The organism is Proteus faecis, from assembly GCF_003144395.1.
Classification (GTDB): Bacteria; Pseudomonadota; Gammaproteobacteria; order Enterobacterales; family Enterobacteriaceae; genus Proteus; species Proteus faecis.
Genome location: NZ_PENZ01000001.1, coordinates 1 through 57671, shown reverse-complemented (window position 1 = coordinate 57671; position 57671 = coordinate 1). Strand labels below are relative to the sequence as shown.

Annotated in this window: 46 protein-coding genes, 1 tRNA gene, 1 pseudogene and 2 riboswitches (1 of these 50 running past the window's edge); of the genes and pseudogenes, 24 read left to right on the top strand and 24 right to left on the bottom strand. The window is 36.6% G+C overall.

Annotated elements, in window-relative coordinates:
• Together DK858_RS00240 and DK858_RS17995 are read left to right on the top strand one after the other, a co-directional pair.
• On the top strand, positions 1–57 hold the end of the coding sequence (locus tag DK858_RS00240; protein WP_109395723.1) for a host specificity factor TipJ family phage tail protein. It extends 2412 nt beyond the left edge of the window; 57 of the gene's 2469 nt are visible here — the last part of the coding sequence; its start codon lies off the left edge, out of view; it ends in the stop codon at positions 55–57.
• Between the two features lie 255 nt (positions 58–312).
• Positions 313–2205 (top strand): tail fiber/spike domain-containing protein, encoded by a 1893-nt coding sequence (locus DK858_RS17995; RefSeq protein WP_162556652.1) that lies wholly within the window; start codon positions 313–315, stop codon positions 2203–2205.
• On the opposite strand, the pseudogene DK858_RS00230 reads toward DK858_RS17995, so the two are convergent.
• Positions 2200–2412: pseudogene (locus DK858_RS00230) on the bottom strand (DNA polymerase III subunit theta); the annotation flags it as partial. The gene DK858_RS17995 and the pseudogene DK858_RS00230 sit on opposite strands and share 6 nt — an antisense overlap.
• A gap of 228 nt (positions 2413–2640) precedes the next feature.
• On the opposite strand from DK858_RS00230, the gene DK858_RS18430 reads away from it, so the two are divergent.
• The 3 genes from DK858_RS18430 (at position 2641) to fliZ (ending at position 5167) form a co-directional block, all read left to right on the top strand.
• Positions 2641–3414 carry a flagellin gene (locus DK858_RS18430; protein ID WP_109395722.1) on the top strand — a complete coding sequence of 258 codons (774 nt, stop codon included), beginning with the start codon at positions 2641–2643 and terminating at the stop codon, positions 3412–3414.
• A 441-nt stretch (positions 3415–3855) separates the two neighbouring features.
• Positions 3856–4578 carry an RNA polymerase sigma factor FliA gene (locus tag DK858_RS00220; protein ID WP_036912728.1) on the top strand — a complete coding sequence of 241 codons (723 nt, stop codon included), beginning with the start codon at positions 3856–3858 and terminating at the stop codon, positions 4576–4578.
• A 58-nt stretch (positions 4579–4636) separates the two neighbouring features.
• On the top strand, positions 4637–5167 hold the full coding sequence (gene fliZ, locus DK858_RS00215; protein ID WP_075673009.1) for a flagella biosynthesis regulatory protein FliZ: 531 nt from the start codon (positions 4637–4639) through the stop codon (positions 5165–5167).
• A 307-nt stretch (positions 5168–5474) separates the two neighbouring features.
• Here the strand turns inward: fliZ and DK858_RS17990 are convergent, their stop codons facing one another.
• Both DK858_RS17990 and putA read right to left on the bottom strand, forming a co-directional pair.
• Positions 5475–5633: a hypothetical protein gene (locus DK858_RS17990; RefSeq protein ID WP_162556648.1), complete on the bottom strand. Its 159-nt coding sequence runs from the start codon at positions 5631–5633 to the stop codon at positions 5475–5477.
• A 46-nt stretch (positions 5634–5679) separates the two neighbouring features.
• A complete protein-coding gene (putA, locus tag DK858_RS00210; protein ID WP_109395721.1) occupies positions 5680–9648 on the bottom strand; it encodes a trifunctional transcriptional regulator/proline dehydrogenase/L-glutamate gamma-semialdehyde dehydrogenase in 3969 nt (1322 codons plus the stop codon).
• Between the two features lie 471 nt (positions 9649–10119).
• Between putA and putP the strand changes: the two genes are divergently transcribed.
• Positions 10120–11604 (top strand): sodium/proline symporter PutP, encoded by a 1485-nt coding sequence (putP, locus tag DK858_RS00205; protein ID WP_109395720.1) that lies wholly within the window; start codon positions 10120–10122, stop codon positions 11602–11604.
• 268 nt (positions 11605–11872) lie between these two features.
• Here putP and DK858_RS00200 read toward each other — a convergent pair whose 3' ends face one another.
• Complete coding sequence (locus DK858_RS00200) at positions 11873–12709, bottom strand: hypothetical protein (RefSeq protein ID WP_162556647.1); 837 nt, start codon at positions 12707–12709, stop codon at positions 11873–11875.
• Positions 12710–12988: 279 nt separating this feature from the next.
• Between DK858_RS00200 and DK858_RS00195 the strand changes: the two genes are divergently transcribed.
• The 6 genes from DK858_RS00195 (at position 12989) to DK858_RS00170 (ending at position 19990) form a co-directional block, all read left to right on the top strand.
• Complete coding sequence (locus DK858_RS00195) at positions 12989–13435, top strand: DUF6386 family protein (protein WP_109395718.1); 447 nt, start codon at positions 12989–12991, stop codon at positions 13433–13435.
• Positions 13436–14059: 624 nt separating this feature from the next.
• Complete coding sequence (locus DK858_RS00190) at positions 14060–14590, top strand: fimbrial protein (RefSeq protein ID WP_109395717.1); 531 nt, start codon at positions 14060–14062, stop codon at positions 14588–14590.
• A 62-nt stretch (positions 14591–14652) separates the two neighbouring features.
• Complete coding sequence (locus DK858_RS00185) at positions 14653–15378, top strand: fimbrial biogenesis chaperone (RefSeq protein ID WP_109395716.1); 726 nt, start codon at positions 14653–14655, stop codon at positions 15376–15378.
• A 15-nt stretch (positions 15379–15393) separates the two neighbouring features.
• Positions 15394–17922: a fimbria/pilus outer membrane usher protein gene (locus DK858_RS00180; protein WP_109395715.1), complete on the top strand. Its 2529-nt coding sequence runs from the start codon at positions 15394–15396 to the stop codon at positions 17920–17922.
• The gene (locus DK858_RS00175) at positions 17919–19298 is read left to right on the top strand and encodes a fimbrial protein (protein WP_109395772.1); all 1380 of its coding nucleotides are present in this window, start codon (positions 17919–17921) and stop codon (positions 19296–19298) included. The genes DK858_RS00180 and DK858_RS00175 overlap by 4 nt, the downstream gene beginning before the upstream one ends.
• Before the next feature lie 2 nt (positions 19299–19300).
• Positions 19301–19990: a fimbrial biogenesis chaperone gene (locus DK858_RS00170; protein WP_109395714.1), complete on the top strand. Its 690-nt coding sequence runs from the start codon at positions 19301–19303 to the stop codon at positions 19988–19990.
• 238 nt (positions 19991–20228) lie between these two features.
• Here DK858_RS00170 and DK858_RS00165 read toward each other — a convergent pair.
• Positions 20229–20304, bottom strand: a tRNA-Lys gene (locus DK858_RS00165).
• 260 nt (positions 20305–20564) lie between these two features.
• Between DK858_RS00165 and cycA the strand changes: the two genes are divergently transcribed.
• The 3 genes from cycA (at position 20565) to DK858_RS00150 (ending at position 23707) form a co-directional block, all read left to right on the top strand.
• Positions 20565–21977 carry a D-serine/D-alanine/glycine transporter gene (cycA, locus tag DK858_RS00160; protein WP_109395713.1) on the top strand — a complete coding sequence of 471 codons (1413 nt, stop codon included), beginning with the start codon at positions 20565–20567 and terminating at the stop codon, positions 21975–21977.
• A 278-nt stretch (positions 21978–22255) separates the two neighbouring features.
• Complete coding sequence (locus DK858_RS00155) at positions 22256–22690, top strand: universal stress protein (protein ID WP_109395712.1); 435 nt, start codon at positions 22256–22258, stop codon at positions 22688–22690.
• A gap of 198 nt (positions 22691–22888) precedes the next feature.
• Positions 22889–23707 (top strand): MBL fold metallo-hydrolase, encoded by an 819-nt coding sequence (locus DK858_RS00150; protein ID WP_109395711.1) that lies wholly within the window; start codon positions 22889–22891, stop codon positions 23705–23707.
• Positions 23708–23781: 74 nt separating this feature from the next.
• Here the strand turns inward: DK858_RS00150 and DK858_RS00145 are convergent, their stop codons facing one another.
• Both DK858_RS00145 and DK858_RS00140 read right to left on the bottom strand, forming a co-directional pair.
• Positions 23782–24366 (bottom strand): GrpB family protein, encoded by a 585-nt coding sequence (locus DK858_RS00145; protein WP_109395710.1) that lies wholly within the window; start codon positions 24364–24366, stop codon positions 23782–23784.
• A 252-nt stretch (positions 24367–24618) separates the two neighbouring features.
• On the bottom strand, positions 24619–25065 hold the full coding sequence (locus DK858_RS00140) for a universal stress protein (protein WP_109395709.1): 447 nt from the start codon (positions 25063–25065) through the stop codon (positions 24619–24621).
• Between the two features lie 234 nt (positions 25066–25299).
• Here DK858_RS00140 and psiE point away from each other — a divergent pair, with 234 nt between their 5' ends.
• Both psiE and rlmA read left to right on the top strand, forming a co-directional pair.
• Entirely contained in the window at positions 25300–25713 is a 414-nt protein-coding gene (gene psiE / locus DK858_RS00135) for a phosphate-starvation-inducible protein PsiE (protein ID WP_109395708.1), read from the top strand.
• Positions 25714–25860: 147 nt separating this feature from the next.
• Positions 25861–26676 (top strand): 23S rRNA (guanine(745)-N(1))-methyltransferase, encoded by an 816-nt coding sequence (gene rlmA, locus DK858_RS00130; protein WP_109395707.1) that lies wholly within the window; start codon positions 25861–25863, stop codon positions 26674–26676.
• 91 nt (positions 26677–26767) lie between these two features.
• Here rlmA and mntP read toward each other — a convergent pair whose 3' ends face one another.
• The 4 genes from mntP to pabB all read right to left on the bottom strand — a co-directional run bounded on the left by mntP (position 26768) and on the right by pabB (position 31527).
• The gene (gene mntP / locus DK858_RS00125; RefSeq protein ID WP_109395706.1) at positions 26768–27355 is read right to left on the bottom strand and encodes a manganese efflux pump MntP; all 588 of its coding nucleotides are present in this window, start codon (positions 27353–27355) and stop codon (positions 26768–26770) included.
• A gap of 84 nt (positions 27356–27439) precedes the next feature.
• Positions 27440–27553, bottom strand: a riboswitch (yybP-ykoY riboswitch).
• Positions 27554–28045: 492 nt separating this feature from the next.
• On the bottom strand, positions 28046–29407 hold the full coding sequence (locus tag DK858_RS00120) for an L-serine ammonia-lyase (RefSeq protein ID WP_109395705.1): 1362 nt from the start codon (positions 29405–29407) through the stop codon (positions 28046–28048).
• 184 nt (positions 29408–29591) lie between these two features.
• The gene (locus DK858_RS00115) at positions 29592–30155 is read right to left on the bottom strand and encodes a CoA pyrophosphatase (RefSeq protein WP_109395704.1); all 564 of its coding nucleotides are present in this window, start codon (positions 30153–30155) and stop codon (positions 29592–29594) included.
• Positions 30142–31527, bottom strand: a complete 1386-nt coding sequence (pabB, locus tag DK858_RS00110) for an aminodeoxychorismate synthase component 1 (protein ID WP_109395703.1) — start codon at positions 31525–31527, stop codon at positions 30142–30144. Before pabB ends, DK858_RS00115 begins: the two co-directional genes overlap by 14 nt.
• 112 nt (positions 31528–31639) lie before the next feature.
• Here pabB and DK858_RS00105 point away from each other — a divergent pair, with 112 nt between their 5' ends.
• Positions 31640–31822, top strand: a complete 183-nt coding sequence (locus DK858_RS00105; RefSeq protein ID WP_069367593.1) for a YoaH family protein — start codon at positions 31640–31642, stop codon at positions 31820–31822.
• Between the two features lie 96 nt (positions 31823–31918).
• The gene (gene yebF / locus DK858_RS00100; RefSeq protein WP_109395702.1) at positions 31919–32308 is read left to right on the top strand and encodes a protein YebF; all 390 of its coding nucleotides are present in this window, start codon (positions 31919–31921) and stop codon (positions 32306–32308) included.
• Positions 32309–32412: 104 nt separating this feature from the next.
• Here the strand turns inward: yebF and DK858_RS00095 are convergent, their stop codons facing one another.
• Positions 32413–32646: a DNA polymerase III subunit theta gene (locus DK858_RS00095; RefSeq protein WP_023581873.1), complete on the bottom strand. Its 234-nt coding sequence runs from the start codon at positions 32644–32646 to the stop codon at positions 32413–32415.
• A gap of 1329 nt (positions 32647–33975) precedes the next feature.
• On the opposite strand from DK858_RS00095, the gene DK858_RS00090 reads away from it, so the two are divergent.
• Positions 33976–35448 (top strand): alanine/glycine:cation symporter family protein, encoded by a 1473-nt coding sequence (locus DK858_RS00090; RefSeq protein ID WP_109395701.1) that lies wholly within the window; start codon positions 33976–33978, stop codon positions 35446–35448.
• 99 nt (positions 35449–35547) lie between these two features.
• Positions 35548–36387, top strand: coding sequence for an N-acetylmuramoyl-L-alanine amidase (locus tag DK858_RS00085; protein ID WP_109395700.1), 840 nt, complete (start codon positions 35548–35550; stop codon positions 36385–36387).
• Positions 36388–36516: 129 nt separating this feature from the next.
• On the opposite strand, the gene brnQ is transcribed toward DK858_RS00085, so the two are convergent.
• The 3 genes from brnQ to DK858_RS00070 all read right to left on the bottom strand — a co-directional run bounded on the left by brnQ (position 36517) and on the right by DK858_RS00070 (position 39486).
• Entirely contained in the window at positions 36517–37863 is a 1347-nt protein-coding gene (gene brnQ, locus DK858_RS00080) for a branched-chain amino acid transport system II carrier protein (protein WP_109395699.1), read from the bottom strand.
• A gap of 302 nt (positions 37864–38165) precedes the next feature.
• The gene (gene yidA / locus DK858_RS00075) at positions 38166–38972 is read right to left on the bottom strand and encodes a sugar-phosphatase (protein WP_109395698.1); all 807 of its coding nucleotides are present in this window, start codon (positions 38970–38972) and stop codon (positions 38166–38168) included.
• 127 nt (positions 38973–39099) lie between these two features.
• Positions 39100–39486, bottom strand: coding sequence for a helix-turn-helix domain-containing protein (locus DK858_RS00070; RefSeq protein WP_006533085.1), 387 nt, complete (start codon positions 39484–39486; stop codon positions 39100–39102).
• Positions 39487–39823: 337 nt separating this feature from the next.
• Between DK858_RS00070 and mgrB the strand changes: the two genes are divergently transcribed.
• Both mgrB and DK858_RS00060 read left to right on the top strand, forming a co-directional pair.
• The gene (mgrB, locus tag DK858_RS18200; protein WP_164996175.1) at positions 39824–40000 is read left to right on the top strand and encodes a PhoP/PhoQ regulator MgrB; all 177 of its coding nucleotides are present in this window, start codon (positions 39824–39826) and stop codon (positions 39998–40000) included.
• A gap of 149 nt (positions 40001–40149) precedes the next feature.
• A complete protein-coding gene (locus DK858_RS00060; protein ID WP_109395697.1) occupies positions 40150–41532 on the top strand; it encodes an amino acid permease in 1383 nt (460 codons plus the stop codon).
• 114 nt (positions 41533–41646) lie between these two features.
• Here the strand turns inward: DK858_RS00060 and pagP are convergent, their stop codons facing one another.
• Entirely contained in the window at positions 41647–42282 is a 636-nt protein-coding gene (gene pagP / locus DK858_RS00055; RefSeq protein WP_109395696.1) for a lipid IV(A) palmitoyltransferase PagP, read from the bottom strand.
• 774 nt (positions 42283–43056) lie between these two features.
• Positions 43057–43145: riboswitch (TPP riboswitch) on the top strand.
• 51 nt (positions 43146–43196) lie between these two features.
• On the opposite strand from pagP, the gene thiD reads away from it, so the two are divergent.
• Entirely contained in the window at positions 43197–43994 is a 798-nt protein-coding gene (thiD, locus tag DK858_RS00050) for a bifunctional hydroxymethylpyrimidine kinase/phosphomethylpyrimidine kinase (RefSeq protein WP_109395695.1), read from the top strand.
• Positions 43995–44044: 50 nt separating this feature from the next.
• On the opposite strand, the gene fbaB is transcribed toward thiD, so the two are convergent.
• The 8 genes from fbaB to DK858_RS00010 all read right to left on the bottom strand — a co-directional run bounded on the left by fbaB (position 44045) and on the right by DK858_RS00010 (position 57384).
• Positions 44045–45094: a class I fructose-bisphosphate aldolase gene (fbaB, locus tag DK858_RS00045; protein ID WP_006533078.1), complete on the bottom strand. Its 1050-nt coding sequence runs from the start codon at positions 45092–45094 to the stop codon at positions 44045–44047.
• Positions 45095–45143: 49 nt separating this feature from the next.
• Positions 45144–46037, bottom strand: coding sequence for a lipid kinase YegS (yegS, locus tag DK858_RS00040; RefSeq protein ID WP_109395694.1), 894 nt, complete (start codon positions 46035–46037; stop codon positions 45144–45146).
• Between the two features lie 296 nt (positions 46038–46333).
• The gene (trhP, locus tag DK858_RS00035) at positions 46334–47713 is read right to left on the bottom strand and encodes a prephenate-dependent tRNA uridine(34) hydroxylase TrhP (protein ID WP_109395693.1); all 1380 of its coding nucleotides are present in this window, start codon (positions 47711–47713) and stop codon (positions 46334–46336) included.
• Between the two features lie 119 nt (positions 47714–47832).
• Positions 47833–48540 (bottom strand): envelope stress response regulator BaeR, encoded by a 708-nt coding sequence (gene baeR / locus DK858_RS00030; RefSeq protein ID WP_109395692.1) that lies wholly within the window; start codon positions 48538–48540, stop codon positions 47833–47835.
• Positions 48541–48564: 24 nt separating this feature from the next.
• A complete protein-coding gene (gene baeS / locus DK858_RS00025; protein WP_109395691.1) occupies positions 48565–49941 on the bottom strand; it encodes an envelope stress sensor histidine kinase BaeS in 1377 nt (458 codons plus the stop codon).
• The gene (gene mdtC / locus DK858_RS00020) at positions 49938–53021 is read right to left on the bottom strand and encodes a multidrug efflux RND transporter permease subunit MdtC (protein WP_109395690.1); all 3084 of its coding nucleotides are present in this window, start codon (positions 53019–53021) and stop codon (positions 49938–49940) included. Before mdtC ends, baeS begins: the two co-directional genes overlap by 4 nt.
• Positions 53018–56149, bottom strand: coding sequence for an MdtB/MuxB family multidrug efflux RND transporter permease subunit (locus DK858_RS00015; protein ID WP_109395689.1), 3132 nt, complete (start codon positions 56147–56149; stop codon positions 53018–53020). Before DK858_RS00015 ends, mdtC begins: the two co-directional genes overlap by 4 nt.
• A complete protein-coding gene (locus DK858_RS00010) occupies positions 56149–57384 on the bottom strand; it encodes an MdtA/MuxA family multidrug efflux RND transporter periplasmic adaptor subunit (RefSeq protein ID WP_109395688.1) in 1236 nt (411 codons plus the stop codon). The genes DK858_RS00015 and DK858_RS00010 overlap by 1 nt, the downstream gene beginning before the upstream one ends.
• Positions 57385–57671: the final 287 nt, after the last annotated feature.

Below are 57671 nucleotides of genomic sequence, written 5' to 3'. Positions count from 1 at the left end.
ACTTTTAGCATTACAGCAAGTGAGTATTTTTCTGCAAAGAAAGATTACAACGTTTAATTAAATTCATTTAAATCATACATAGCCAGCCTAAATGCTGGCTTTTTATTATTCATTAACTATCTTTAATTATTAAATTAATAATACATAAGGTTAAAGATTATGAGTGTATCTAGGAGGGGGTTTTTAATTAAGGTCATACCTTCATCCATAGCAACAACAGTTTTTTCTAGTTGCGTTTATAGTAAACCAAATAAAATTAATTTTATTAATGATACACATAGTGAAGTAAATAAATCCTCACTAGGAGATAATATGTCAACTATTCCAACACAAAATCCAGTTCCAAGTGAAGCTGCTAGCGATCTGAAGTACAATTCAGGTAAAATTGACGAGTTCGTTACGTCAATGAAAAATAAGTATATCGATAGGTTTGGGCAAGAGCATTTTACAATCGAAGGGTTACGCTGGGTTGCTCAACAAGCAATATCTCAATTCGGCTATATAACATTAGACTCATTCCAAAAGGGTGCAGAAATAACATTACCTAATCAAGTTTTGCGTGATGAAGTAACGGGGGAATATTATCGCTGGGATGGGGAGTTGCCTAAATTAGTTCCTGCTGGATCAGTTCCTGACAGTTCAGGTGGAATAGGCGTTGGTAAATGGCTTGGCGTTGGTGATAGTACATTACGTGGAGAGCTCAAATCAGAGAAAGGTGCGTCAATTATTGGTTCCAGAAATGGCAATGTACAAGAACAACTCGACAATATTAAGTCTAGCTATTCTAATATAATAACTCCATATCAATTTAAAACAGAAAGTAATTCTTGGAATGATGCATTTAATGATGCTATTGCGTTTTCAGAAAATAATAAAATGCCTATCCATGTTGGTGGTGTTTGGGATTTAGATGAAACAATAATAGCGGGAAATAAATCTAATTTCATAGGTTATGAATCAGCAGTATTTACAAATAAAAAACTCCTTGTTAGCCAAAACTACGATAGCAGAAAACAAAAGGAGCCAAATTCCTTATTGCCGATAAATAGTAATGTAATAAATACAACTGGTAATAATGCATCACCGAACACGGCTTTCTATGTTAACCAAAATTACAACAATCAAGGTTTGGCTTTTTACAATGGTTATTTTTATATCGGTTATGATTTAGGGGGTGGGAATGGGATGATTGAGCGATATGCTCAGAATGGTGTCATAGATACCTCGTACGGAGGTGTGTCAATTCCAATAAACCATACCGCTGATTTAGCATATAGAGTTAAGGATGGTTTTATTTACTCTGCTAGCGGAGGCGGTGCGGAGCCAACATATATTCGCAAAATAGCAAAGGACGGAAAGTCTGTTGTTGAGAGCATAGATCTAACAAATTATGGTAATAGCGCTCTATGTGCTATTGATAATCATAATGACATGCTTATATTACATAGCACTCTTAGTGGCGGTGATGGTGGTCTGCCAACATTTACATTCTTTGAGTTTGGAAGTTGGTTAAAACCTATTAAACAATTCACATTGACAAAAACACTTGGTGTTCCTCAGGGGATGGATGTTTATGACAACACTATATATTTTTACACAAATGATAAAATATCTCTTGTTTCGTATAGTGGAGAAGTTCTTTCAGAGGTGAGAATTAACGCTAGTGGTGAGTCAGAAGGGATAGCTATAAGTGGGAGTTACGGTAACACATATATAGCAGTTGGTTATAATAACCCACGAAGGGTTTGTTTTTTCACATCACCGCATAGCACTCAAGAATCATTTTTGGGATTTCCTTTTTTTGTTAACTCTGTAACATCACCAGCAACTTCATTAAAGCCACAGATAATACCTATTGGCTTCAGAAAAACATCAACGGGATGGGAGTTATTAGAATATTTTGATAAAACAAACGTTAACTATATGGCCCTATGGGAATCTCCAGTGATAAGGAATGGAGATTTGATCATTAAATTGAAATCAAAATCACCGAGAAGTTTAGTTTCCTCTTCTATTTCATTCAATGCCAGTTCATTTCAATTTACGAATATATGCAATGCAATGTCTGATTTTTCCATAGGTTCTAGAGAGTTAGTAGTTAAATTCATCGGAGCAAATGGATCTGTTGTAAATGCAGATTCTGTTCTTGGAACGGGTATTATCTATGGGTTCACCATAGTTGGAGTTAGTAACCATAACTCTTGATTTTCTACTATATGGAAGCTTCTTACTTCTCTCGCGATAAAACGACAATCGTTCGTTAAAGTACGCTCTCAAATGTGCTGGTTGTTGTCGTTCAACTTCGGACGCAACAACTGGCATATTGAGGCATTCTTTATATGCGACACCACTTGCCATTAAATCGACATTAACTTTGTCTTTTTCTTCTTGAGTTAGGTTTGCGATGTTCATAATAGATCCGGTTAGTTTTTTGGAGAGTATAGCAGGGTGTGGAATTAAAAATGAGGAGGTGTGACATACTGTGTCGAGATTGTGACACAATATATGTGAAATGATGGTAAAAATGATTAAATTCTGCAAAGTCAAAATTTGCTGGCTGGCATGGATAGTGGCTTTGTAGGCTAAATAGCGTTAATCAATACTTTCACATCATCCGATATTAAATCTATTCAGGAAGAAGTGAATCAACGTACCGCAGAAATAAACCGTATTTCAGCGCAGACTCAATTTAATGGCGTAAAAGTATTAAGTGAAGATAGCACATTAAATTTACAGGTTGGTGCGCATGATAAAGAACAAATTAGTGTTGCTCTGAAAAAAACCGATGCGACTACATTGGGTATTGATAAATTGGATTTATCAGCAAAAAGCAAACTCGGTTCTAAAGCAACCAACGTGGAAGTGACTCCAACAGGGGGGACAACACCACCTAAAGAAATGCAAGCGTTGGATACTCAAGCGCTAGATGATCAAGTTACACAAGGTACAATTAAAAGCTATGATATTTATTATGCGAAAGGTGCCGATGGTAAAGACGATAAATCAAAACTTATCATACAAACTGTAGATGCAAAGGGTGTTGAAGGTTACTTTGATGCAAAGGTAACTCCTGGTGCCACAGGTATTAAAGCAAAAGTGGATGTTACTAAAAACGCGGTAGCAGGTTTAGATATGCTGGTTGAAAAACCACTGAAAGCACTGGATGACGCACTGGCTCAAGTCGATAGCTTACGCAGTGCCATGGGTGCTGTACAAAACCGTTTAGATTCAACCATTACTAACTTAGGCAATACAGTGAATAATCTAACCGCATCACGTAGCCGTATAGAAGATGCCGATTATGCAACAGAAGTGTCTAATATGAGTAAAGGTCAAATACTGCAACAAGCGGGGACTTCTGTGCTTGCTCAAGCAAACCAAATTCCTCAAAACGTATTATCACTGCTTCGTTAATTTCAATTTTAAATAATCCTCAAATCGCATCCACTACATTTTTTTGTAGTGGGTGTTTTATCATCAAAACAATCGTTTTTTTAATTAATCATTTATGAGTATTTCAACTTGTGCTCAAGACGCTAAAATCTCACAAAATAAAATACTATGATTTATATGTTATTTTTTTATGAACAGAATGCATATTCAATGCATCAATTTCTTTTAATGAGCTAAATTATCAATTTAATTAACGGTTTTTCTAAGGATTAGTCGCCGATCATTTAAGGTAAAGTAGTTCTCGTAATGCAATGACAAATTAATTATCAATGAAAACCCGATTTTTGCTGAAAATTTGGCATAGGTGAAAAAGAGGCGCTTTTGCTTCACTGTTCAGTCGATTGCTAAATTTATTTCGCCAGATAATGGTTTCCGGTCTTTTATCCAAAGGTGTCTTTTGTTGTGAGTGATTTGTATACCGCCGAAGGCGTGATGGACAAAAATAGCCTCTGGGAGCGATATGTCCCGTTGGTTCGCCATGAAGCATTACGATTACAGGTCAAGTTACCTGCGAGTGTTGAATTGGATGATCTTTTGCAAGCGGGTGGAATTGGGTTATTAAACGCCGTTGAGCGTTATGACTCAATGCAAGGTGCTGCCTTTACCACTTATGCTGTTCAACGTATCCGTGGCTCTATGTTAGATGAGCTACGCAGTCGAGATTGGGCGCCACGTAGTGTGCGTCGTAATGCAAGAGAAGTAACTCATTCTATTCATCAACTAGAACAGGATCTAGGACGACCACCATTAGAACAGGAAGTTGCTGATCATTTGCAGATTGAGTTAGCAGAATACCGGCAGATCCTATTGGATACGAATAACAGCCAATTGTTCTCTTATGACGAATGGCATGAAATTTACGGTGAAAGCTGTGAACCGTCTCAAGACGAAGATCATGATGACAATCCATTACAGATGTTATTAGAAAGTGATATTCGCCAAAGAGTCATAGACGCGATAGAATTGCTTCCCGAAAGGGAAAAAATGGTTCTTACCCTGTATTATCAGGAAGAACTTAATTTGAAAGAAATAGGCGCAGTGCTTAATGTCGGGGAATCCCGCGTGAGCCAGCTACACAGCCAAGCCATAAAAAGGCTGCGAGCACGCTTAAACCCAGAGAAATAGAAGTTTTGCTTATTTTTGTTTTTGTTTATTAAGACTACAACACAGGGCTTTATCTCTTATGTCTGTTTCAACACAAAAGAAACGGCCGCTAAGCCGTTACATTAAAGACTATAAACACAGCCAGACTCATTGTCTACATTGCCACAAGGCGCTGGATCGGATCTCTCTCGTATTCAATCGCCAAGTTATCAATAAAGAAGCCATTTCTGAAATGACGGATTTAATTGATGATGAAACGTGGGAAACGTTACAAGAGAAATTTTCTGCGCTATGTCGTTTCTGTAGTGAGATTTACTGTAATAGTGAAACTGACTACTTTGATATTATGTCTTTTAAGCAGTATTTGTTTGAACAAACGGAGATGAGCCACAGTACTGTTCGTGAGTATGTGGTTCGTTTACGTCGGCTCGATGAATTACTGACTTCAACTAATTTTCCACGTCAAGAGTTTACGACCGAGAAAATTCAGTCAGACTTGAGTAAAAAGCTCACTCCCTCTGCATTTAGTAACTACAATATTGCACTACGTAAGTATGAGCAATATCTCGATTGGTGCCAAGAGCCACCATCGATGAGTAGTAGTCACTAATTGCGCTCAAGAGAGACCTTAAAAGGAGTAGCCTAGCCTACTCCTTTTCTTTGTCACTTATCATCATACTTTATTTACTTTTCTGTTTTTCCCTCTTATCTTAAAATTCTTTATCTATCCTTTAATAAGAATATTTAAACTAATAATATATTGATAGATAAAAAAAGCGCCCACAGTGGGGCGCAAGTTTCAGGTATTCATAAAGATATAATTAAATCAACTTCTAGGTTGACCTGATGGTAAGTATATTTACCCAGCTAACTAATCGCGAATCATAAATATAAAAAGAGTGAGGACAATCACAGCATTAGAAAATAACATGTTGGGCGCTCTCTTTATAACGACATAACGACATAACGACATAACGACATAACGACATAACGACATAACGACATAACGACATAACGACATAACGACATAACGACATAGAGTAACAAAAGAAAAAACCACCTTTCAGAAAATACATTTTAAAGGTGGTCTCCAAGACAAAGAGATAAAAAGAGAAGGGGTAATTAACTGATCGTCATCAAGCTTGCATTACCTCCTGCAGCTGCTGTATTAATACTTAATGCTCTTTCATGTAATAAACGCTCTAATAATAGACCAGTCTCACCGCGAGAAAACCCTTGTACAGAAATTATTGCCCCTTTGCGTTGAGCAATTTTCTGGCAAGTTTCACGTAATTGATCACCATCACCATGGTAAATCACGGCATTTATTTTCAGTGACTCATTATCCCATTTTTCAGTTAATGTAATGGCTTTTCTGACAATATCAGGTAATTCACGATATGTTTTTTGTGAGAATAGGCTATTAACGACAATAGCATGACAACCGCAAGCGAGAACCGCTGCAATTTGAGTGAATGCATCTTGTTCGTTATCTGAAATACACAGCACATGACCACAAGGCACTAGTTGATAAGTATTACGTTCACCTGTCGGTCCTGGTAATACGCGTAATGTTCCAGCTTGAGATGCAAGAGCATATTTATCTAAAGCTTCATAGTGTGATTGATCTGTTCTGTTTGATAACCATTCCATATACTTATGATAAGCTTGTAATAACGTATTACGCATGGAAGTATCGAGAGGGAGTGTTTCATCTTGGCGAGCCAATGTTTGTGTGGCCGCATTTTCAGGGCGTTTAGATAATAAGCGATACAGATAAACAGGGCCACCTGCTTTTGGTCCTGTACCAGATAATCCTTCCCCACCAAAAGGTTGAACTCCCACAACCGCACCAACCATATTACGATTTACGTATAAATTTCCCACTTTGGCATTTGAGGCAACATAAGCAATAGTTTCATCAATACGCGTATGAACGCCCATGGTTAACCCATATCCTGTTGCATTAATTTCTTCTAGCAAAGCAGGCAAATCTTGGCTTGCATAACGTACAACATGTAACACTGGACCAAAGATTTCTTTCTTCAATGAACTGACTTTATCTAACTCAATTAAAGTCGGTTGAATAAAAGTACTGTTATGTTCAATGTGTTTTGACAAATTATTGTGTGATGCTTGATAAATATCAAAGCCTGTTGTGCGCATAGATTGAATATGCTTCTCTATGGCCGATTTTGCTTCTTTATCGATAACAGGGCCAATATCTGTGGATAGCAAACTTGGATCACCTATTGTGGCTTGTGCCATCGCACCTTTAAGCATTTCAATAGTATGATCCGCCACTTCTTCTTGAATACATAAAAGGCGTAAAGCAGAACAACGTTGGCCTGCGCTATCATAAGCGGAAGCCATAACATCACTCACTACTTGTTCTGTCAAGGCAGATGAATCTACAATCATGGCATTTAAACCACCGGTTTCTGCCACTAAAGGTACTGGATGTCCTTCGCTGTCTAATCGACCTGCTAAGGTCTTTTGTAAAATATGAGCAACATCGGTTGAACCTGTAAACATCACGCCACGAACACGTTCATCAGCTACTAAACGTGCACCAATAGTTTCACCTTGTCCTGGTAGCAGTTGTAGTGCAAAAGAAGGAATACCTGCTTGATGGAAAAGTGCTACTGCTTTTGAGGCAATTAATGGGGTTTGCTCTGCTGGTTTAGCAAGCACGGTATTACCCGCGGCTAAAGCAGCTGCAATTTGCCCACTGAATATGGCTAATGGAAAGTTCCATGGGCTAATACAAACCACAGGTCCCAAAGGACGATGTGTATTATTATCAAAATCTTGAGCTACTTGTGCTGCATAGTAATAAAGGAAATCAATGGCTTCACGGACTTCAGCAATGGCATTACTGTAAGTTTTGCCCGCTTCACGCACTAATATTCCCATAAGTGGCCCCATTTGCTGTTCCATTAATTCCGCTGTACGGATCAAGAATGAAGCTCTTTGTGCTGGTGGTGTTGCAAACCAGATCCCACCTTTTTCTTGGGCAATGGTTAAGGCAAAATCTGCTTCTGCTTCAGTGGCTTCTCTTACTGTACCTACAACATCCGTATGATTGGCTGGGTTTAATACAGATTGTGGTTCTAGTGTTTTTTCTGAAGAGTTAAACGTATCACCTAATAAAGGTTCACAATGTATGTTTTCAGTTGCTGATGTTAATAAGGCGCTAGAAAGCGATGCCAAGCGATGTTCGTTTGACATATCAATACCGGGGGAGTTTTTACGCTCATCACCATACAGTTTATTAGGAAGTGGAATTTTAGGATGAGAAAGCCCAACTTGGCCTTCAGTTTGAGCTATTCTATTCACTTCTTTGACTGGATCGGCGACTAATTCATCAAGCGAAATTGTAGTGTCCGCAATTCGATTAACAAATGAAGTATTAGCACCATTTTCAAGTAAACGGCGGACTAAGTAAGCAAGTAATGTTTCGTGAGTCCCTACAGGTGCATAAATACGGCAAGGGCGACCTAATTTTCCGTCTGCTATTTTACCGACTACTTGAGCATAAAGGGGTTCACCCATACCGTGTAAACACTGGAATTCATATTGTCCGGGATAATAGTTTTGACCCGCTAAATGATAAATTGCTGATAGTGTGTGTGCATTATGCGTGGCGAATTGTGGATAAATAAAATTAGGTGATGCGAGTAGCTTTTTCGCACAAGCAAGATAAGAGACATCGGTATACACTTTGCGAGTATAGACAGGATAGTCTTCAAGGCCATCGATTTGAGCGCGTTTTACTTCGCTATCCCAATAGGCGCCTTTCACTAAACGGATCATTAAACGACGACGACTACGGCGTGCCAAATCAATGACATAATCAATAACTAATGGACAGCGCTTTTGGTAAGCTTGAATAACAAAGCCAATACCATTCCAACCTGCTAATTCAGGTTCAAAGCAGAGTTTTTCAAGTAGGTCGAGTGAAATTTCTAGTCTATCTGCTTCTTCGGCATCAATATTAATCCCAATATCATATTGCTTTGCTTGTAATGTTAATGAGAGTAGGCGTGGGTAAAGTTCTGACATCACTCGTTCATATTGAGCACGGCTATAACGAGGATGTAATGCTGAAAGCTTGATAGATATTCCTGGGCCTTCATAAATACCTCTGCCATTAGAAGCTTTACCAATTGCATGGATGGCTTGTTGATAAGAAACCAAATAATCTTGAGCATCTTTTTCTGTTAATGCCGCTTCTCCTAACATGTCATAAGAGTAGCTAAAGCCTTTTTCTTCAAGTTTACGCGCATTTGCGAGTGCTTGAGAAATAGTCTCACCTGTCACAAATTGTTCACCCATTAAACGCATTGCCATATCAACACCTTTACGGACTAATGGCTCGCCACTTTTAGTGAGAATACGATTTAAAGAGTTAGACAATTTTTCTTCATTATGTGTAGAAACTAGTTTACCTGTAAATAATAAGCCCCATGTGGCAGCATTCACAAACATAGATTGACTTTGTCCTAAGTGTGAACGCCAATTTCCATGACTGATTTTGTCGCGAATAAGTGCATCACGCGTGGCTTTATCTGGAATACGCAATAAAGCTTCTGCTAAACACATTAGGGCAACACCTTCTTGTGAAGAGAGTGAAAACTCTTGTAATAGACCTTGAACCAATCCTGAACGTCCAATGCCATTTTTCTGTTTACGTAATTTTTCGGCAATGGAATAGGCTAATTTATGTGTTGCTTGAGCTTCATTTGCAGGTAAGGTTGCTTGTTGCAATAGCATCGGTACAGCTTGTGTTTCAGGTGTGCGATATGCAGAAGTAATTGCTGAGCGTAAAACAGACTGCGGGTGAATATGTTCAGCAAACTCCAAGAAAGGCTGATAATGAGTGGCTGGTATTTCAGTGCTTTCATCAAGATCTTGATCTGCAAATGCTGAGTGACCAAGATTAACCTGATCATTTTCAATTTGTTCTAGATAATTGAAAATAGCCTGTTTTATTAACCAATGCGATGTTCTATCTAATTTCTGTGCAGCTTCTTTTAATCTATTGCGGGTTTCTTCGTCAAGCCTAACACCCATTGTTGTGCTACTCATGCAGTGCTCCTCATATTCTATTTCTAATTCACAAGTATCAGTTACCCGTTATTTTTATTAATATCATTCATGTTGCAACTTTGTGCAACATTGTTAACATTTTATTTATAAATAATGTGAAAGTAGTCAGGTTTTGTGTTTAATTAAAAAAACATCTAATTTATCAAATTAATATATTTGCATATAAATCAATAAATTATATTTATATTGTTAATGTTTATATTTATAATGCATCCTTTAATTAAGACAAATAGTGTGAAGTCATATACAAAATTTAAACATTTAAACGTTAATTTCTTGTTAAATGCAGCTAACCTATTCTAGGATTGATGTGAATGTTTTATCTGTTGCTGTAAGAAATTATTTTAATTAAAAACTGAAAAGATCATTAATGCGCAACGAAGTGCAACGTTCCTGTACAAGTGAAAAGCATACCGATGGTCGGAAACAGATTTATGGAGAACTGCAATTATGGCTCTAACTTCGCCAATGCTAATTACATTTACTATCTATATCTTGGGTATGCTTTTTATTGGCTACCTTGCTTATCGCTCAACAAAAAACTTTGATGATTATATTCTTGGCGGTCGGAGGCTGGGCAGTGTAGTAACTGCATTGTCAGCGGGTGCTTCAGATATGAGTGGTTGGTTATTAATGGGATTACCTGGCGTGGTGTTTTTTGCTGGTATTTCAGAAAGTTGGATAGCTATTGGACTCTGTTTAGGTGCGTGGCTAAACTGGCGTTTAGTCGCGGGACGTTTACGTCTGCAAACTGAAAAAAACAATAATGCATTAACGCTACCTGATTATTTGACATCGCGTTTTGATGATAAAAGCAAGATGCTACGTATCATTTCAGCGTTAGTTATTCTGACCTTTTTTACTATCTATTGTGCATCAGGTGTCGTTGCTGGTGGAATGCTATTTGAATCTACGTTCCATATTCCTTATCACGAAGCGATGATTTATGGTGCCATTGCAACGATTGCATATACCTTTTTAGGTGGCTTTCTTGCTGTAAGTTGGACTGATACAGTTCAAGCGACTTTAATGATTTTTGCTCTGATCTTGACTCCTATTATTGTCATTTTCTCTGTGGGTGGTATTGATACGTCTATTGCTATTATTAAAGCAAAAGATCCATCTTATTTAGATATGTTCAAAGGGCTTGATTTTATCGCTATTGTTTCGTTATTAGCATGGGGATTAGGCTATTTTGGGCAACCTCATATTCTTGCACGTTTTATGGCGGCTGATTCTAACCAAACTATTCGTAAAGCACGCCGTATTGGTATGACGTGGATGATCCTCTGTTTAGGTGGAACCGTTGCGGTTGGATTCTTTGGTATTGCTTATTTTGAAATGAACCCAGCACAAGCGGGTGCTGTAACAGCTAAAAATGAACGTATTTTTATGGAACTGGCTTCACTGCTCTTTAATCCATGGATTGCTGGTATTCTTTTGTCTGCAATTCTAGCTGCGGTTATGAGTACATTAAGCTGCCAATTATTAGTTTGTGCAAGTGCATTAACTGAAGATTTATACAAACCATTTATTCGTAAAAGTGCGAGCCAAAAAGAGCTAGTTTGGGTAGGACGTGGCATGGTGTTATTAGTTGCGATTATCGCAATTTTCTTAGCACGAGATCCAAACAATAAGGTGCTTGATTTAGTGAGTAATGCGTGGGCTGGTTTTGGTGCTGCTTTTGGTCCTGTGATCCTCATTTCTGTAATGTGGAAACGTATGACTCGTAATGGTGCATTTGCTGGAATGTTGATTGGGGCTTTAACCGTGTTAGTGTGGATGCAATATAAATGGTTTGGGTTGTATGAAATTATTCCCGGTTTTATCTTTGCTTCTATTGCTATCGTTGTCATTAGTTTAATGGGGAAAGCACCAAGCAAAGAGAATCAACAACGCTTTGAAGAAGCTGAGACTCAATATCGTAATACATAATAAAATTAGATAAATCAAAGGCTATCTTATTTAATAAGGTGGCCTTTCTTATTGAATATTATAATAAAATAGAGAATATACAATAAAGTAATTTTATCATTAACAGATTTAAATCGTTTTACACGGATTGTTTTTAAATGAAAGTATTATGAAGGGGATTTAGTCATAGATAATAAGATATATGATGAATATAAAAATCAGTCTATTGTTGATAGTCTGATTTTTATATTTTTAACTTAAATTAGATACAAAAGATATAATGTAAACATTATTCGTAGTAAATAAATTCGTTATGAAGCATGGCCTTACTAAAATTAATGACTTTATCATTAAATTTAATTGTACTTTCAAGTTCTTCTTTTGAACAGTTAGCAAATTTATCCCATTCAAGACAGGTGGTGATAAAGGCTTTATCTTCTCCATTAACGCCTTTGATATAGTTTGATTGAGTAACAACTTTTCCTTCTAGATCATACTGGTATTCTACATTTATTTTGCCGTCTTCTATTACTGATTGTAGTTTTCCTTGAGGACTATAGATGTACTCTGTTGTAATAGTCTTAGTTGTAGGATCAGACGACTTGCTTGTCTCTTTAATAATGCGCCCATCTTTATAGTCGAATTGGCTAGTGATGGTATCCAGTAAAGCGCCATCATTTGCGTAATATTGGATTACTTTTTTGTTGAACCGGTTTTGTTCATCTTTATGATAGGTTTCTTGCATGTAGATAGAGTGTGAGCCATAGGCATTTTTTATCTGAAATTGATATCGGATAACAGAAGGGTTATTAGGCAATGTTCTTATTAAATTAGTTTCTACATTACCTTCAAAGTACTCTTGCATTGATGTGCTATTTTTCAATAATTTTCCACACTCATCAAAGTGGATTTCACCTTTTAGTGCTTTAAAACGTCCGTCATGGGGTATCGTGCTTGTCATCGTGACTGATTTAATCGGGCCGTTATAAGAACTGAATAATATAATGTGGTTATTAGTAATATTAGTTTGCTTTTCAGTCTCTGAGCATTGAATTGGATCGGCGATTGCTGGTAATGAGGAAACCGCATAAAGAGAAAGGGCGATAAGAAGTTGTTGTAATTTCATAAGGTCATCCATGTAGATACTCGTCATATTTCAAGCCTAGCGCTGTTGCTTATATTCATTCGCTCTAGTTACATACTTAAGTGTGTAACTAGTCGCTTACTCATTTATTGCCTAACTACATCTTGAATTATTTAGAGTCTGGGTAGAGCATAGAAAATAAGTTCTATAGTATAGGTAATTGAATAATCAAATAGTATAGATAAAATCCTATATGATTAACCGATGTATAAAAGAAAGAAAAAATTTTGGTACGATCATACTGTTTTTGGGAGCATAAAGATGTCAAACGCATTTTCTTTTATTACTGATACGGCAACTTTGGCTATTTTTGATTTACAAGCAATCCAACATAGGAAATCAGATACAGCAGATTGGTGGAGCATACAGGATGATGAGTTAGATGAGATGAACAAAGGCAATATTGCATTTATTGGTTTAGGTAATGATGGTTTTTATACAATTAATCTATGCGATAAAATTGAAGATCCCGATGTAAGAATAAACATAAACTGTCCATCAGGTGAAGTTTTTATTGGTGCAGGAGAGGATACAACTGGCGGTAACTTAGAGCCAGATGATCCACAATATCGCGCAGGAGAAATTATTTTTCTCCCAGTAGGCGATTATGAAGTTTCATTAAAAAAAGTAAGCAACATACTTTTTATCTCTATTATTTTCAGTAAAGCGAAACTGAATAAGTTTGAGAATGTTTTACGTTTGGATTAAATGAATATATATAGTTATATAATAATAAGTGAAAGATACTATTATTTAAAATGCCCCCTTATTTTTCATTAATAAGTTAATAAATATAAATTAAACAATCTTTGGTTATATTGATTATAATATAGCGAATGCATTTGTTGTAAATAAACTTTATCAATTAAATAAATGTTAATTTATTAATCTAATTTAAATGTTACTGAAAGAAACAGGTGATATAGATAATGATAAAATAATATGGAAGATTTTATTTTAAATTTTAAAAAAATAATGAATTTATTGAACTTGTTTTATTAAAAATGATAAATATCAATTTTAAGTAAGTTAATATATTTTTTAATATTAATCTTAATAAATAGATGTTTTTTTTGTTAAAAATGCGAAATAGTCATATTTAGACTATGAGAATATGCTTAAAATCGAAAAATATATAAATATTACGCTTTATATGTGTTAAATGTAGTTGCGTTTTACGAGTAAATGAGATGATAATTGCAAATACTTAAATATTAGTACGTAATAAGCATGAAATAATGTTATTGATAACATTTTATTTCGTGTGAGCCTTTTCGTTTATTTAACCCCAAAAAAAATTTATTTAAATATATAACAAGAGAGAGTTTTACTATGAATAAAATGCTTCTTACTGCGATGATCGCAGGTATTTTTTCATCTACAGTTTATGCGGCTTCTGATAACACTATCCGTTTTCAAGGCGAAGTTTCTGATGAAACTTGTACTGTAACGGTTAATGGTAATTCAGCACTTCCTGTTGTTTTATTACCAACCGTGCCCGTAACCGCATTAGATACTGCGGGTAAAACAGCAGGTCAGACACCATTTACTATTGCAGTGAGTGGTTGTACTGGTTCTAAACCAGCAGATACAAATATTAAAACTATATTTATTGCTAATAATCTGACAACAGAAGGTCGTATTGGTAATACAGCAGCAAATAACAATGTTAGTTTAGAAATTATTGACCCTGCGAAAACAGGTACAAAAATTGATTTAACTGGTGTAGGTAACGAAGGCCTAGTATTAAAAGCAAACGAAAAATCAGCATCTTATGATTATGCTGTACGTTATTATGCAGATGATGTTGCAACAGCAGGTAAAGTAGAAGGTAGTGTGCAGTACTCTATCTCTTATCAATAATGTTTATATGTCTCCTTTATATAAAGGAGGCATTTTTTATTTATATAAGAGGGAGATAAGTAATGAAAAAAATAATAATGCTAATTATCGTATTTTTCTTAAGTTATAGCACTGCGTCGTATTCTAGTGTCACCATGCTAAAAACACGTATTGTTTATTCATCGGATTCACGTTTTGAAGTTTTAAAGTTTATGAATAACGATGAAATTCCTTATATTATGCAAATATGGGCGGATAAAAATAATCCTAATTCAACCCCGGATAATGCAGATGCCCCTTTTGTTATTCAACCCCCCGTTTTTCGTATCGATCCTAAAACAGGGAGAGACGCACGATTAATTTATACTGGCGAAGGTCTACCACAAGATAAAGAATCTATTTTCTTTTTAAATGTGGCACAAATTCCACCTAAAGATTTGAATAAAGATATAAAAGAAGGAAATAGTTTTACGGTTATTGTGCATCATCGATTAAAAATATTTTATCGTCCAACTGAGATTGTCTCACAGCTAAATAATATCGAGAAACAAATATCATTCTCAAAAGAGAATAATGGAACTATAAAAGTTAAAAACGATTCACCTTTTTTTGTGTCATTTGCGCAACTTGAGGCCACGAATACTTCGGGTCAAAAATTTATATTTAAACCAACTATGGTTTCTCCGTTATCAACGGAAGTATTAGTCGCTGAAAATGGCAGAACGCTTTCATTTTCACCCGATAAAATGACCTATAAATACATTAATGATCTAGGTGGGCAAAATAGTGCGACAGATTTAATTCATTAAAAAAATGGAATTGAAATGAAATCCATAGAAAAAAACACAGCACAATTAAATAAGAGAATAAAAGTCGTATTCTTAATCGGCTCATTTTCTCTATTTATTCAATCAATGCCTTCTGCATTGGCTGATGATTATGAATTTGATCCTTCTTTATTATTAGGTAGCAAAAATAATATCAACATTAATCAGCTTCATGATAGTAATTATGTGGAGCCTGGCAATTATGATGTTGATATCTACATTAATAATCGCTTTTTTGAAAGAAAAATAGTGCATTTTCAATTAAATGATAACGGTAAAGTGACGCCTTGTTTTAATCAACAACAGATTGATGATATGGGGATCTTACTGGATGATGAACTTAGTCAAGATAATAATCAATGTTTAGTATTAAACCAAATTAATAAAAATATTGTAGATTCATTTGATGCTTCTAATTTTAGGATCATGATTGCAGTGCCTCAAATCTTATTAAAACGAAGGCCACAAGGTTATGTCAATGAAGATGATTTAGATGCAGGCAATACCATGTTGTTCACTAATTATTCTGGTAATTACTATAAGAATAAATCGAACGGACAAAGTTCAGACTATGGTTTTGGTAGTGTCAACATGGGCATAAATTTAGGAACCTGGCAATTTCGTCAACAAGCGTCTTACTCTTATAATTCATCAAAGTCGGGAAGTAATAGTGAATTTAATTGGATTAGAACTTATCTACAAAAACCGCTACTGACATTAAAGTCGATGTTAGTTGTCGGTGATATTTATACAACAGGCGCACAATTTTCAAGTCTGGCATTTAAAGGTATTCAATTAATGTCTGATGAAAGAATGTTGCCGGATTCTCAAAAAGGTTATGCACCTGTTATTCGTGGTATTGCGACGACAACTGCCCGTGTAGTGATAAAACAAAATGGTACTGAAATTTATCAAACGACTGTGTCACCTGGGCAATTTGAAATAAATGATCTTTATCCAACTAGTTATGAAGGAGATTTGTTTGTCGAAATTTACGAAAGTAATGGCAAAATTTCTTCTTTTACAGTGCCATTTACCGCATTACCTGAATCTGTAAGAGCTGGGCGCCTTAAATATAACTTTACTGCGGGTGAAGTGAATAACTTTGCTACAGAAAATAGCTATTTTTCAGATATTGCTTTGCAATATGGTGTGAACAATACGGTAACGCTAAATACGGGGGTACGTGTAGGACACCAATATCAAGCCGTATTTGTCGGCTCTGTTATTGCTACAAAATTAGGGGCAATCGGCTTTAATTCGGCATTTTCAAACGCTGAAGTGGAGGGTAAAAATTATCAAGGTGGACGATTAGGTATTAGTTATAGCCGTACTTTTAGCCCAACAAATACTGTTATTACACTCGCAGGTTATAAATATTCAACAGAGAATTTTCGCGAATATAATGATGTGTTGGGGTTGAGAAAAAGTGCAAGTAATGACATGGAATGGAATTCCAGCAGCTATAACCAAGAAAGTCAGTTTACACTTAGTGTTAATCAGTCTCTTGATAAGTGGGGGCAGCTTTATATTTCGGGCTCTATCAGTAACTATTATGGTAATAAAGGACATGATGCCCAGTATCAAATTGGTTATTCAAATACCTATAAAGATATTGCTTATAGCCTTGCTTATAGTCGCCAAAAAACGGGACAAATGACGGCAAATAATACTTTTACACCAATAACAACCGATCCGATATCTGAGGATATGGTTATGTTATCTGTTTCTATGCCATTAGGACGCTCTGATTATTCACCTATGCTATCACTATCTTCTAGTCATTCTAGCGATGATTCGAGTTATCAAACGAATTTATCAGGACTTTTAGGTGAAGATAAAACGCTTTCTTATAGTGTAAATGCGGATTATGACACACAAAATAGAGCGATAGGCAGTGGTTTACATTTAATTAAACAGCTTCCTTTTACCACGCTATCAGGCAGTATCTCTAATGGTAAACATTACACGCAAGGTAGCGTAGGTATTCAAGGTGCGTTAGTTGCACACAGTGGTGGGATAACATTAGGTCCTCGTATTAGTGATTCTTTTGCTTTAGTGGAAGCAAAAGGTGCAAGTGGTGCGAGTGTGAGTAATGGTATGGGCGCCCGCATTGATCCTTTTGGTTATGCTATTGTGCCTTCTCTTGTCCCTTATCAATATAACAATGTTAGCTTGGATGGGAAAAATATTAGAAATAATAATATTGAGCTATTGGAAAATACGAAGCAAATAGCACCGTATTCAGGTTCAAGCACCAAAATCGTTTTTAAAACCCAAGTCGGATATCCTGTATTGATTTCGATTAAGCCAGAAAGCGAATTGGCATTAGGCGAAAATGTTTTCGATAAAGATAAGCACATTGTTGGTATGGTAGGGCAAAGTAACCAGATTTATGTCAGGGTTGAAAATAGGAAAGGGATACTGACTGTCGGTAAAGATGAAGATAGTTGCCAAATTGATTACGCAATACCAGAAGAAAAAGAAGCAGATAAACTCATTTTATTATCAGGTCAATGCTTATGAAATTAAATCGCTGTTTATTTTCTCAGTACTCCTCTATTTTATTAGCCTTGATGCTATTCCCTTCTTTAGCCTTGGCAACATGTTATAAAATAACAACTACGACGACTAATTCTAATAGTGTGTATTATACCGAGCCGGGCAAAGGTTCAGCGAAAAGTTGGCAAGGTGCGAGAGATGATTCGGGATCAATGGGAAGTACCCCTAAAGTCATTAATGTTAATAATGATCAGTTTCAAATTCCGGGTACATTAGTGGCGAGTGGTTTTGTCTCTTTTTTTGAGGCGGGTTATGAAGTTTATGATCCTGAGCAGATATTATTTCGTTGCACAGCCGATGAAGAGGGTAAATTAAGAGAGTTTTACTCAACTAATGGTGACTATAATTATGGTGGCAGAAATCTAGTTAATCCAGCATTAGGTTTAAATGATACCTATATTAGTCTGGCAAGAGGATTGGGTATTCGCATTAAAAATACCATTACAGGCGAATATTATAGTCGCTATTGGAAATCTCGTGCTTTAGATAATTTAGAAAGAGATAGCCAAGGATGGATCTTAGTAAAAGCAAAAAATTTCTCTAATATGGAAGTGGAGTTATTTAAGATTAACTATGAAAGAACAAGTGATATGCCACCGGCACAATCAAGTAGTGGATTAATTACTTTTATTAATCAACCGGCAGGTTATATCGCTTTTCAAAGCTCTAATTTCTCTTATTTATTAAAAGATGGTGCAGATCACGCTACAAATTATCATGGTTTTTATGCTTATTGGCCTGCCGCTGTAAATATGTCTCGCCGAATTTATATACGTAATGCGTCTACTTGTTTTGTGCGAAACGTTACGCCTTATGTTTTATTTCCATTGGTTACTATTAATGAGTTAGCAAGTGGCAAAAAAGTCACTTTACCTATTACGATTGATTTTTATTGTCAATCAGCACCGCCTGCGAGCGATGGTTTGAGTAATATTTCTAGTGGGACTGGAGCGGGGCAAACCGCAATGGGGTTTTTACCTAGACCTGCAAATGTTAACAAAGCAATTGAATTAGGATTAACAGTACCTAATGGTGCCGCAATTACTCATTTAGTGACAGATGGTTATGGTACTGACTCAAGTATGGCAAAAGGGGTTGGTGTAAGAATATATCGTCCATCAGGTGTGGCGTTAAACTTATTATCAACATTAGCGAATGAAGGGCAAGGTGAAAGTTATGGTTGGTATCCTATTTATGATGATGCTAGTTCAGTCTCATTTAATAATGGTATTACCGATTTAACTAAAACATTATATGCCTCATTAGAAGCGTTACCGAGAGAGAAAATAACTGCTGGTAAATTTAATGCGACATTACAAGTGATTATACAGGTGCAATAAATATGAAAAAGAGCGGTATTTTTATTTTGTTGCTGTGCTTTTCGTTTATCGCCAAAGCGAATTTAGCCTTAGAGGGTTCTAGAGTGATCCTTTATCACTCAGATAGAGAAGCATCCTTAAATATAAAAAATGATGGTGAACTTCCTGTGGTAGTTCAAACATGGGTGGATGATGGTAACCCAGAAAATACCCCAGAAACCATAACTGATGTTTCCGCTTTATCATTACCACCAGTATTACAATTAAAACCGAGTGAATCACAACGGGTACGAGTGATTAATAAATTTACTCATACAGATAAAGCGAAAGAGACACTTTACTGGCTTAATTTATATGAAATCATGCCTAAGCCAGCGAACAAAAAATATGATGAAGGTTTAATTAATGTTGTCATCAGATTACAAGTAAAAGTATTCTATCGCCCTGATGATTTAATCATGGTGATTTCTGATGTTAGTCGAGCTCTTATTTTTACAAAATTAGATAAACAGTTAACAATTGAAAATCCGACACCTTTTTATGTCACCATTAAATCCGCATCTGGCGAAAATAATCCTAATATTCTTATTCCTATGTTAGCGCCATTTTCCAAACAGAAAATCAATCTAGAGGATAGTAAAATAAATACCATTAACTATGTTTTAATTGATGATTTTGGTGGGGAATTTGAAGATAAAAAAGAGATAAAATAGGATTTCTAGTGGTTTGTATTAAATTATCTGATTAAGTTAGAGTAATTCTCTATTTTAATTAACTCTATTAATTATAAAAATGGGATGAAATATAAGTAGATGCTGTTTTTATTAATTGGCGTATTATTTTAAGTTTTCGGCTTAAGATAAATGCGCCATTTTGTCGCCACTTTCTTCCAGATACAAAAAAGCCACTTATTGATAAGTGGCGTAAATGTCTGATTTATCAGCTTAAAATTGGTGGGTTGTGGGAGGCTCGAACTCCCGACCAATTGATTAAGAGTCAACTGCTCTACCGACTGAGCTAACAACCCGATGCGCTGATTATTCTCCTCTAAAATGTGATGGTCAAGTGCTTATTTCGATTTTTTTTCAAATGGATAAAATATCGCCGATTAAATTAAAGAAAGGATCTTATCTGGTTATCAAATCATCATTCATTTTACTAAAAGTGATCTTTTCATTACTTATACTGAGATTTGTGTCACAATAATTTCGCAAACATATTACCGCGTTAAAAAATAAAATAGCGGTGAAAACAACATCGAAAATATGAAAACACTTCAGGTATTATATGGAAGATCAAACAGAAATTTCTCCTCCCGCTAGAGTGAAAAATGCCACTCTACAGCGCGGGCTAACAAATCGTCATATTCAGTTAATTGCTATTGGTGGTGCTATCGGTACTGGTCTATTTATGGGATCAGGAAAAACCATTTCGTTAGCTGGACCATCAATTATTTTTGTGTATATGATAATTGGCTTTGTCTTATTCTTTGTGATGAGAGCAATGGGCGAGCTGTTATTATCAAATTTAGAATATAAGTCATTTAGTGATTTTGCTGGTGATTTATTAGGGCCATGGGCTGGTTTCTTTGTTGGTTGGACATATTGGTTTTGTTGGGTCATCACTGGTATTGCTGATATCGTTGCTATAACGTCTTATATTAGTTATTGGGCTCCTAATTTTCCTGAGTGGGGCACATCCTTTATTTGTGTGCTGACATTGCTTATTTTAAATTTAGCGACAGTCAAACTCTTCGGGGAAATGGAATTTTGGTTCTCTATGATAAAAATAACCGCAATAGTTTCTTTAATTATTGTTGGTATTGTTCTTATTAGTATTGGGTTTGAATCACCAGCAGGACATACCGCAGCACTAGAGAATATCTGGAATGATGGAGGAATGTTCCCTAAAGGGTTAAGTGGATTTTTTGCCGGATTCCAAATTGCCATTTTTGCTTTTGTTGGGATTGAATTAGTCGGTACTGCGGCTGCTGAAACACGTAATCCAGAAAAATCTTTACCGAAAGCAATCAATGCGATACCTATCCGTATTATTACTTTTTACGTATTAGCATTAGCTATTATTATGTCGGTAACACCATGGCGCTCTATTTTGGCGGATAAAAGTCCATTTGTTGAGTTATTCGTTATGATAGGAATACCTGCAGCCGCAAGTTTAGTCAACTTCGTGGTATTAACTGCAGCCGCCTCTTCTGCGAATAGTGGGATATTTTCTACAAGCCGAATGTTATTTGGTTTATCTAAAGAAGGCGAAGCACCAAAACAGTTTAGTCAATTATCTAAACGTGCAGTGCCTGCCAATGGACTGTTATTTACCAGCTTATGTTTATCATGTGGAATTATATTAATCTACTTTATTCCTGATGTTATGCATGTATTTACTTTGGTAACAACAGTCTCTGCGTTATTATTTATGTTTATTTGGAGTATGATTTTATGCTCTTATCTGGCATATCGTAAAAAACGCCCTCAACTGCATGAGAAGTCTATCTATAAAATGCCTTTAGGAATTATTATGTCGTGGCTATGTCTTGCATTTTTTGTATTTATGACAGTGCTATTAGCTTTTGAACATGATACTCGCCAAGCATTAAGTGTGACTCCATTATGGTTTATTGCATTAGCAGTTGGTTATCAATACGTTAAGAAGAATAAACAGAAAAACCTTATTCAAAAATAATTCAATAGCAATATCGAAAAAGTGAAAAGCCTTATTATTTAATAAGGCTTTTTATTAAAAATAAAATGCTAATACTAATTAACAGTTATTAAAAATAAAAAAGTATTAAAAATAAAGTTTATTTTATTTTCATTCCTTTTTTACTTTTTTTTTCACCTTTTTGTTGAGTGAATAGTTGATATTATCTTTCTGAAATAAATTATTTTTAAAATGTGTTAACTACATCCGGTATTTTTCTAAAAATACACTATCCTACAATTAAAATAAAAGGAGGCGGTATGTATAAGAATATTTTGGTTCCCATTGATATTGATGAAGATAACCTGATGAACAAAGCAATTCCGTTAGTAGAAAATATTGCAAAAAATGAAGATCCTTATGTTCACTTTTTGTATGTACTTCCTAAACTTCCACAATCTTCCTATTATCGACTTGTTATAAATAACGAACAATTAGATCAAGGATGCTTAAAAGCGTCAGCGGAAAAAGAGCTTACAAAAATAATTGAGCGTTTTGATTTACCTGACGATAGAATGCAAACTCACATTTGTATTGGAACACCACGAGATGCAATATTGCAGATTGCTGATGAAGTAGATGCGGATTTAATTGTGATTGGTTCGCATAATCCTGAAGACGATTTTTATCATATCGGTTCAACAGCCGCAGATATTACACGTTATGCAAAACGTTCTGTTATGGTTGTACGATAAGCCTAATATGTTGATAAATAATAAATAAGAACATTTGTAGAGTTTAGTGATATCGCTGTTATGTTTTGTTCATACGTAACAGCGATTATGCAGTTAAGCAAGTAAAGTAATCGTACAAATCAATAGCTTTTATGTTTGGAAAGAATTCTTTTTTTTATTACTATAAAGTTATTCCCTAATAATAATTAAAAAATTCCTATGTTAACCATCACAGCATTACTAGAAAATAAATCGATTAACCCTGAACTTAACCATTATCCTGGTTTGTCACTATTGTTAGAAGATGATGAGTGCCAAGCTAAAATACTTTTTGATACAGGAAAAGATCTTAGCTTTATTTCAAATGCCAAAAAGATGGGGATTGATTTAACTACATTGAAAACGATAGTTGTGTCCCATGGGCATTATGATCATTTGGGTGGACTTACACATTTACCCGCAGATTTTTTTACTCATAAACCGCGTATTGTCGCTCATCCTCATTTATTTTCTGTTCGTTATTCAGCGCTTTTTTTAGGCAATAAGAATATTAAATTTAAACGATTAGCTCCTTTATTTGATCGCAAAAAGCTTGAAGCACAATTTTCTTTTGAATTAACAGAAGTACCGATAGTAATCGAAGAAAATTTTATCTATTCGGGACAAGTGACTCAACGTCAAGTGAATAAACGCTACGGTGTTATTATTCATGGATCAGGTGAAGAAGATGATTATGTTCTTGATGATAGCTTTCTTGTTTGGCAAGGGAAAAAAGGCCTAGTGATTATCACTGGTTGTAGCCATTCGGGGATTGAATCTATCATTGGGCATGCGAAAAAAATAACAGGTAATCATCAAATTCAAGCAATTGTGGGGGGCTTACATTTACGTTGTGCAACACCATTTGCATTACAACGCGCTAAAAAAGCTATAGATGAAAATATTGATGTGTATGGATGTCATTGTACAGGTGTATTAGGGCGAAAATATCTTAATGCTAAAGATTTCAATACAGGACAATCGCTATCTTTTGAATAAAAATTAACAGTAAAATTTATATCCTTATTTTAGAAATAGTCTAAGGATACGAAATAAAGAGGAGAATAGGTCACTCAAAGTGAATTAAAAATTCGCTGATAAATGGCTTTTACAATGTGATCTTTTTTCTGATTATATTGATGTACATTTTCAACATCTTCTTTGGCGCTGAGTTTTGCCTCTATATATAACTCTCTATCTTCTTTATGGTTAATTAACCAATCTCTAAATAAAATATGCCTAAGGTGTTCAGGACAATTAGGTGCAAAGACATGTAGATTCACATTAGGTGTTTCTAGTTTTAGCATACGATGTTGATACCACGAAGGCTCTCTTACCGTAAGTTTATAGCCTAATTGATTTAATTTAGGAATATAGCTAGGTTCATCGGTAGGATCAGCAACAATTAAATCAATATCGATGATCGGTTTTGCATTTAACTTAGGTACTGCTGTTGATCCAATATGCTCAATAGCTAAACATTTATCTTTTAATTTTTGGATAATATTTTCTTTTTGTTGATTATATAATGTTACCCATAATTCATTATATGGCTCAATCTTTATTACACTAGGTGTTGGTTTTCCATTTACCCATGGGTTTTCATCAGGAGAACCTGCTTCAAATGTACAGATTTTCTGTTTTAGATCTTGATTCATAAGTATCTCATTTAAGGTTTTGGAAGATAGAGAGTGAAAAAATTTATTGGAATTAAATTTAGGGTAAAAGCAGAAATCGAAATAAAAAAGAGATAAATTTTTTGTTTTTTTATCTACATTCTAACAAAATAACCTATTGAAACAAAAAAATTAAAGTACATTTAGTGCTATTTATAACGAAAAGAATGGTAGAATATTTATTGGCAATAAATAATTTAACTTTATTGCCAAAAGGAAAGTGTCTTAGTGATTTTACTTACGAATAACCATTACTGAACGCGACGTGTTGTTTACAATATAATCCGCTGTTGACCCCAGCAATATATTGCGTTGGTTACGTGAGCTTGAACCTATAATAATGGTATCCGCATCAATTTTTTCTGCTAGCTCTAGAATATTATAATTAGGTGTACCAATAATGGCATGGCATTGGTATTGTTCTTTGGGTAAGTTAAATTGTTGTGTCACACATTGCTCTAATTTTTCGGTTAATAAAACTAAAGCTTGTTGTTTTTTCTCAACAACAGACGAGCTATCACAATTGAGCCCGTAAGCTTCTAAAGAGCGCAAGTTGGGCATCACTGTAATGAAATGGAAATAATTTTCTGGTTTTCTAGCTAAGAAGTGAATATCTTCGATCATGCGCTGAATTCTGCTATCTTCTAATAAATCAATTGCAACGAGGTATTTGTTAGCCATAGTGTGCCTTTTCAATATATTAGCTCTTAAATTAAGTATAGGTAAATCAGCTTATAAGTTGAAATTTAAAAGTAAATATTGCGATTGCAGCATCATTATTCTTGGTTTTTTGGCTCTAAAAGATAAAAAATGGTGTGGTGAATGCGTAAATCCATTAAAATTTAGTAAAATTGTCTAATTGAGCTTTTATTATTTTTACATATCACGGAATGATCTCACTAGGTTATAGTTTATATGAAAAAATCAAGCGAAGAATTACTGAAATGTATTGCCACTATATTACAGTGGGTGCTTAATATTGGGTTACTTATTTTAGCGATTGTATTAGTCAGTTTTCTTATCAAAGAAACGTATGTAATCGCTTCATTATTATTTAATTTAGGTGCAGAAGAGTCATCTTATCAATTATTAGAAGGTATTTTGATCTACTTTCTTTATTTTGAGTTTATTGCGCTTATTGTTAAGTATTTTTTATCTGGCGGGCATTTCCCGCTTAGATATTTTATTTATATTGGAATAACGGCAATAGTGCGTTTAATTATTGTTGAGCATAAAAATTCGGTTGATACGCTAATACAATCAGGTGCAATATTGCTGTTAGTTATTGCGTTATTTATCGCGAATACTGAAAAACTAAAACGAACTTGATCCGCCTATAAGTTGTACTTATTAAGCGACTTAGCATAGAAAGCATGACTTAAAATTAAAAATAAAGAGTTAGGTTTTCCGCAAGATTAGGAGAGGTATGTTATTATCTCTCCTTATTCTACTCTGGGTTATACAAAAATTATTACTATGTCTTATCAATGTCCATTATGTTATCAGGCTCTTTCTCTTCAAGCTCACAGTTGGATCTGTGAAAATAATCATCAATTCGATTGTGCTAAAGAAGGCTATGTCAATTTATTGCCAGTGCAATTTAAACGCTCAAAAGAGCCCGGTGATAGTGCAGAAATGATAAATGCACGTCGTACGTTTTTAGATGCAGGTTTTTACCAGCCAATGCGAGATAAAGTGGCTGAATTAATACAAATATTATTACCTGAAGATAACAGTGTGATATTGGATATTGGGTGTGGTGAAGGCTATTATACTCATCAGTTTTATCAAAATCTAAAATTGCATAATCCACAAGTGTATGGCTTAGATGTTTCAAAGGTTGCGATTAAATATGCAGCTAAACGTTATTCATCAATTCATTTTTGTGTAGCCTCAAGTCAACGTTTACCTTTTTGTGATGCTTCTTTAAATGCGGTTGTGCGTATTTACGCCCCTTGTAATAGTGATGAATTAGCAAGAGTTATTGTGAACAATGGTTACATTATTACTGTTACACCAGCGCCACGTCATCTCTATCAGTTAAAATCACTGATTTATTCAGAAGTACATCTGCATCCATTAAAAGAAGAACATTTTGATGGATTTAATAAAGTATCTGAACATCAAGTTGCTTATATGATGAATTTAAACGGTAAGCAGGCTTTTGATTTATTACAAATGACACCGTTTGCATGGCGTGCAAGTGAAGAAGTAAAACAGGCATTAGCGGAAAGTAAAAACTTTGAATGCGAAACAGATTTTTTGATTCGTGTCTATCAACGTCATGCTTAATAATGTGAAATCAAAGTATTTTGTTAAATGAATAAAAAAGCTTAGGTCGTGATATTACAAACCTAAGCTTTTTAATATGCTTTATTAGCAATTATTTAGCGTACATAAATAATTCTAAGTGTTCAAATACAATATTAAAGCCGATAGCAATTAATACAATCCCACCAATAATTTCTGCTTTTTTTCCAAGTACTGGGCCAATATAACGGCCAATTAACATACCCAGAGTTGCCATGATCATGGTCATCATACCAATTGTCATTGCGGTATGAACAATATTGACTTGAAGGAACGCTAAACCGACACCAATTGCCATTGCATCAAGGCTTGTTGCAATACCGGTTGCGATTAAAGATAGTGAGCCGTGACGTTGTGGCGCATCTTCTTCACAAGGGCAATCATCACCACGTTTTAAGCTTTGGTAAATCATCCGGCTACCAAGAACAAACAGTAATCCAAAGGCAATCCAGTGATCCCATTGAATGATATATTGGCTAGTATATAAACCGAGTGCCCAACCAATAACGGGTGTGCTGGCTTCGATAATACCAAATATAAATCCAGTACGGAGTGCTTCGCGGAAACGAGGTTTGTGTAATGTGGCACCCTTACAGACAGCAACAGCAAATGCGTCCATAGAAAGGGCTAGGGCGAGAATGATAGTAGCGTAGAAACTCATAATAAAGCCTCGGTTGGGGTATTTCCATATACACACAATTGACCCCCAACCAAAGAAGTACAATCATGTGTCTATGGTCTTGCCAACCGTATTACGGCATCTGTACCACGCTAGATAAAAATAAGCGAGTATGTTGATACAGATTTCTTAAAATAAGATTTTTTATTTTAAGACAGGCTACTCCCCAATGACTTGGTGCAGAAGATAACATATTATTTTCGAAAGGCAACATATTATTTATTATATTTTAAAGATGATATTGATAATAATTATCATTATTGTGTGTGGCAACTTAAAATATATTATAAATAATTCTCAGATGTTAAAAAAATGATAAATTTCAATGTGATGAATAAATAACCATATAATAAACAATGGGTTTTAATTATCATTATAATAAAATATTAATTTTTTTATAAAAATGAATACACCTGAAAATTATAAGCTCAATTTTCTATAAATTTAAATGAATATTAAATGAACCTATATTTAATACGTATATTTGATACTTGTATGTAATATAGAGAAATAAGAAGTATTTAAGTTATAAAAAATATATTACTTAATTTTAAATGTGTATTTTATGATTATTATCTTTAGTTATCTAAGAGTTAAGCGGTGATTGAAATAAAATAGCTAAAATAAAAAAAGCCATTCAAAATGAATGGCTTTTCGTCTAGATAGCGTTAATTAGTCACACTGCACTTTAATTGCAAGACCACCGCGTGATGTTTCACGGTATTTAGCATTCATGTCTTTACCTGTTTCATACATAGTTTCAATAACTTTATCGAGGGAAACACGAGGTTCACTGGTGCGACGGATAGCCATACGTGCGGCATTAACTGCTTTAACTGAAGCAATTGCATTACGTTCAATACAAGGAACTTGAACTTGGCCTGCAACTGGATCACAAGTTAAACCAAGGTTGTGCTCCATGCCGATTTCGGCAGCAACACAGACTTGTTCAGGGCTTCCACCTAATAATTCAGCAAGACCCGCAGCTGCCATTGAACAAGCTACGCCAACTTCGCCTTGACAACCGACTTCAGCACCTGAAATAGAAGCGTTCATTTTGTAAAGAATACCAATTGCACCGGATGCTAAGAAATAACGTAAGTAGATCTCTTGTGTGACGGGTTCAATACAACGATCGTAGTAAGCTAATACAGCAGGAACAATACCACATGCACCATTTGTTGGTGCTGTTACAACGCGTCCGCCTGCTGCGTTTTCTTCATTAACTGCCAGTGCAAACATATTGATCAGATCAACAACTTTCATTGGATCGTTTGATAGGCTGTTGCTTGACGTTAATAAGCGATTTAATGCAGCGGCACGACGAGGTACTCGTAATGGCCCCGGCAATACGCCTTCTGTATTTAAACCGTGTTCAATGCACTCTTGCATTGTTTTATAAACATCAGCGAAATAAGCATTTATTTCTGCTTGAGTATGCAGATCTAGCTCATTTTTCATTATTAAGCTAGAAATAGATAAACCTGTTTCTTTACAGTGCTTTAATAACTCTTCTGCACTAGCATAAGGATATGAAACAGGCTTGCTATTTAATGTTGATTTACCGAAGTTTTCTTCATCAACGATAAAACCCCCACCGATAGAGTAGTAGGTTTTTCGATAGATTTCTTTGTCGTCAGCAAAAGCATGGATTGTCATACCATTTTCATGTAATGACAGGTTGTCATTGCTGAAATGCATGCTTTCTGCTGGGAAATCGACCACTTTTAAGCCGTTTGCTAATGATAGCTTGCCAGTTTCTTCAACTTCACGAATAAAACCGGGAATGCTGTCAATATCGACAGTAGCTGGTGCATTACCTGCTAACCCCATAATAATTGCGATATCAGTATGGTGACCTTTGCCTGTCAAAGACAAGGAGCCGTAAACATCAACAGCTACGCGAGTGACAGAGGCAATCAATTCCTGGCTGACTAAATCGTCGACAAATTCTTTACCCGCTTTCATTGGCCCTACGGTGTGAGAGCTAGATGGTCCGATGCCCACTTTAAACATGTCGAAAACGCTAATCACGTCAGACTCCTTAATAATAAGAGAGAGGGTTAAAAAGAATAAAATATAGTTATTTATAGTAAAGGGATCGTTTTTACGATTATATCGTCCCGTTAATGATGTAGTTTACAACATTTTTTTAAAATAGCTAAGTAGAGTTGTGAAGGTGGTGATAAAAAGCACAAGCTGAATATAAAATAGTGAGTTAAGTGATATGTAAAGCGAGTCTATGCAAAATAGCAGCGGTTAATCCCCAAACTAGATGTCCATTATAGGGATAAAAGTAGATCCGATGATTTTCACCAGCACGATGAAAATCTAGAGGTTGATAATGTTGGGCATTAAGTACATGGCTTAGTGGCATTTCAAAGATAGAGGCGACTTCAGCAGGGTTATGGCGTAAAGGCAAACCGGCAGGAATAACGCCCACAATAGGAGTGACTAAATATCCGCTAGAACTTTGCAACGGGGCTAATTGACCAATAACGGTTACTGCATTAGGAGGAATGGCGACTTCTTCATGCGCTTCTCTTAGTGCTGTTACAATAAGGTTATTATCTTCAGGATCACGTTTACCGCCGGGTAGCGCAACCTGCCCAGCATGAGAACGTAACGTTGATGCACGTTCAGTTAATAATAATGTTGGATTCGGTTTATTAATAATCGGCAGCAAGACGGCTGCCGATTTTTGGGTATCAAGAGGCTGATTTACCTTGTCATTCGGTAATGTGAGTTGAAAACGATTGATAAAAGTATCAATGGGTGTCATCGATAGTAGACTCACTTAAAACAGTTAATATTTGCCCAAGTTTATCGAATGTTTCTTGGTACTCTTTTTCAGCAACGCTATCAGCAACAATACCACCTCCAGCCCAGCAGTAAATTTTATTTTTTTCAGTCAATAAAGTGCGAATGCTGATATTGGTGTCCATTGTGCCACAAAAACTGATATAACCAATTGCACCACAGTATCCATGGCGACGATGAGGTTCAAGCTCTTCGATGATCTCCATCGCTCTGATTTTTGGGGCCCCCGTGATAGAACCGCCGGGGAAAGCTGCTCTTAATAAATCAGTCGCAGTTAAATGAGAAGGTAACTGCGCTGTAATTGTACTGACTAAATGATGTACTGCTGGGAAACGCTCAACAACAAATAACTCTGGCACTTTTACTGAACCTGTTACTGCAACTTTTCCAATATCATTACGCATTAAATCTACAATCATTAAGTTTTCTGCGCGATCTTTACGCGAATTTGCTAATAATTGTGCTTGTTCATCATCTTCTTCAGGTGATGCTTTACGAGGAAGTGTTCCCTTTATTGGGCGTGTTTCTATTTTATTATTAGCTAAATGAATAAAGCGCTCAGGTGAAACACTAATCACAAAATTGTTGGGTAAACACATAAAAGAAGAGAACGGTGCTTTATTAGCTTGATTTAATGTTAAGAATGCATTCCATTCACTGCCAGTATAGTTTGCACAAAAGCGTTGAGCCAAGTTAACTTGATAACAGTCACCTGAAAGCAAGTATTGATGAATTTTAGCAATTTTCTCGTTATATTCATCACTATCGATGTTTGATTGCCAATCTGTTGTTAAGGTAAATTGAGAATCAAGAGATGTGGACGTTTGGCTTTTTAACCATTGTAAGCGCTCATCAATATTATGATAGCCAACTAAAGTGGCTTTTTTTAAGCGATGATCGACAATAAGTGCCCAATCATAAATACCAATTGCCATATCTGCGAAATTAAGTTCATTTTTCGCTATTTCAGGTAATTTTTCAAAACGACGGCCTAAATCATAACTCCATATACCCAAAGCGCCACCTAAAAAAGGTAATGACTCATTATATTCTGGGTGAAAATCAAATTGTTCTAATGCAGATTGAATGAGAGTAAAGGGATCTTTTTTGGAACGTTTTACTGTGCCATTTTTTTCTTTAATTGTTGTCGTTTGTTTGCGAGTTTCTAAAGTCACAACAGGATCGGAAACAACAATATCAAAACGATTATGAGGATGTTCGGCAAAGCCAGAATGAAGTAAACTAGACCAAGGTAATGACGCGATAGGAGAAAATACCCGTAGTGCCAGATCTGGGGTATAAATTAATTCACGTTGTTGTAATTGAATATCCATCTTATGACCATGTAAACAAAGTGTGTTGTATTATTCGCACAATAAATTGTAATCAAAAAGATTACACTCATGTAAATACAAAATAGACGTTAATAAAGATAAGAGTAACATTATGTTTCTAGGAATGCCTACATTAACACATGAAGAGCAGCAAAAAGCAGTAGAAAAAATTCAATCTCTAATGGCTGAAGGAATGAGTAGCGGAGAGGCAATTCAGTTAGTCGCTCAAGAGTTGAGAGAGAAACATACCACCCGCGAATCAGTTTCTATCGTATTTGACGATGAGAATGAATAGAACATTTTTTTAACAAATGTCACAATTGTGTTATTAACCCTGTGCTATGCTTAATGAATACACATCCTGTTTTAAGGGATATTTTCGGGGGGTTATATGAAATTAAGCAAGTTTATTGGTCAAACAGGGATACTTGGAGCAGGTTTTTTGCTTGCTATTTCTTTTGGAGTATCCGCAGAAAGTATCGAAAATGTTAATAAAGATATTGTGCGTTCTGCTCCTTTTGCGAGTTGCGTTAATTTAGATAACAATCAACTTGTTGCAAGAGTAAAGAATGATTATTTACAGAATCGTTTACCTCGCTGGCAAGATGATAAAAATGCATTAGGTTCAAAACCTGTTGCAAGTATCAATGCTAATGAAATTATCAAGATGGATAATAGCTACCAGATGGTATTGAATGTAAGAGGGGCGAGAACAGATCTTCGTTACAATGTTCAAGTCAATTGTGATGACAATACTATTACTTATGTTTCTCCTAAATAATAGATTAATGATAGTGAGTTCTAATTAATCTATTGAAAGAAAAAGAGATAAACTAAGGTTTATCTCTTTTTTTTGTCATTATCAAAATAGTGGAGAGTATTTGACTATTTTTTTACTGGTGGTTCATAAGGCAAACGAGAATAGTGTTGGCTTCTTGCACGATAAAATACCAGTCTTTCTTGAAAGAAAGCTTGAAAAGCTTGAGGCTGTTCTCTTAAAACAGCATCTGCAACGACAGGCATGTTATAGCGTTCTTTAAACGCGACGCCTGAAGCGGCTAAGCTTATATTTAGTTTATCTTTTTCTTCTTGTGTTAATTCTGAAAGGTTATAACTCATTATCTTTCCCTCTATAACAATATACGTAAAGTAAAAGAGCTTGCTTATTAATGCAAGCAGATAAAGAGATTAGTCATTAATGTATAGCAAAATAGTGAACTTTATTTTGGGTGATTTTTAATCAAGTCGATTAAATATAACAATAAAATTTTATATCTCTTTAATTGTTATACTACTTTGTGGGTAATTTAAATAAATCTAATGATAGAGTGAGCATTTCCAACTTTTATTAAATAGGTTTTAAAGTAGAAAAAAAGCAGTTTATCTATAAAAAAGGTAAGTAATGCGAATGTTTTGTTTGATTTAGATCAATGAAAAAAGTAGAAGATTTTGTATTAAGAATAGATGAATAATGATGATTTATTAATTGGATATTTTATGTGTTTTTATTTTTTAATATTTGACAAGGAGTTATGATAAAGCGCTAAAATATTGAGATGAAAAAATGCCCTGTTGTGGAAACAGGGCGAAAAATAATACAACACCAGGGAAAAACATAGTATAAATAAAATTAACCAAATGGTTAATAGGTAAACTTACGTGATTCTACATTTTTTTATTAATATGAAATAAACTTTAATTAATATTCAAAAAATAGAGTTATTCATGAATAGTAAGTGAATAAAAAAAGAAAAGAAAACAATCAATCGTATTCATAAAAAATGAAAGATCACAAATCATGTTAGAATTAATGAATTTAATAGGTGTGATAAAATAAAAATGTAAAGTTTGTTTTTTTATCTTGTCTTAATATCTTATTAATATTAAAGCATTTTATTGGATGAAGAAATATGAAATATTTATTGTCGATTTTAGTAACAAGCTTTATTTCTTAAAGGTTAATTACTGAAATGTTAAATTGAATATTAAAAAACATCTTAATTAATTGCTTTAATGGTTCATTTAAATCTTATTTTAGATAAATAGCGAAAATTATTAATTGATGTTTTTTTACTCTATTTGTGTTTTTTCTAAAATGACTGATTAACTTAATGATTAATGTATTCAGCTTACTTTTTTGCGTTAATAAAATAAAGAAATAATTATTTATCTTAATGATATATAGAGGGTTTTTATTTTTCAATATTGGTTGCTTTAGTTAATAAGATAATTAAATTAAAATAATAACATGTAAAAAAATAAACAAAAAATATACATGGCACACAATATTGTGTTACATTTGGTTCGCTTTTCACACAGTAATTCTTGATATTACTTTAAGACGGATTCGGATCAGTAATTGACTTAATTACACGATATCTGCTTACTTTTTTATTTCAATAGCGATGTAAGGATAGGTTATATACGTTATTACATAAGGGGATTAATTTGACAGGGCTAATAAACTTTGCGAATAACATTTTATGGGGATATGTTCTTATCTACTTGCTTCTCGGAGTAGGTATTTACTTTACTATCCGTACCGGATTTATACAAATCCGACATTTTAGTCATATGTTCTCTATTTTAAAAAATAGCCATAAGTCAGATAAATCAGGGATCTCTTCCTTCCAGGCATTATGCACCAGTTTAGCTGCGCGTGTAGGTACTGGTAACTTGACAGGTGTCGCGATTGCTTTAACAGCGGGTGGTCCTGGCGCTATTTTTTGGATGTGGGTAGTTGCTTTAATTGGCATGGCAACATCATTAATAGAAAGTACACTCGCGCAACTTTATAAAACAAAAGATGATGATGGTAATTATCGAGGTGGTCCTGCTTATTATATGACGAAAGGACTAAAAATGCGCTGGATGGGGGTTCTCTTCGCCATTTTCTTGATTATCGCTTTTGGCTTGGTTTTTAATGCTGTCCAAGCGAATTCGATTGCTCAAGCTACAGCTTCTGCCTTTAATTTTGATCCATTCTATGTGGGGCTCTTTTTAGTATTAACGAGCGGATTTATTATTTTTGGTGGCCTGCGTTGGGTTGCTCGTGTTGCTGAGTTAGTTGTTCCTATTATGGCAACAGCTTATTTATTATTAGCATTTTGGGTCGTTGCAGATCATATTGAACGCTTACCCGAAGTTTTCATTTTAATTTTTAAAAGTGCGTTTGGATTACAAGAAGCCGCTGCAGGTGCAGTTGCTTACGGTATTAGTCAAGCGATGACTCAAGGTATTCAGCGCGGCCTCTTTTCGAATGAAGCAGGGATGGGATCGGCACCTAATGCTGCGGCTTCAGCAACACCTTATCCACCACATCCTGCATCTCAAGGCTATATTCAGATGTTAGGTGTTTTTATGGATACCTTGGTTATTTGTAGTGCCACCGCGGTGATCATTTTATCATCGGGGGTATTAGACAGTTATCCGGAAGGTATTAATGGTATTCAATTAACACAATTGGCCTTGTCATCGAGTGTCGGGGGATGGGGAAGCACCTTTATTGCGATTGCAATTTTCTTCTTCGCTTTTACCTCCATTATTGCTAATTATGCTTATGCTGAGAGTAATATGATTTTTCTTGAACGTAATCACACAACAGGGCTATTCCTGTTACGTTCAGCAGTGTTAGGCATGGTGATGTTTGGTGCTTTAGCGGATATGCCTCTTGTTTGGAAAATGGCCGATCTCTCTATGGGATTAATGGCAATGACTAATTTAATTGCAATCATCTTACTTTCTGGTGTCGCCTTAAAATTAGTTAAAGATTATAACCAGCAACGACAAGCAGGTTTAGTGCCTACATTTGATATTCGACAATATCCAGAGTTGCAAGATGATATTGAAGAAGGGATTTGGGATAAGAATATTATTCCTGATGAACCTTTAGTTCGATGTGAAAAAGTGAGCAATAACTAAAGCAATCATAAAAAAGCGTCAAAATTCAAAACCCATATTTTTTAATATGGGTTTTTTTATTACAATTTAGCTTTGGGAATAATTAATCAAGGATCAGAAATGAGGTCTAGTCGGTATTATATAGGATTACTTATTGCAATAAGCCTCTTAACCAGTTGTGCCAAGCAACCCGTATTTATCGATAGAGGTGAATATATAGTTAAAGTTGTTCCTAATAAGCAGGAAGCAAATGACTGTGTAAAATATCTGGTAATGCACTATACCGCCCTTGATGATGAACGCTCGTTTAAGGTGCTTACAGCTGGCCGAGTCAGTAGTCACTATTTGATCCCTACACATCCATCATCGATTGATGGAAAACCAGTGATTACTTCATTAGTGGATGAAAGAGAAATTGCATGGCATGCAGGTATTAGTCAGTGGGGAAATGCAACTAGCCTAAACAATTGCTCCATTGGGATTGAAATAGTTAATTTGGGTTATCGTGATAATGGGAAGTTTAGGTATTGGTATTCTTATACTGCAGACCAAATTGTGACTATTTCAGTGGTAATGAAAGATATTATTGAACGCTATAATATTGAACCTCAAAATGTTTTGGGTCACAGTGATATTGCACCTCTCAGAAAAGTTGATCCGGGGCCTTTATTTCCTTGGGAAAGATTAGCCAGCCAAGGAATAGGTGCTTGGCCAGATAAGGCGTTAGTACAAACTTATTTAGCGGGTAGAGAACCTTCAGAGCCTGTTGACGTTGCAACTTTCCAACAGTTATTGCAGCAATATGGTTATCAAACACCAACAAATGGTGTATTAGATAATAATGCACAAAAAGTAGTGAAGGCCTTCCAAATGCATTTTAGGGCGAGCAAAGCGAATGGGATCCCTGATGCTCAATCAGAAGCGATTTTAAGAGCATTGATTGAGAAATACCGAACTTAAGTTTTCTATGATGAATAGATAGTAAAAATTTAAGTAATAGAAACGCAAAAAGCGTCTCCAATATAGAATTTGGAAGACGCTTTTTCTCAACTTACAATCAGCATTACAAATTAGGTGTTATATTGTTGCTTATTTCGCTGAATCTCCTACTGGAAGGCTTTCTTCTTTAAGATTTAAGCTAACCACCAACGAAAATATAAATGCAATCGCACCAGGTAATACCCAACCTAGACCATAATCAGAAAGCGGGATATAGCTAAATAATTGCAGTAAGTCAGCATTTAACCATTTCAATTGTTTCAACGTATCGAAAAGACTCATTAATACGATGATGGCAATTGTAACGCGATAGGTAAAGCGAGGCGTTTTTAATTTATTACGAATAAATTGCAGTAATACTAATGTGACTGCGGTTGGATAAATCATTAATAATGCAGGAATAGTCACTCGTAATAATGTATCAAGGCCAAACGTTGATACAATTGTGGTCATTAATGTAAATACCACAACCCAAAAGCGATAGCCTAAACGGTGATGGAATGTCGCAAAGTAGTCAGCAGCAGCACTTGTTACACCTACAAGTGTTGTCATACTGGCTAATAAAACAATCCCGCCCATTAACCACGTACCAACAGAGCCAAACAGCGCATCGACATATCGTGAGAAAATTTGACCACCGTTAGTAGCATTGAGTGCAGGATCAGCAAAAACAGAAACAGAGTGGCTTGTTGCACCTAAGTAGAAAAGGCACAGATAAAGTGCGGCTAACAGTAAGACTGAAATCATACCCGCTTTTACGGTAATCAAACCGATCTGGCGTGGTTCAGTAATTCCTTTGGTATATAAAGCACGAGCCACGATACCGCCAAATGCCATAGCTGAAAGGACATCCATGGTTTGGTAGCCATCAATAAAGCCAGAGAAGAAGCCATTTACCGCATACAGGCCTGTCGGTTCACCAATTGGGGAAATTGGTTTAGCCACAACAGCAATACCAACAACAACCAGCAGAATTAAGAGCGCGGGTGTCATAAATTTACCAATGGCGCTTATCATCGTGCCTTGTTTTAACATGAAGAACATACTGGTGATGTTAAACACAAGAGCGAAAGTGAGATGTGTTGCCGTATTTTTTTCAACGAGCCCTAAAGGTAAGAAACCCATTTCATAAGCAGTATTGGTAACACGAGGCATCGCAAAAGTAGAGCCTACGATAAGATACAGTGCTACCCAGAAGATGACGGCAACCCATGAAGGTAAATCAATAGAAAGACGCTCACCACGTCCACGAATTGCAACGATAACTAAGGTTAGGAATGGGAGTAAGACGCCAGTAACTAGGAAACCTAAAGATGTACTAAACCAGAGGTTTCCCGATTGAAAACCCGCCATAGGGGGGAAAATAATATTGCCAGCACCAAGGAAGAGTGCAAAAACCATCATTCCAAGAACGAGCATATCTTTTGTAGAAAGCATAACTTAAACTACCTGTCTGTGAAGAAAATATATAAATGATTTATATTTGTTATTCTACATCTAGCCTAATTAACAGCTTAATATGTTGTGAAAATGCAGTTTGAATAACGAAAAGTGAATTGATAGTAACAAATTCTGAAGGATATGTAAGAAGAAAGGCAGATTTAACGCTCATTTAACAGCAATTATAGAATAATAAAAGGCTATGTTTTTGGTTGAAAAGCAGTGTGATCCTCTGCTAAGGATCACAATAGCTATATAATTTTGTAGACATTCGCGATAAAACACAAAAAAGATCGTGTTTAAATAAATTTATTGATAGCGACTGCAACACCGTGTTCTTCATTAGAAAGTGTGACGAATTTGGCGACTTTTTTCACTTCTTCAGGGGCATTTCCCATTGCAACACCTAAGCCGGCATATTTCAGCATTGCCAAATCATTACCTTGGTCACCAATACACATAATTTTTTCTGGTGTGATCTTTAAATGTTCAGCGACTTTTTGAACCGCACTCCCTTTATTGACATTGGTGTTCAACACTTCAATAAAATAAGGTGCACTGCGTAATATACTGTATTGTTCATAAATATTAGCAGGAAGATATTGAATCGCATTATCCAAAACGGCTGGCGCATCAACAATCATAAACTTACTAAAATGCATATCAGTCTGCATTTCATTCAGTGGACGATAATAAAGCGGAGTCCAAGATAGAAAGGCTTCTTGGCAGGTGAAATGGCTAATATGACTATTTGTGGTATAAATCTTATTATCACTGATAACGTGAAAATGGACACCAATCTCGCGAGCGAGGTTTTCAAAATAGAGGTAATCTTCAAAATTGAGTAGATCTTGAATAATTACTTCACCATTATCTGCTTGATGGATTTGGCTGCCATTATTGCTGATGCAGTAACAGTTAGATGTATCAAGACCGAGTGTTTTTAAATAGGGATAGATGCCATTAAAAGCGCGTCCCGAAGCCAATACAATCTTAACTCCCGCTTCTTTTGCTCTCTGAACGGCTTGTTTTACTTCTGGCGTAATTTCGTGTTGTTTGTTAAGTAAGGTTCCATCTAAATCAATAGCGATAAGCTTAATACTCATTAGCATCCCCATATTAAATAAAAGCAATCATGATAAAGGAAGGACGAAGCGGTCTATCATCACATAGCTTGAGTATTATTTATGTGACATTAAAGGCTATCTGTATAATGTCACATAAATAGAAGGGTTAATCACAACAAGGTGATTGTAAATGTAACGGCTGTTTGGTTTCTAAAACGATCTCTTGATTTTGCCGAAAGTCGAAAGGCGTGATGCCATACTCTTTACGGAACATATAAGTAAAGTGAGATTGTGAACCAAAGCCGAAATCAAGGGCGATATCGAAGATAGAGCGTTCACTGGTACGTAATAAATGAATAGCACCAGCTAATCTACGCTGACGGATATACTTTCCTAAAGAGGTGCCTGTGACTTCTTTAAAGATTTTCTGCATGTGCCAAAGAGAATACCCAGAATAAGCCGCCAACTCTTCAAGATGGATAACACGGCCTAAATGCTCCTCAATCCATTTACTTAGCGCGCAAACTAATGCGAGATGATTATCTTGTGGCATTACAGTTCCATTCTATCAATGAAGTTAAGGTAAAAATCAAAATTAACTCCCTAATCTTATACAAAAAATGGCAGACAGAGAAATCCATATTAATGGATAGCTATCTCTAATCGTTGGCAAAATGTGTACTTACTAATATAAGGTCATTTTACATACAGTTTAGAGCGAAATAATGCACATTATCTGAAGTCTGTCGAGGAAGCGTTTACCTTTCATAATGAAAGTTATGCTAAATTTACTTATAGAGATAATTGATTGCGAATTTTATAACAACAACTCCTTTTCTTGTTATCGTATTTAAGCGAATACTTGTAATGTGGTAAGTCATACTAACAAAATGTATTTAAAGGATTTTAAATTGAACGCAAAGAAAATAATTATTAGCTTAATTATTGCATTGGCCATTACCTTTGGCCTTTATCTGGTGGCTTTAGATAATTTTTGCGATCGAGGAGAGGATTTCCAACAAGGTCTTTGTCGCTTTACCACATTATTCCCCTCGAAACATCACTAAAAGATAGCTTTTCTTATTATTTTTCGCCTAGCATAAAATGTATTTGTTATTCAAGTCAGAATAGTGTTTTAATGGTGGCTCGAAATGAATAAAATCGTAAACATTAGTTTACATGTTAAGTTGATAAAATAATAAAGAGAAGAGGATGTATGGCGAGAGAGTCGCAACAGACAGAACTTAAGCGCGGTCTGAAAAATCGACATATCCAGCTAATTGCGCTGGGTGGTGCTGTCGGCGCTGGTCTGTTTCTTGGTATAGCGCAAACTATTAATATGACAGGCCCATCAGTAATATTAGGATATGCTATTGGTGGTTTTATTGCGTTTATGATCATGCGCCAATTAGGCGAAATGGTTGCCGAAGAGCCAGTTGCGGGTTCGTTTAGTCACTTTGCTAATAAATATTGGAGCCCATTTGCTGGCTTTTTATCAGGCTGGAACTATTGGGTGATGTTTATTCTTGTCGGTATGGCAGAATTAACCGCTGCAGGTAAATACATTAACTACTGGTTACCTGATATTCCAGTTTGGGTTTCCGTTGCTATCTTTTTCGTGGCAATTAACTTAATCAATTTGATTAACGTTAAAATGTATGGTGAAACAGAATTCTGGTTTGCCATTATTAAAGTGTTGGCGATCGTTGGTATGATTTTATTTGGGAGCTACTTACTGGCAAGTGGTAATGGTGGCCCTCAAGCTTCGGTTAGCAATTTATGGGAGCTAGGTTTTTTCCCCCATGGTTTTACGGGCTTTATGTCTGCATTAGCCATTGTGATGTTCTCTTTTGGGGGACTTGAACTGGTGGGGATCACCGCGGCTGAAGCTGAAAATCCAAAAGTCAGTATCCCAAAAGCAACTAACCAAGTTGTTTATCGTATTTTAATTTTCTATATCGGCTCATTGTTAGTGTTACTTTCACTCTATCCTTGGACGCAAGTTGTGAAAGGTGAAAGCCCATTCGTCCTGATTTTCCATAATTTGGATAATTTCTTAATCGCAAATATTTTAAATGCTGTGGTATTAACTGCTGCTCTGTCAGTTTATAACAGTGGCGTTTATTCTAATAGTCGTATGCTTTATGGTTTGGCAAAACAAGGAAATGCGCCACATGCACTTTCTCGTATTAATAAACGTGGTGTACCAGTAGTGTCGTTACTATTGTCTGCTATTGCGACCTCATTAGGTATTTTAGTTAATTACTTATTACCTGATCAAGCGTTAGAACTATTAATGGCCTTGGTTGTAACCACATTAGTACTTAACTGGATTATGATCTGTTTGGCGAATTTAAAATTTAGAGCTGCAAAAACGAAAGAGGGTGTAGAGCCTTTCTTTAAAGCTCTTTGGTATCCTTATGGTAACTACATTTGCCTTGCTTTCTTATGCATGATTTTAGTGATTATCTTATTTATGCCACAAGTGAATATTTCGGTAATTTTAATGCCATTCTGGATCGCGTTCTTATGGGTTGGTTTTAAAATATCCCGTATGAAGAAAACACCGAACAGTGCTCAAGCAAGCCAAGATATTTAAGCTATTACTGATTGGTTAACACACGGTTGAACCAAAAAACGCATCACTGAGATGCGTTTTTTTATGTTCTATTTTTATTGTTTGTATTTATTCTGAGTGGCAAAAATAAAGGAGTTACTGCCAACGTAACCAAGCAAATAACACGTTACCATTGTTATAAGTTCCTGGTACATAAGTCGCTTGTAGTGAAAGATGCCCATAACCGATAGAAACTAGCGGTAAAGGAAGTGGCATAGGAATATAGTTATATTCATGGCGCGCTGTAATGCTTAGTGTAAAGCCGGCTCCCATACGAAACCCATTTTTATCACTGGGATACCACATTTTCTCAAAACCATAGCCCATAATAGGTTGTACACGGTTATTTGAGTCCATAAATGCCATCGCATAAAGAGAGTGCCAATCACCATCATTGTCATAACGATATTTTCCCATACCAAAACCCCAAGGTGTTTCGTTATAACGATCAGTTTTTTCTTTATCGTAAGTAAAACGGTTATGCCAAGTCCATACAGGTAAATAGTAATTATATTGGTCGTTATCCCAAGTTTGATTAACATTACGTTTGAATTTTTCCCAGTAATTCTCGTCATTATTAGATTGAGGAGGGTTGCTGGCGACTTGTTGGTTTTCTGTCATAATAGTCTGATGGCTATTTGCATTATTTTCAGAAGCGAAAGCGGAAGTTGTTAACGCAAGTGAAAACAGCGTTGTAGCTAATACGCTAGGGTGAAAATAGGACGATGACATAATGTAACTCCGAGTACGACATAAACAGTGATTCTGGTGATGACAAATAAACATTACTAATAGTGTTATTTAATCGACAAGTATTTAAGATAAGAGGTATCTGAAACTTTACATCTTAAATAAAATCTTAAAGGGTTAGAGTTGGTTAAGAATAAAACGATAGACTTATTGTACTTATGAACGTCATTTTGTCTGATATTAAATGATGTTATTTTTTTATGATAATATATCGTTTCTAACGAAAATTAAATTTTATTAGATTTAAAAAATAAATAGCTAATAAATAAGGTTTGCAAGACTTAATATAGGCTTAGTTACTTTCAATAGAAAAAACCTAACAAATATTTATTATTATGACTTAATTAAAATATTGAGATAAATTTAATATTAATAACATCAGTTTAGAAAAAAAGATTAATTTCTGGCTGAATAATAGAGTAACAAATAAAAAGAGTTAAATAAAAAAAAGAAAAAAACAGAGGTTAGTTTATAAAGCGTTTAAGTTTAAGCGTTGACAACTGGCGTTTGGACTGTTTTTTATACAGATAATCCTATGGTTAGAGAGTGCAAATTAAAAAATTGTTATTTACCCTTTCTTAAATCGATATGTCGTGCAATAGAGGCCCTCGGCTTACTATTTATTATATACAACTATAACTGATTTATCTTACTGAATAACAAATCTCAACAAGAGAGAATTTATAAATCGATATTAGCTATCAAACTAGCATCTTTATCTTGAGCATGCGATACTCCTTATCGCCTGAATTTACAGGCTTTGGCTCGGGGCGCCTTATGGCTGAGATGAACCCGTATAACCTGATCTGGATAATGCCAGCGTAGGGAAGTCAAGGTAACTCTGCTGATTAACAGAGCCCGACTTTTCTGTAACTGGTGAAAGGAGGAGTTAATCAGTGAGATTCAATGCATTGTCTATCGCAGGCACTGATCCTAGTGGTGGTGCAGGTATTCAGGCCGATCTGAAAACATTTTCAGCACTGGGTGTCTATGGCACAACAGTAATGACGGCACTTGTTGCTCAAAATACCTGTGGTGTCCGTAGTGTCTATGATTTATCCCCTGATTTTGTTGCCGCTCAATTAGATGCTGTCTTGTCTGATGTTCGAATTGATAGTGCCAAAATTGGCATGCTCTCTAATGCCTCGATTATTGATGTGGTTTGCACCAAACTTCAGCAATATGCGATCCCCTTTGTTGTTCTTGATACCGTGATGATTGCAAAAAGTGGTGATCCTCTATTACAACCTGATGCGGTTAATAAAATGGTTAATCAGCTTTTGCCTCTGGTTGATTTGATCACGCCTAACTTACCCGAAGCTGCAGCACTGTTAGGTTGTGATGTCGCTCAAGATGAAATAGCGATGAAGCAACAAGGTTATGCATTGCTAAAACAAGGATGTAAAGCGGTGTTGATGAAAGGAGGGCATCTAACTGAAAATGAAAGCCCTGATTGGTTATTTACTCAAGATGGTGAGTGGCGATTTACCTCTAAACGCATTAATACTAAAAATACTCATGGTACAGGATGTACGCTTTCAGCCGCCTTAGCTGCTATTCGTCCTCAAGTTGCTAATTGGCAGATTTGTGTTGAACAAGCAAAAAACTATTTGCAGCAAGCATTAGAACATGCAGATAGTTTAGATGTTGGACAAGGTTTCGGCCCTGTGCATCATTTTCATCGTTGGTGGTAATACTAAAAAGCCCCTAAAAAGGGGCTTTAACTGATTGTAAAATCAGATAATTAAGCAATAGTGACAGATTTGTTTAGATAAACATCTTGTACTGCATTAATTAGAGCTACGCCATCTTTCATTGATTTTTTGAACGCTTTACGTCCTAAGATCAAGCCCATACCACCCGCACGTTTATTAATCACTGCGGTACGAACAGCATCTTCAAGGTCATTATTACCTGAAGCGCCACCAGAGTTAATTAATCCCGCACGACCCATATAGCAGTTTGCTAATTGGTAACGAACTAAATCAATTGGGTTTTCAGTAGTGAGTTTGGTGTAAACACGCTCATCAGTATGACCAAAACCAATCGCTTTAAAGCCACCGTTATTTTCAGCCATTTTTTGTTTAACAATATCAGCACCAATTGTTGCGGCTAAATGGTTTGCTTGACCGGTTAAATCTGCACTTGCATGGTAATCTACGCCATCTTTTTTAAAGGCTGGGTTGCGTAAATAAGCCCATAATACTGTGACCATTCCCAACTCATGAGCACGCTCAAAGGCCATTGAAATTTCTTCAATTTGGCGACGGCTTTCTTGTGAACCAAAGTAAATGGTTGCACCCACGGCAACAGCACCCATTTCAAAGGCTTGTTCTACACTGGCGTACAGTGTTTGGTCATATTGCGCGGGGTAGCTTAGGGTTTCATTGTGGTTTAATTTCACAAGAAAAGGGATTTTGTGTGCATAGCGACGAGAAACAGAAGCAAGAACACCATAAGTAGAAGCAACACAGTTACAACCCGCTTCAATAGCTAACTCAACAATATTTTTTGGATCAAAATAGAGTGGGTTTGCAGCAAAAGAGGCAGCAGCAGAGTGCTCAACCCCTTGGTCAACAGGTAGAATGGACAGATAACCCGTTCCCGCTAAACGCCCATGATTAAACAGGGTTTGCATTGAACGTAACACGCTATTAGGGCGATTGTTATCAATCATAACGCGATCAACAAAGTCAGAACCTGGCAGGTAGAGATTTTCGCTCGGGATGGTTTGGCAACGATGTTCCAATAATGATTTCGCATCAGCACCTAACAAACTTACTATATCAGTCATTACATACTCCAGTTCATGATGAGATGAGAGTGATTGTCATTTATCTACATTAAGATAACAAGTCACATTGAGGCGGTAACCGGCAGTGGATCGCTTCAGGTAACACAATAAATTCAAATTTATTCCCTAAAAGGGGTTCTCCATCTAAATTAAATACCATTTCATGAGAAGCGCTAATATTTACCCAGCGACTTTCACGCTCGATAATCTTGTCATTTTTTTTACGATCAAACAGGCTATTTAAAAGAGAAGGAAGTAATTCGTGTGCTTCAACAATGGTGATATTGAGTTTATTGTCGTTAATTAAAGCGTCGGGACAGAGTTGTTGTCCTCCTCCAGCTTGGCGACCATTACCAATACCGAGAATGAGTGATTCACCTTCCCAGTGGAAATTTTCCGCTTCTATCGTGCAGTGATCAGCTTTTAAGGTGTCAATACTTAAAAGACCATTAATAAAATAGGCGGCTCCACCTAATGCTGACTTTAACGCTTCAGGGGTTTCTGTTGTGATTTTTGTTCCAAAGCCACCTGATGCCATATTGATAAAATAGCGGGTCTTATTCACATTAATAACATCAATGGGTACAGCTCGCCCTTTAACGGCTAAATTAAGTGCATTTTCCATATCGCGAGGGATTTGTGCGCTGGTGGCAAAATCATTTGCTGTACCTAATGGAATAACGCCAAGTGTTGGTAAAGACGAAGGGGAGAGATGTATGAGTTCAGATACAACGCTATTAATTGTTCCATCCCCTCCGGCTGCAATTACAGTTTCGGCCTGCATATCGATGGCTTCTTGTACAAAACGTCGTATATCACTCGATTCCCAAGTCACTCTTACTTGGAGATTAAAACCTTCGTCACGTAATTGGTAAACCGCTTTTCTCAATGTACTATCGTTAGCGCTTTTTCCATTAATGATTAGTAAATTAATTTTACTCATTGATGAATCCCTTTAATTAAATCACTCTTTTAAAGGTAATGGATATCGAGAAAATTACTATTTTTTTTACAAAGGATAACGAAAAAGGAGTGTGTTTTACGAAAAGAAAATTGATAACGGGAAGTGAAAAAAGAAAAGGCAAATCCAAGGGAGATTGGATTTGCCAAGGAGGTGGTTCCTAGTCTTACTGTATTCATTCTAGTTCTTTATTTTTCGGAACTGATGATACGGCAAACAAATCATTATTGATGTGATCTGTATTTGAAATTGACCACTTTAAATCAGATTATGACGCTTTACTTCACTTCTACCGCATCAATTTTATGCGGTTGGCGAGTTGTTGTACCTTGTAGGTTGCGGATCAGCAGTGCAAAATCTAAATCAACATCTTCAGGAACAGATAAATAAACCATGTGACCATTACCTGGTGCAACATCCGTTGGTTGCTGTTTTTTATTAAACAGCGTGTCTAGCGTAAATTGAATATTTCCAGTTGGGGTCATTAATTCTAGGCTATCACCTAAAACAAATTTGTTTTTAACATCAACTTCAGCTAAACCGTTTACGCGTTTACCTGTGAATTCACCGACAAATTGTTGAGTGTCAGAGACAGAGTAACCATATTCATAAGTTTGGTATGCATCATGGGTATGGCGACGTAAGAAACCTTCTGTATAACCTCGATGTGCTAAGCCTTCTAATGTCGTTAGCAACGTTGGATCGAATGGTTTACCTGCAACTGCATCATCAATCGCACGACGATACATTTGTGCTGTACGAGCACAGTAATAGAAGGATTTAGTACGACCTTCAATTTTCAGCGAATGCACGCCCATTTGAGTTAATTGCTCAACGTGTTCAATCGCACGTAAGTCTTTAGAGTTCATGATATAAGTACCGTGTTCATCTTCGAACGCAGTCATATATTCACCAGGGCGTTTTGCTTCTTCGATTAAGTAGACTTTATCTGTTGGCGCGCCAACACCTAAAGTAGGCTCAACATTTTTAACCGGGATTGGCGTGTATTTTTCAACGATATTACCGACATCGTCTTCTTTGCCTTCTTCAACTTTATATTCCCAGCGGCAAGCGTTAGTACATGTACCTTGGTTTGGGTCACGCTTATTGATATAACCAGATAATAGGCAACGGCCTGAATAAGCCATACATAATGCACCGTGAACGAAAACCTCTAATTCCATATCAGGAACTTGCTTACGAATTTCAGCAATTTCATCAATAGAAAGTTCACGAGAAAGGATCACACGAGTTAATCCCATTTGGCGCCAGAATTTTACAGTTGCCCAGTTAACGGCGTTGGCTTGTACTGAAAGGTGGATATCCATTTCAGGGAAGGCTTCACGTACCATCATGATCAAACCCGGATCAGACATAATCAGCGCATCTGGACCCATATCAATGACGGGTTTTAAGTCACGAATAAAGGTTTTTAATTTAGCATTGTGAGGTGCGATATTAACCACAACATAGAAGCGCTTACCTAATTCGTGGGCCTCTTGAATACCTTTAGCAAGGTTTTCGTGGTTAAACTCATTATTACGCACACGTAAGCTATAACGTGGCTGACCTGCATAAACGGCGTCTGCGCCATAAGCAAAGGCATAGCGCATATTTTTTAATGAGCCAGCAGGAGAGAGCAATTCGGGTGTAAACATGGTTAATTTCCTGGTTCTGATTTCAAGTCAGTCCCCCACACATTGGGTAGGGGTATATCATAAAGGGGGGGATTCTAGCGCTTAAGTGTAGCGCGGTTCAATGTATTCCTGAAAAAATATCATCGAAAACGGTAAGCTTGGGTTTCCCAACGATAGCCTTGACCATAAATTGAACGAATAAATTCAATTTGATCGTTAAGTTGCTCTAGTTTGCGTCGTAAATTTTTAATGTGACTATCAATGGTTCTATCCGTCACAATACGGTAGTCATCATAAAGGTGATCCATAAGTTGATCACGTGTCAATATTTTGCCTGGCTGAGTGGCTAAAGCCTTTAGTAAACGAAATTCAGCAGTCGTTAAATCAAGAATTTTATTGTTGTATTGGATTTGGTAAGCCTGCTCATCAATGACGACTAATTTATCGCTTTGAATAATATCTTGTGGTCGATAAAAACGGCGTAATAAAGTTTTGACTCTGGCTACGACTTCCCTTGGACTATAAGGTTTGCAAATATAGTCATCAGCGCCAATCTCAAGACCGAGTAGTCGATCTACTTCTTCTGTTTTAGCCGTTACCATAATGATTGGAATATCTGAAAACTGACGTAACTCTTTACAGATTGTAATGCCGTCTTTAACAGGTAGCATTAGATCTAATAGTATTAAATCGTAGTGTTGTTGTTTTACATACTGGCTCACTTTAGCACCATCTGCTAACCAATAAGTTTGATAACCTGATGATTGAAGATAATCAATAAGCAATTGGGCAAGTTTAGGTTCATCTTCAACAATCAAGATTGAATAGGGGGATTCAGATATGGTCATTTATTGGCTCAATGGTTATTAGGCTTAAAGATCATCAGAATATGCGGGTAATTCTATAAGGATTTTCACGCCACCTAAAGAGGAAGGCATGGCACTTATCTTACCATTATGAGCTTCAACAATATTTTCGCAAATCGCAAGACCTAAACCTGAGCCTCCACTTGCACGATTTCGTGAATTTTCTGCACGATAAAAGCGCTGGAAAACAGCATTGTATTGAGCACTGTCTAGCCCTGGAGCACTATCTTCTAATGAAACAACAACATGATTTTGCTCTTTTTGGGTGCTGATATGTAATTGTCCACCTGAATAAGTATAGCGTACGCTATTCTCTAGCAGATTATGGAAAAGCTGGATCAACCTATCAGGATCAGCTTGCACAATGAGTGGGAATGAATCATCTAATTCGGTAAGTAAAGTAATATCTTTAGTTTGATAGGTATGACGATAAGAAGCCACAGCCAATAAAATTACTTCATTGATATCAATAAAATCTTTACGATAAGTTAAAGAGCCTCTATCTGATAATGATAGTTGGTGGAGATCATTAACCAATTTGGTTAGATTTGTAACTTCAAATAAAAGGGAATTTAGCGTCTCTGTTGAGGGCTTTCTGACACCATCTTGTAACGCTTCAAGTTCACCTTTTAATATGGCAAGAGGGGTTCGCAATTCATGTGAGATATCTGCCATATAATCACGACGAATTTGTTCATTTTTTTCTAGTGTGCTGGCAAGTTGATTAAAGTCGGTAGCAAGTTGACTGATTTCATCTTTGCTTGAGGGTGTTACGCGAACAGAGAAGTCACCCGCTGCTAATTTATGTGTCGCTTCAACAAGACGTTTAACAGGGCGTATCATATTGCGAGAAAGAATAAGAGTGATCAATAAAGCAAAAAGAACGGTTAAACCTGCAATTATCCAGCTAGTACGCAGTTGTTGCTTATCAAAGCTAATATCGGCCTCATTACTGATTTTATCTGCCGCGCTGACAATCACCCATCCAACAATTTCATCGTGAAAGGTAATGGGCTTTTTAAATGTTTCTGCGGGAAATTGATTGTCATGCCCAAATAAACGTTTCATCTCTTTATCAACGATCCAAAATTGTGTACGCCAACCTCTAGGAGGCGGTCCTTCGCTACTTTGGCTTATTTGATCAATACTTCGTAATATTTGATAAAGAGAGCGATCATCTCTATTGAGGAAACGCCAATCTCCCGTTAAAGCATATTGTTCAGTTAAGGCTTCAGCTAAAAGAGTTGCACGCTGTTCACTGTTTTTCTTGATATAACCAATGAATCCTTGCTGGAAGCTACCTCGAATACCGATATGCATGGCGAGAACAACAACCATACAAGTAGCAAAAACCACTAAGAACAGCTTGCTTCTCAATTTCATGCACTTGCCTCTTTTTTGCTGATACGTCGTTGTTGCCAACGTTCACGCAATCCATCAAAAAATAGATAAATAACCGGAGTTGTATAAAGGGTCAGTAGCTGGCTCATTAATAAACCACCTACAATTGTTATCCCTAAAGGTTGTCTTAACTCTGCGCCATCTCCACTACCTAACATTAGTGGTAATGCACCAAATAGTGCGGCGAGTGTTGTCATAAGAATAGGGCGGAAACGTAATAGACTGGCTTGAATAATCGCCTCTTTAGCTGACAACTTGCCTTCACGTTGGGCTGTAATTGCAAAATCTACCATAATAATGGCATTTTTCTTCACAATGCCAATAAGTAGCATAATGCCAATAAGTGCAATCAGACTAAAAGGTGTATTAAAAAGCTGTAACGCTAATAAGGCGCCCACACCCGCGGAAGGTAGGGTAGATAAAATGGTCAGTGGATGAATATAACTTTCATATAACACACCTAATACTAAATAGACCGTTACAATCGCCGCTAAGATAAGAATAAGCTGTGATTTGATGGTTTCTTGAAAAATCTGTGCGGTACCAGCAAAAGTACCTCTGACGGTATTAGGTACACCTAATTCTGTCATTGTGCGTTCAATAGAATTAATGGCATCTGCTAATGTATAGCCTTCTGGAATATTAAAGGCAATAGTTGAAGATGCAGATAATCCTTGGTGATTAACACTTAATGGCGCATTAGCCGGATACCAACTCGCAAATGCGGATAATGGGATACGTTCACCTTGATTATTGACCACATACATTTTATCTAATGCAGAGACATCTTGAGTATATTGTTCTGAGACTTCCATCACCACTTTATACTGATTTAGTGGCGCATAAATGGTGGATATTTGACGCTGACCAAAAGCATTGTTTAGTAGATTATTGGCATCACTAACATTAATACCTAATTGCGACATGGTATCGCGATCGTAAGTTAGTGCCATTTCTGCGCCTTTATCTTCTTTATCAGAGTTAACGTCTACAAGTTGAGGCTGTTCACCTAACGCTTTACGAACAATGGGCTCCCATTTACGCAACTCGCTCAAATCATCAGCTAATAATGTGAATTGATAACTGGCATTTGCTTGGCGTCCACCCGCTCTAACATCTTGCACTGGCATTAAAAAGAGGTTAGCGCCAGGTTCATTGGCTAATTTTGTTCGTAGGCGATTAATTACTTGGTTTGCGCTATCAGTACGCTCTGACAGTGGGTTGAGGGAAATAAACATAAATCCACTATTAATACGCCCCCCGCCAGTAAAACCCGTTACGCTATCAACGTCTTTATCTGCATTAATTTCTTGCATGAAGCGGGTCATTTTTTCTTTCATTGATTGGAATGAAATACTTTGGTCTGCACGCACAAATCCCATTAAACGTCCTGTATCTTGATCAGGGAAAAATGTTTTGGGTGCACTGATGTATAAATAAGCATTTAAGCCTAATGTGGCAAGAAAAATAGCCATAACCCAGCGTCGATGACGTAACGCTGCTTGCAATGTGACGCTGTAACCTTGTTGGAGACGGAAAAGTAACTTGCCAAAACCCCGTAAATGCGACTGTGCTTTAGGCTTCATCCCTTTTAGTAAATGGGCACACATCATGGGGGTGAGCGTTAGAGAAACAAACAGCGAAATTGCAATAGCGGTTGTTAAGGTGATGGCAAATTCTTTAAATAATCGCCCGACTAGACCATCCATTAATAGTAATGGAATAAAAACGGCAACAAGAGAAATACTCATTGAAAGGACTGTAAAACCAACTTCACCGACCCCTTTCAAGGCGGCATCTTTAGGTTTTAAACCATTCTCAATATGACGAGAGATATTTTCAAGCACCACAATTGCATCATCAACTACAAAGCCTGTGGCTACGGTTAATGCCATTAATGAAAGGTTATTTAAACTAAAGCCACAAAGGTACATGGCTGAAAAAGTACCAATTAATGAGACGGGTACCGCAACTGCAGGGATCAGCGTGGCGCGACCTGAGCGTAAAAATAAGAACACAACTAAAATGACCAGCGCCACAGCAATAGCTAATGCACGTTCAACTTCAGCTAATGAAGCGCGAATAGTGGGGGTTCTATCTTGTGCAACTTTTAAATCAACACTTGCAGGGATCAGCTCACGTAATTCTGGAAGCTCATCACGAATACGATTGACGGTTTCAATGATATTGGCACCAGCTTCACGACGAATAACCAGCAAAATAGCAGGCTCTCCGCCACTCATTCCGGCAGCTCGAGAGTTTTGTATAGAATCGGTAACTTGTGCCACATCACTTAAACGCACAACGGCATCTTGATTGTAATGTACGATCACAGGGCGATATTCAGCCGCCTTACTCAGCTCATCGTTAGTTTGGATTTGCCAACGCCTTTCGTCATTATTTACAAAGCCTTGAGGTCGGCGCACATTTGCTTGGTTAATTGCTTTTCTAACATCATCAAGGCTGACATTTTGGTTAAATAACGCATCAGGATTGAGGGCGACACGTATCGCCGGTAATGAGCCACCACCGACAGAAACTTCACTGACACCTTCAATCTGAGAAATTTTTTGTGCCAACCTTGTTGAGGCGAGATCATAAAGCTCCCCTGTATTTTGGGTGTCAGAGGTGAGCGTTAAGATCATAATCGGTGCATCAGAAGGATTCGATTTATAATAACGCGGGCGACTTGGCATACCTGATGGTAATAAGCTTTGCGAAGCATTTAATGCCGCTTGTACATCACGAGCGGCTGTATTGATATCTTTGTTTAAGTCGAACACTAACGTAATACTGGTACTTCCAAGCGAACTGCTTGATGTCATTTCATCAATACCTGAAATTCTCCCTAGAGAGCGCTCAAGCGGTGTTGCCACAGAAGATGCCATGGTTTCTGGTGATGCCCCCGGTAATGAAGCGTAAATATTAATAACCGGATAATCAACTTGGGGTAATGGGGCAACCGGAAGCAACATAAACCCTAAGGCACCACATAAAGAAATTGCTAAACTCAGTAATGTGGTTGCTACGGGGCGTTGAATAAAGAGGGCGAAGAACTTCATGATACAGCCCCGTTATTATTCTCAACGTGTTTATTGCGGTTGATGTAGAGCGATAATTTATCAAATAACAGATAAATTACAGGTGTTGTAAATAGGGTTAAGATTTGGCTCATAATTAAGCCACCAACCATACAAACCCCTAATGGTTGACGTAATTCAGCCCCTACACCGGTACTTAACATTAAAGGCAACGCACCTAAAAGCGCCGCCATTGTGGTCATTAAGATTGGGCGGAAACGTAATAAACACGCTTGATAAATAGCATCGTAAGGTGTTAAACCTTGTTCTCGTTCAGCGGCAAGGGCAAAGTCTATCATCATGATCGCATTTTTCTTTACGATCCCGATAAGTAAGATGATCCCAATAATTGCAATAATATCCAACTCATTGCCTGCGGCTATTAAAGCCAATAATGCGCCGACGCCGGCTGTTGGCAGTGTCGATAAAATCGTAATAGGGTGAATAAAACTCTCATATAGCACTCCTAATACAATATACATAGCTACAATTGCCGCGATAATCAGCCACAAAGTACTTGAAAGCGCACTTTCAAATGCCAGTGTCGCACCTTGGAATTGGGTGGTGATATCTCTTGGCATAGAGATTTGCTCTTCAGCCAATTTTACTGCTTTCACCGCTTCTTCAAGAGAGGATTGTTCTGCGACATTAAATGAGAATGTTGCTGAAGGAAATTGCTCTTGATGATTGATAGAGAGTGGCGCTAAACGTTGCTCTACGGATGCAATCGATAATAAAGGTACCATCGCACCATCTTTACCCGTTAAATGCACGGCTGAAAGTGCCTGTAATCCATCACCATTACGAATATCTTGTTCTAATACCACACGATACTGATTGGCTTGAGTGTAGATAGTTGAAATTAAACGCTGACCAAAAGCATTATAAAGTGCGTTATCTATTTCACTCATTGAAATACCTAAACGACTTGCTGAGTCTCTGTCCACTTTGATATATGCCATCATGCCGTTATCTTGCCAATCACTGCTGATATCAGTCAATTCAGGGCTATCTTTTAGTGCTTGAGAGAGCTTAGGTACCCAATAAGCTAACTCATCTAATGATGTTGCTTGTAATGTAAATTGATACTGAGTACGAGAAACTTGCGTATCAATGGTTAAATCTTGAGTCGGTTGCAGATAAAGAGTCATTCCCGCAATAGAAGCAATACGCGCTTGTAAACGAGGAATAATTACATCTATCCTATCATCACGCTGATCAAGGGGTTTTAGCGTGATCTGTAGTCGTCCAGTATTGAGTGTTGCGTTACTGCCATCAATTCCCACAAAACTGGCAATATTATCAACGGCTGGATCATCAATTAATTTATCAACGACTTGTTGCTGTTTTTCTACCATTGCTTGATAAGAAATGGATTGTGAGGTTTCAATGGTTCCTTGCAATAGCCCGTTATCTTGTAATGGGAAAAAGCCTTTAGGAATAAACATATATAGCAATACAGTTAGCATCAATGTGCTAAGTGCTACGCCAAGCGTTATCCATTGATGGTTTAAAACACGTTTAAGCCAAACGGCATACACCGCAATCATTCTTTCAAAGAAACGTTCGCACGCCATTTCAAAACGATTGTGTTTGATTTCATTTTCAGGTTTTAGCAATCGAGCACACATCATTGGCGTTAATGTGAGCGAAACCACGGCAGAGATTAGAATGGCGACAGCAAGGGTGATTGCAAACTCCCTAAATAAACGACCAACAATATCACCCATAAATAACAATGGGATCAGTACGGCAATAAGAGAGAAGGTAAGCGAAATAATGGTAAAACCAATTTCACCAGCCCCTTTTAGGGCGGCTGTTAACGGTTTATCACCACGTTCGAGATAACGGGAAATATTTTCAATCACGACAATCGCATCATCGACAACAAAGCCTGTGGCAATAGTAAGAGCCATTAAGGTGAGGTTATTGACGGAGAATCCACAAAAATACATTACTGCAAACGTACCTACTAATGAAAGCGGTACTGCAATACTTGGAATTAAGGTTGCGACACCATTACGTAAAAAGAGATAAATGACCATTACCACAAGAGCGATAGCCAATCCAAGTTCAAACTGTACATCTTTAACTGAAGCGCGGATCGTAGTGGTTCTGTCTGTTAAAATTTCAACATTAACGGATTTTGGTAAATTAGAGACTAAATCAGGCAATAAATTACGAATATTATCAGTAGTATCAATGACGTTAACACCAGGTTGACGTTGAATATTAATAATAATCGCCTGCTTGTTATTTGCCCATGCACCTAGTTGGTTGTTTTCAGGTGCTTGTTCTATTGTGGCGATATCAGATAGACGAATTGGTGCGCCATTTTTATAAGTAACGATTAATTGACGGTAATCTTCTAATGATTTCATCTGATCATTCGCGGATAGCGTTACAGAGCGAGTTGGCCCATCAAGGCTTCCTTTCGCTGAGTTAACGTTCGCATTATTGATTGCTACACGAATTTGTTCGCTATCTAAACCGTAAGATGCAGCGGCTTGTGCATTGAGTTTAACTCTAACAGCAGGGCGCTGACCACCAGCTAAAGCCACTAAACCGACGCCATTAACTTGTGAAATTTTTTGTGAGATACGGGTTTCAACCATATCTTGCAATTGTGTCATCGGTAATGTTGAGCTAGTAACCGCCAAGGTTAAAATAGGCGGATCAGCTGGATTTACTTTGCTGTAAATTGGTGGGTAAGGTAAATCGGATGGTAGCAAATTAGTGGCTGCATTTATCGCTGCTTGTACTTCTTGCTCTGCAACATCTAATGGTAATGTTAATTGGAACATCAGCGTGATCACTGAAGCACCACCAGAGCTTTGTGACGACATCTGCTTTAATCCAGACATCTGCCCAAACTGGCGCTCTAATGGAGCCGTAACTGCTGATGTCATTACATCAGGGCTTGCTCCGGGATAAAGCGTAACGACCTGAATTGTTGGATAATCAACTTCAGGTAATGCTGAGACGGGGAGCATGCGATAGCCGACAATCCCAGCTAGGAGTATGGCAACCATAAAAAGGGTTGTTGCAACAGGGCGCAGAATAAATAAGCGAGAGGGGCCGCCACCTGTACCGTGTGTTTTTTCGGTCATTATGCTTTCTCCGCAACAACACGGTTATTTTCTTTAGTCTTTGGTGCCGTTGGTGTCACGATATCGACTTTTGCACCCTGTGTTAATCTATCCACACCATCGGTTACAACGCGCTGATCAGCGGATAAACCGGATGCTATTACGACTTTTTCCGCATTTTGTAAGGCAACTTCAACACGTAATTTACTTACTTTATTTTCACTATCCACAACCCAAACAAAGTGGCCTTCATTACCCATTTGTAGAGCTGCATTAGGAATAACCACCGCTTTTTCTAATGTGGTGACATAAAGACGCACATTTACAAACTGGTTAGGAAATAACGTTGTCTCTTGTTGTGGAAAGCGTGCTTTTAATTTAATGGTGCCAGTTGTTGCATCAATTTGGTTATCAACACTAAATAATTCTCCTTTAGCTAATTCAAACTGATTATTTCTATCTAATGCGATGACTGGTAAATTTGTATTGTTTTTACGTGCTTGAATAACATTCGCCAGATCTTGTTCTGGCAATGTAAAAATCACATCAACAGGATCCATTTGATTGATAACAACGATAGGCGTAGATGAACCACCAGAAATATAATTACCAACATCAACTTGTTTTAACCCTACTCGACCTGAAATGGGTGCGGTGATTTTGCTATAAGTGAGTTGCAGTTGTGCATTACTGATAGTGGCTTCATCAATACGAATACTGGCCTCAGACTGTTTGACTAAAGCTTGCTGATTATCTAGCTCTTGTTGTGAGACTAAATTGGTTTTCGCTAATTTCTGATAACGCGCTAAATCAAGACGTGCATTTGCTAATGTGGCCTGATCTTTTGCAAGCTGCCCTTTGGCTTGGGCTAATTGAACTTCAAATGGACGAGGATCAATCTCAGCTAATAAATCACCTTTTTGAACGTGTTGTCCTTCTGTGAAATGTAACGCCATTAGTTGACCTTCAACACGACTCGTAACGGTTACGCTATTAGTGGCTTTTACTGTCCCTAAAGCAGATAAAAATTGAGGTACATCCTCTTGTGTTGATGTTGCAACTTGAACAGGTGGTAAAGGAGGGCGTCGAGATCCAGATGTACCTCGATTTTGTGAGTTAGTTACTTGAGCCCCTTTATTTTCAGGCGACGCGGTTTTTGCTGCATTAAATTGCCAATAGGCGTAAGCCCCTGCGATTACGACGATTAAAGCGATAATGAGAGAAACTCTTTTTTTAGCACTTTTGTTTTTATTCATTACTTTTGTGATCCCACTGGCAACTAGCTAATCAGAAATACTGAAATGAAAATCTGGAATGGTGACATTCTACCTGTTTCTTCATAGTTAAAAATGGAGGAAATATGGAAATTAAGTCAAGGAATGTGTTTTGTTGATGTTATTTTAATCAATTAAAACAAATTGCTACTGGCATTATTTTATCGTTGTTATTCAATAAGAGATAATTTAGCGAAAAACGCCGTAAACCCTCGCCCAATGCGGGCGAGGATATAAGGCGAAAAGCCCGCAGGGCTTTAAAGATCAAT

Excerpts from the sequence above, each read along its gene's own strand:
- baeS (WP_109395691.1), bottom strand. The coding sequence starts at position 49,941 with ATGAAATTGAGAAGCAAGCTGTTCTTAGTGGTTTTTGCTACTTGTATG.
- yegS (WP_109395694.1), bottom strand. The coding sequence starts at position 46,037 with ATGAGTAAAATTAATTTACTAATCATTAATGGAAAAAGCGCTAACGAT.
- DK858_RS00185 (WP_109395716.1), top strand. The coding sequence starts at position 14,653 with ATGAAAAAAATAATAATGCTAATTATCGTATTTTTCTTAAGTTATAGC.
- DK858_RS00115 (WP_109395704.1), bottom strand. The coding sequence starts at position 30,155 with ATGACACCCATTGATACTTTTATCAATCGTTTTCAACTCACATTACCG.
- DK858_RS00015 (WP_109395689.1), bottom strand. The coding sequence starts at position 56,149 with ATGACCGAAAAAACACACGGTACAGGTGGCGGCCCCTCTCGCTTATTT.
- DK858_RS00060 (WP_109395697.1), top strand. The coding sequence starts at position 40,150 with ATGGCGAGAGAGTCGCAACAGACAGAACTTAAGCGCGGTCTGAAAAAT.
- DK858_RS00150 (WP_109395711.1), top strand. The coding sequence starts at position 22,889 with ATGTTAACCATCACAGCATTACTAGAAAATAAATCGATTAACCCTGAA.
- putA (WP_109395721.1), bottom strand. The coding sequence starts at position 9,648 with ATGAGTAGCACAACAATGGGTGTTAGGCTTGACGAAGAAACCCGCAAT.
- mgrB (WP_164996175.1), top strand. The coding sequence starts at position 39,824 with ATGTATTTAAAGGATTTTAAATTGAACGCAAAGAAAATAATTATTAGC.
- DK858_RS00170 (WP_109395714.1), top strand. The coding sequence starts at position 19,301 with ATGAAAAAGAGCGGTATTTTTATTTTGTTGCTGTGCTTTTCGTTTATC.
- trhP (WP_109395693.1), bottom strand. The coding sequence starts at position 47,713 with ATGTTTACACCCGAATTGCTCTCTCCTGCTGGCTCATTAAAAAATATG.
- mntP (WP_109395706.1), bottom strand. The coding sequence starts at position 27,355 with ATGAGTTTCTACGCTACTATCATTCTCGCCCTAGCCCTTTCTATGGAC.
- cycA (WP_109395713.1), top strand. The coding sequence starts at position 20,565 with ATGGAAGATCAAACAGAAATTTCTCCTCCCGCTAGAGTGAAAAATGCC.
- brnQ (WP_109395699.1), bottom strand. The coding sequence starts at position 37,863 with ATGCTTTCTACAAAAGATATGCTCGTTCTTGGAATGATGGTTTTTGCA.
- DK858_RS00190 (WP_109395717.1), top strand. The coding sequence starts at position 14,060 with ATGAATAAAATGCTTCTTACTGCGATGATCGCAGGTATTTTTTCATCT.
- psiE (WP_109395708.1), top strand. The coding sequence starts at position 25,300 with ATGAAAAAATCAAGCGAAGAATTACTGAAATGTATTGCCACTATATTA.
- DK858_RS00175 (WP_109395772.1), top strand. The coding sequence starts at position 17,919 with ATGAAATTAAATCGCTGTTTATTTTCTCAGTACTCCTCTATTTTATTA.
- DK858_RS00155 (WP_109395712.1), top strand. The coding sequence starts at position 22,256 with ATGTATAAGAATATTTTGGTTCCCATTGATATTGATGAAGATAACCTG.
- putP (WP_109395720.1), top strand. The coding sequence starts at position 10,120 with ATGGCTCTAACTTCGCCAATGCTAATTACATTTACTATCTATATCTTG.
- DK858_RS00095 (WP_023581873.1), bottom strand. The coding sequence starts at position 32,646 with ATGAGTTATAACCTTTCAGAATTAACACAAGAAGAAAAAGATAAACTA.
- DK858_RS00105 (WP_069367593.1), top strand. The coding sequence starts at position 31,640 with ATGTTTCTAGGAATGCCTACATTAACACATGAAGAGCAGCAAAAAGCA.
- baeR (WP_109395692.1), bottom strand. The coding sequence starts at position 48,540 with ATGACCATATCTGAATCCCCCTATTCAATCTTGATTGTTGAAGATGAA.
- yidA (WP_109395698.1), bottom strand. The coding sequence starts at position 38,972 with ATGAGTATTAAGCTTATCGCTATTGATTTAGATGGAACCTTACTTAAC.
- DK858_RS00140 (WP_109395709.1), bottom strand. The coding sequence starts at position 25,065 with ATGGCTAACAAATACCTCGTTGCAATTGATTTATTAGAAGATAGCAGA.
- fbaB (WP_006533078.1), bottom strand. The coding sequence starts at position 45,094 with ATGACTGATATAGTAAGTTTGTTAGGTGCTGATGCGAAATCATTATTG.
- DK858_RS00085 (WP_109395700.1), top strand. The coding sequence starts at position 35,548 with ATGAGGTCTAGTCGGTATTATATAGGATTACTTATTGCAATAAGCCTC.
- DK858_RS00070 (WP_006533085.1), bottom strand. The coding sequence starts at position 39,486 with ATGCCACAAGATAATCATCTCGCATTAGTTTGCGCGCTAAGTAAATGG.
- yebF (WP_109395702.1), top strand. The coding sequence starts at position 31,919 with ATGAAATTAAGCAAGTTTATTGGTCAAACAGGGATACTTGGAGCAGGT.
- DK858_RS00180 (WP_109395715.1), top strand. The coding sequence starts at position 15,394 with ATGAAATCCATAGAAAAAAACACAGCACAATTAAATAAGAGAATAAAA.
- pagP (WP_109395696.1), bottom strand. The coding sequence starts at position 42,282 with ATGTCATCGTCCTATTTTCACCCTAGCGTATTAGCTACAACGCTGTTT.
- mdtC (WP_109395690.1), bottom strand. The coding sequence starts at position 53,021 with ATGAAGTTCTTCGCCCTCTTTATTCAACGCCCCGTAGCAACCACATTA.
- DK858_RS00145 (WP_109395710.1), bottom strand. The coding sequence starts at position 24,366 with ATGAATCAAGATCTAAAACAGAAAATCTGTACATTTGAAGCAGGTTCT.
- DK858_RS00010 (WP_109395688.1), bottom strand. The coding sequence starts at position 57,384 with ATGAATAAAAACAAAAGTGCTAAAAAAAGAGTTTCTCTCATTATCGCT.
- fliZ (WP_075673009.1), top strand. The coding sequence starts at position 4,637 with ATGTCTGTTTCAACACAAAAGAAACGGCCGCTAAGCCGTTACATTAAA.
- DK858_RS17995 (WP_162556652.1), top strand. The coding sequence starts at position 313 with ATGTCAACTATTCCAACACAAAATCCAGTTCCAAGTGAAGCTGCTAGC.
- DK858_RS17990 (WP_162556648.1), bottom strand. The coding sequence starts at position 5,633 with ATGTATTTTCTGAAAGGTGGTTTTTTCTTTTGTTACTCTATGTCGTTA.
- pabB (WP_109395703.1), bottom strand. The coding sequence starts at position 31,527 with ATGGATATTCAATTACAACAACGTGAATTAATTTATACCCCAGATCTG.
- DK858_RS00200 (WP_162556647.1), bottom strand. The coding sequence starts at position 12,709 with ATGAAATTACAACAACTTCTTATCGCCCTTTCTCTTTATGCGGTTTCC.
- DK858_RS00195 (WP_109395718.1), top strand. The coding sequence starts at position 12,989 with ATGTCAAACGCATTTTCTTTTATTACTGATACGGCAACTTTGGCTATT.
- rlmA (WP_109395707.1), top strand. The coding sequence starts at position 25,861 with ATGTCTTATCAATGTCCATTATGTTATCAGGCTCTTTCTCTTCAAGCT.